Here is a 56337-nt window from a genome sequence, read left to right as displayed (position 1 = left end):
CACCAATTTGTTCCAGGAGCAAAAAGAAGAGGAGCTTTTGATAATCGATGAAGATTTTCATCTAAATCAGTTGCTATTTGATCAAAGCCGTCTGAAATCTGTAATGTATTATAAATGCCTTCACCATGAGGTTCGCAAAAACGATATTTTAGTCCCGCACTATGGGTTAATAAGTGATGCAAAGTAATAACTGGTTGCTGGCCATTTTCTAGTTTTGGAGTGAAATAAGGTAGATAATCAGTAACAGGCGAATCCAATTTTAGTAGTCCTTTTTCTACTAAACATAATGCGGCTGCACTAACTATCGGTTTGGTAACAGATGAAAGCAAAAATTGTGAGTCAACTTGCATGGTTGATTTTTGTTCTTTATCAGCATAGCCGGATGCTTGTTGATAGATTATTTGTCCCTCTTTAGCAACCATAACAACAGATCCAACTATATGTTTTTTATCTATCGCATATTGATTCACTTTATTGATTGCTTGTCCAACATTTGCAGAAAAACGACTAACTTTCATTTTTGTCTTAACTCTTGATTGATTATTATTTCACCTAGTAGTATATGTTTTTTTTGTAAGATAATAAATATGCTAAATGAATTTATTTTGACGATGCTTAGTTGGTTTCCTATTAATAGTTATGCTTATGTAATTTAACATTATTTTTGTATTATCAGTTCCATTTAATTTGTTACTGTAAAGTGTATGCTGTTTAGCCATGAAGAACGATAGCTCTGTTATGTATGAGGTTACTTAATTATATAATCCAATTCAGGTTAGTATGATTGGATTGAATTCGATTTCGTGTCAATTAGACTCAAGCACATTTTATTTTTATGATTTATTTTAGATTAAAACCAACTTGTGATCCTTTACCTTGCTCGGTAACAAATACCCCAACGGCAGTAATCAATTGTTCATTATAGTAAATTAAAGGAATACGAGTGCGCATCCAAGGCGGAATATGGTGTTCTTGCCACAGTTTTTTTATCGATCGTGATCCTTGGCGCTGCACAATTTGAAATTGACCTTGCGCATGAAAACGCACCGAAACCGTTTCATCTTTTTGTGGTAAACGACAGATTAGATCAGTTTGATAATTAGGCTGTAAATGGCCTAAATTATCAGGCAAAGTGAGTGACGTAGCTAAATCCCATGGCAGGATTTGCTGTTCAATATCTTGATATAAAGGTAATAAATAGAGTTGGTTTTGATAGCGGCGAATCTGTCGATTATGCAAAATAAATTGTGGATTGGCATCTTCTTTAGCTTGAATAACGGTTTGCCAAATTAACGACAGTTGCTTTTGACTTGGCATGCCGATATGTTGCTCTCTAAACCACATTCGCAATATTGCATTACGTTTGTATTCAGAATAATCCCGTAAAGGTTGAATATTGAGTTGTTTAGCATTACCAATAATTTGCTCAAATTCAGCCAATAACAGCTCATGAATTAAAGCTTCTTGCTGTTGACATAATTCAGCACTACGAGCCACCATTTGTGAAAAATGTGGCCAACGTTGATTAAGTATTGGCATTACCTTTAAGCGTAAAAAATTACGATCATAATGGTCGTCTTGATTACTTTCATCTTCAATCCAACTTAATAGATGTTGATTGGCATATTGTTCAATTTCTTGGCGAGAGATCGTTAATAATGGTCTAAGATGTTGGCCATTTTCCAGAGGCATAGCGGATAAGCCTGTTGGGCCACTACCACGTTTTAAGGCTAGGAAGAAAGTTTCACATTGGTCGTCAAGATGTTGTGCCGTACATAACAACTCATCACTTTTTAAATGTTGATAAATGGCTTGATAACGGGCTTCTCTGGCCTGTTCTTCAATATTGCCAGCACTACGATTAAGTTTTACTTTTTCAATAATCAATGGCACTTGCCACGTTTGGCATTGTCTCAGGCAATGTTCAGCCCAATTATCGGCATTTTTACTTAAACCGTGGTGAATATAAATTGCTCTTAGTTGTAAATTTTGTAGCCGTTGCTTTAAGGTGACTAATGCTTGCATTAATACGGTTGAATCGACACCACCACTAAAGGCAACCAATAACGATTGCCGACCGTTTAGATGTTGTAAAATAGTTTGCTCAACAATATTGTCTATTTGGGTTTGATTTTGATGGCTCATGTGCTATCCATTTATACTAAGCTTTGTAACGCATTAACCTTATTTTTGTGTAGATTGATTCGATCTAGGCCAGCAGCCAGATCGGCGATTAAATCATCAGGATCTTCAAGGCCAATATGTAATCGAATTAATGTACCTGTGAAATCCACTCCTGATACTGGACGTATTTTCGCAAGATCTTCAGGTTGATTGGCTAAAATCAATGATTCGAATCCACCCCATGAATAAGCCATCGAGAAGTGAGTCATATTATCTAAAAAATCAGATAATTGCACTTCGCTCAAATGATCTTTAAGTACAAACGAAAATAGGCCACTAGCGCCACTAAAATCACGTTTAAAAAATTCATGCCCTTTACAGCTTGCTAATGCAGGATGGTTAACCGTGGCAACTTTGGGGTGATTTGCTAACCAGTTAGCCACTTTTAGTCCACTTTCGTGATGTTGTTTTAACCTGACCGCTAAGGTTCTTAATCCCCGTGCTGCCATATAAGCGGTATCAGCATCACACATTTGTCCCATTAAATAAGAACGTTCACGTAATTGATCCCAACATCGTTGATTAGCAACCGCAGTACCTAACATAGCATCAGAGTGGCCAATTAAATATTTAGTACCGGCTTGAATAGAGATATCAACATCATGCTCTAATGCTTTAAATAAAACACCAGCAGCCCAAGTATTATCCATCATAATGACAATTTCTGGATTAACACTGCGAATAGCTTTAACTATCGCTGGCACATCATGCAGTTCCATAGTGATTGAGCTTGGTGATTCAAGAAATACTACTTTGGTATTGGGTTTAATATGATTAGTAATATAGCGACCAATCAAGGGTGAAAAATAATCGGTTTCTACACCAAAATCTTTTAATATATGTTCGCAAAATTCTTGCGTTGGCTCGTAACTGGCTTCTGAAACCAAAATATGATCACCTGATTTGACAAAAGCTAAGATAGCATTCGCAATTGCCGCGGCACCACAAGGATAAAGATAACAACCTGCGCCACCTTCAATTTCGACCATGGCATCTTGTAAGGCAAAATGAGTCAAGGTACCGCGTCGACCATAAAATAATCCGCCTTTGGCTCGATTTTCCATCGCGTCTTTTTTCGCTTCTAATGAATCAAAAACAAGCGATGATGCTCTCTGAATAACGGAGTTAACAGCACCTTGGGTATAACGTTTTTTTCGACCAGCATGAACTAATTTTGTTTGTAATGACATGATGCATCCTTAGTGAACCGATAAATTTCGATAACAGTTAGCATAGCATGCTGTTAAAATAGTAAAAAATAATTTTTGTTTAAATTGGCTTACATAAAATGTTAATTGCTCAACTTGCTCATTTAGATACGACAGAAGTGAACTATTCATTATTATCACCAAAAATCATTAATGATGCTGAGTCATTAAGTGGTTCACGAAAAAAACAGTTTTTAGTTTGTCGTTCAATTTTAGCTAGTTTACTTAAACAGTATTGTGATATTGATACTTTGCCACCCATCATTATTGGTGATAATAGCCGTCCTTGCTTTTTACAACATAACCTGCCTGATTTTAATATCAGTCATAGTAAAGATTGGGTGGCAGTTGCCATATCCTTAAATGGTAGAGTTGGGATTGATATTGAAGTTGCTAGGCAGCGTAAAAATTATCTGAGTGTCGCCAAAAATTATTTTGCTAATGAAGAATACCAATGGATATTAAAACAATCGGATGCATTAGCGGCATTTTGGCAACTTTGGACATTAAAAGAATCTGCACTTAAATTATATGCGAAAGGTGTTTGGCAAATAAAATCAGTAAAAATAGATGTTGAAAAACAGCTGATTAGTGCGCCATTTGGACAGGATTTTTATTATCAATATCAGCAAGTAGAATCAGTTCATCTTGCGGTGAATCATAATAAACCTATTACAGATTTTATTTTGCAATCTTAACAGGATAATCATCTGCTACACCATGATGGTTGCAGCAGATTAATATTATTAATTTATTCTGCGCTGGAAGCAAGTAAACCAGACTCACTTAATGTTTTATTAAAATCTTTATCCATAAAGAATAAATCTCGTTTGTTTTCACCAACTAATTCCAGTTTATCAACAATGCTTTTAAAAAGTTTTTCTTCTTCATGTTGTTCAGCAACGTACCATTGTAAAAAGTGAAATGTTGAGAAATCTTTTTGGGTTAAAGCATAGTCAACAAGCTCATTTATCTCTTTGGTAATTTTAAGTTCATGTTGATATGCCGCTTTAAACACATCAAGCAGTGATTTATATTCTGATTCTGGTGCTTCAATTTTGCCAATAAGCGCTAATGCACCGCAATCTAACACATAATCAAATAAGCGTTCCATATGTTGTCGTTCTTCGCTAGCATGATCTCTTAAAAATTTTCCAAACGAAGGAAAATTTTGATCATCACACCATGCGCTCATTTGTAGGTAAAGGTTAGAAGAATAGAATTCTAGATTTAATTGGTCATTGAGTTTTTTGACCATTTGGTTGGTTAACATTTCATTTTCCTCACATTGCTTTTTTAGTATTTCACTTTTTATTGAGATAAAGTGATTATTGATAAGTGTATGATAGCTATTCATACACTTATATTAGTTAAATTAGATAAATATCTTGAAGGATCTTTCTATTGTTATTATCTAATTGATATTCTTGGTGTAACCAATTATCTATTGTGTTATAGCGTTTTTTAATCTCATCGATAGCAGCGGTTAAAAACTCTTGCTTAGCTGAAAAAATGATTTTTTGTTTTTCAAACTCTTCAGCTGATAATTTACTTTTATTTTGGCTAAGTATTGTTTGGCGATAATCATTTAAATATTGTTCGGTAAGCAAATAATCTTGCATAATAACGTCTTCGCTGACACCTAATGCAAATAGGGTTAAGGCGACACCGACACCAGTTCTATCTTTACCTACTGCACAGTGCTGTACTAATGGTTTGCCATTCGCATTAAGTAATATTGATATTAATTTTTTATAAGCTGGATTATTAAATGGTAATAGCTGATAGAGTTTAATCATAAAATCCAAAGGCGAATATTTTTTAAGTACGAATATATCATCACTAACTAAGCTTGCCGTAATTTCATCACTTAATGGATTTGCTGGGATATTAAAATATTGGCTATTGTTCCAAAGATTATCGGGATTACGATCGATTTCAAGTTGATCACGATAATCTAATACATAATGTAAATTAAGCTCATCAGATAAGAACTTTTTTTCCTCATCACTAAGGCGAGAGAATTCCCCCGAACGATACAACATTCCTGAACGAATTTGGCGACCATCACTGGTTTTAATACCACCTAAGTCTCGAAAATTAATTCCATTTTGGATTGGTACAACTGATGTCATTATTGGTCCTTATTTCTGCTTAACTTTGCTTGCTATATTAACATGTTTCTGATTAGAATTGATTCATCGTTTTTGCATTATTATTGCTTGAGGAATCTATTATGTCGACTTTATCTATCTTATTATCGGAAAAACCTGCTCCATCTAAATGGGGTAAAGATGCTTTACTTAGTTTTTCTGATGATGCCATTACCATTCATTATCAACCTGACCATCGACATGGAGCTATTCAGCGAGCTGCTCGAAAACTAGATAATCAAGGTATTAAGTCAGTTAAACTTAGTGGTGATAATTGGGATTTAGAATCTTGTTGGCATTTTTGGCTCGGTTATCGTAATGCTAAGAATAATAATAAAGTAAGTTGGGCCAAACTTGATAGTCAAGTTAAGCAAGAACTAAAATATCGTCTCGCAATTATTGATTGGTGTCGAGATATTGTTAATCAACAAGCTGAAACATTAAGCCCGTTAGAACTGGCAACACAAAGTGCAAACTTAATTAGTAATTATTCCTCAGATATTACCTATAACATTACTTCAGGTGAAGCATTAAAAGAACAGGATTATATGGGTATTTACACGGTTGGCAAAGGATCAGAACGACCGGCAGCGTTGCTTGAGCTTGATTATAATCCGACTAAAAATCCTAAAGCGCCAATTGTTGCTTGTTTAGTCGGTAAAGGTATTACTTTTGATTCTGGTGGTTATAGCTTAAAACCAAGCAGTTTTATGGAATCAATGCGATCGGATATGGGGGGCGCAGCATTAGTAACTGGTGCTCTGGCACTTGCTATTGCTCGAGGTGTTAAACATCGTATCAAACTTTATCTGTGTTGTGCTGATAATTTGGTGAGTGGTAAGGCATTTAAACTGGGTGATATTATTCGATATCGTAATGGTAAAACTGTTGAAGTTGATAATACCGATGCGGAAGGACGATTAGTTTTAGCTGATGGATTAATTAGTGCTGACAACGATAATCCTCATTATATTATTGACTGTGCAACCCTTACTGGTGCAGCAAAAATTGCTGTAGGTAACGATTACCAATCATTACTTTCGTTTGATGATCTCTTTGCAAATCAGTTATTAGCTAGTAGCCTCGTGGAACATGAAGCTTTTTGGCGATTACCATTAGCTGATTTTCATCGTAGTCAATTTCCATCATCTTTTGCTGATATGGCCAATTCTGGATTACCAAATACCGCTGGTGCAAGTACTGCCGCGGCATTTTTATCTCATTTTATTAAAAATTATAAACAAAATTGGCTACACATTGACTGTTCAGCGACATTCCGTAAAAGTGCCACCGCTTTATGGGCAACAGGTGCAACAGGTATTGGGGTAAGAACGCTAGCTAATTTGTTAACCGTATTAAAATGATTTGGAATAACTTTATGATTAATTGAATAGAATTTTAAAAATGTTTATCAATATGTAAGGAATACTATGAAGAAGTTATTATTAGTTATGCCTCTCTTGTTTTCTTTTGTTGTTTGTGCGGATGATTGTAAAACAGAATATGAGCAAGAAAATTATGAAAAAGCGTTTAATATATGTACACAAGAAGCGATGAACAGTGTCCCGTACGCACAATTTTATTTAGGTCTTATGTATGATTTTGGTAGAGGTATTGGAGAAGATAAACAAAAAGCTATATTTTGGTATGAAAAAGCAGCTAAACAAAACGACTCTGGCGCCCAATGGAGTTTAGGGTTTATGTATTATCACGGTGAAGGTATAAAGCAAGATAAACAAACTGCGCTATATTGGTATACAAAAGCAGCCGAGCAAGGTGAACCTATGGCACAAATTAATTTAGCGCTTATGTATGATGAAGGAGACGGCATAGAGCAAGATAAATCAAAGGCGGTATATTGGTATACAAAAGCAGCGGAGCAAGGTGATTCTTTCGCTCAATATAATTTAGGGCTGATGTATGATAAAGGTGATGGAGTTGAGCAGAATATATCTTTAGCTTACAATTATTTTAAACAGTCTTGTTATCAAGGTGAAAAACTTGCTTGTGATGAATTAAAAAAATAATCCTAAGATTTAATAAAAAAACACCTTAAATCACTAAGGTGGTTTACTTGAAGTATTTATTAATTTTAAAGACTATTGTTTATCTTCAACCACTGTTGCTTTTTTTATATAGATTGGTTCAACAAGGGCATTTTGACGTGGTCTTATATGTTAAATTCGACAGTCATAATCTTATCAGTAATCTTTCTTCTTTATAGGTTTATTCATTACACAATAACTTTATTATTTGTGAGCGATAATTAAGAAAATTAATGCTAATGATTATTTTGATACATACATTTATATATAATGAATAAAATAAAAAATAGTAGTGTCTATTTTAGCATGTATAGGAAATACAATGAAAAAACTAGTATCTTTTGGGTTATTAATTCTGTGTTCTTTTTCAAGTTATGCAAATGAATGCGAAATATATTGGTTGATGGGGAGTAATGAAGAGGCTTTCACTCCATGTAAAGTAGAAGCGGAGCAAGGTAATGCCGAAGCCCAATATATTTTAGGACTTATGTATGATGAAGGTGATGGTATAGAGCAAGATGTACAAAAGGCCGCATATTGGTACAAAAAAGCGGCAGCAAAAGGTAAATCTGATGCACAATTTAATTTAGCGGTTATGTATGATGAAGGTGATGGCATAGAACAAGATAAACAAAAGGCGTTATATTGGTATACAAAAGCAGCAGAACAAGGTAATTCTAATTCACAAAATAATTTAGGGCTTATGTATGATAAAGGAGACGGCATAGAGCAAGATAAACAAATGGCGTTATATTGGTATACAAAGGCAGCTGAAAAAGGTGAATCTAACGCACAATATAATTTAGCGATTATGTATGAGAAAGGTGATGGTGTAGAACAAGATAAACAAAAAGCTGCATATTGGTATACAAAAGCAGCAGAGCACGGTAATGCTAATTCACAAAACAATTTAGCGGTTATGTATGAGAAAGGTGATGGTGTAGAACAAGATAAACAGAAGGCAGCATATTGGTATACAAAGGCAGCTGAAAAAGGTGAATCTAATGCTCAATTCAATTTAGCGCTTATGTATGATGAAGGTGATGGCATAGAACAAGATAAACAAAAAGTGATATATTGGTATACAAAAGCTGCTGAGAAAGGACATCCCTTCGCACAAAACAATTTAGCGTTTATGTATGATAAAGGTGATGGTGTAGAACAAGATAAAGTAAAAGCTGTATATTGGTTTACAAAATCGGCACAACAAGGCGTGCCTGATGCTCAATACAATTTAGCGCTGATGTATGATAAGGGCGATGGCATTAAGCAAAACAAATCATTAGCTAATGAGTATTTTAAACAGTCTTGTGATCAGGGATTTGTAGAAGCTTGTAATAAATTAAAAAAATAATCCTATTATTTAATAAAAAAACCACCTTAAATCATTAAGGTGGTTTACTTGAAGTGTTGATTAATTTTAGAACAACCTATTGTTTATCTTCAATCACAGTTGCTTTTTTAATATAGATTGGTTCAACAGGGACATTTTGATGTGGTCCCATGCGTTTTGTAGCGACATTAACAATTTTATCAACGACATCCATTCCTTTAATGACTTTACCAAAAACAGCATAACCATATTGGTCTGGTGATTGGTAATTTAGAAAATCATTATTGACAACATTAATAAAGAATTGGCTAGTTGCGCTATCTACAGCATTGGTTCTTGCCATTGCGATAGTTCCACGATCGTTTTTTAAACCATTATTGGCTTCGTTTTTAATTGGTTGTTGAGTTTCTTTGAATTTTAATTGATCATCCGCTCCACCACCTTGAATCATAAATTCAGGAATGACTCGATGGAAGGTTAAATTTTCATAATAACCGCTATTGACATAATCAAGAAAATTTTTCGTGGTAATTGGGGCATGTTCGCTATCTAATTCAATTTCAATATCGCCCATACTGGTTTGTAATAATACTTTGCTATCAGCCAAAGCAACAGTTGAAAAAAGGCTTAATAGTAATGATATAAGTAATAGTTTGATTTTTTTCATTTAACAAATCCTTACTCCAAAATAGTGGGCAAATTATACCGAATATTAGATGAATTGAAATGATTAATATAAATAATTAACTAAAATTCTGCGTGATAGATTCCAATGTTGCGATTAATAGATAAAAAATAGTTTTTATTTATTATAATTCATATTATTAGCGAGCTAATTTTCTATTTTCTTTCCATTTTTAAGCTTATTTTGTAGATAAAAAACCTGTTTCTCAAAATTTTTTGCTAAGCGATGAATCATTATGCGATGTATTTTATGTAGTATGCCTTTAGTGTTGTCTCATCATGGGATTTGTAGTCAATGTGTTAAAAACTTACCAAAATTTAATAAGATTTGTTATCAATGTAGCCTTCCTCATTCATTATCAACCAAAATCTGCTATCGATGTCGTGATAGTCGGCCTAATTGGGATGAAATGATTGCTGTAACAGAATATATGGCACCGTTAAAAAGATTAATCCAACATTTAAAATTTTATCGAAAAACTGAGTTAACTAATGCTCTGGCTAGATTAATGTTTTTAGCGTGGTATCAACGACGGTTGAGTAGTGGTTTGGTTAAACCAGATATTGTAACTTGTGTTCCATTGCACCATTTTCGTTATTGGTCTAGAGGATTTAATCAAGCGGCATTATTAGCGAGACCAATAGCCAGATGGCTTAATTGTGATTTTCAACCTTATCTGTTATCACGAAAGTCAGTGGCACACGATCAAAAGTATCTATCGCTTAAGCAACGAATAGCCAATGTTGAAACCTTATTTAGTTGCCGCGATGATTTAACCAATCAATCGATAATGCTTATTGATGATATTGTTACTACCGGCAATACCATAAATGCCATTAGCCAACAGTTAAAACATTGTGGGGCAAACTATATTCAGGTAGTTTGTTTATGTCGCACCATCTTGTAAAATCTAAAACACCCCCTATAATGACCAACAAGGTTAGTCAACTATTATCGATGATGTTAGTGATGATTAATGTCAATCGTGTCAAAGTGAGGGATTATGTGTATTATTACCATTTCTGAATCAGCGCAACAACATTTTAAAAAATTACTTGCTAATCAGCCTGATGGTACACAAATTCGGGTTTTTGTTATTAATCCCGGCACACCATCGGCAGAATGTGGGGTTTCATATTGCCCAGCAGATACTATAGAAGATAGCGATATAGAAGAACAACAACAAGCAGGTTTTGCTATTTATATTGATGAAATTAGCGCTCCTTTTTTAGAAGAAACGGTGATTGATTATGTAACAGATGAATTAGGTTCACAATTAACTTTAAAAGCGCCGAATTCAAAAATGAAAAAGGTTGCCGATGATGCGCCGTTAATTGAACGCGTCAATTATGTTATTCAAGCACAGGTTAATCCGCAATTAGCTAGTCATGGAGGTCATGTGAGTTTGGTTGAATTAACCGATGATAATTATGCAATATTACAATTTGGCGGTGGTTGTAATGGTTGTTCGATGGTCGATTACACTTTAAAAGAGGGGATTGAAAAACAGCTACTTGCTGAATTCCCTGAACTGGCTGGCGTAAAAGATATTACCGAACATCAAGCTGGAAGCCATTCATATTGTTAAAAAATTTTCGATTTACATCTTGCTTATTGCTGTGATTAAGTCATAATCGCATAATGTTTGCCAATTCACATCATGATGGGGTTATATGAATCAAATTAGTATTATTTCAGATCTTATCGTTTGGATTGAAAAAAATTTAGAGCAACCCTTATCTATTGATAATGTCGCCCAGAAATCAGGTTATTCGAAGTGGCATTTACAACGGATGTTTAAAGAAGTAACTGGTCAAGTGCTTGGTACTTATATTCGTCACCGCAGATTAACTTATGCGGCATTATCTTTGCGCATGACAAGTAAACCTATTTTAGATATTGCTATGCAATATCGTTTTGATTCGCAGCAAACTTTTACTCGTTCTTTTAAAAAGCAATTTAATGAAACACCAGCAAGTTATCGCCGTGGTGAATTTTGGGATCCTACTGGATTAACTCCTGCTATTGAATTAAATAAAAATCGACTTTCTTTACCTGAACCTAAATTTGTGAATATGCCGAAACAAACTTTTTGGGGGATCTCTTACAAAAATAATTGTAATTTGAGTCAAATTTTAGATGAAGAAAATAAATTAAGATCGCAGTTTTTTCAAAATTATTTATCTCATTATGCTCACAATAGCGACAGTTTACCGGATAAGATTTTTGCTTTTAGCCGTATTTTGAAAAGTAAAGATAATGCTAATGAACAAGAACTTTTATATACAATTGCCTTAGATCATAATAATAATCTTGAGCATATAGAACCAATTGTTAATGAAGGTGGTTTATATCTTTGTTTTAAATATATCGGTTCGCTAGAAAATTTCAGTGATTTTATTTCTCAAGTCCACTTAGCTGCAATGCCTGCATTGAAAGTTCGGTTACGCACCTCAAGCTGTTTAATTGAGATTCATCATAATCATCATGATGATACGATTAAATGTTTTAAAGATATTCATACTATGGAATGCGATTATTGTGTTCCTGTGGTTGCAGATGATGAAGTCAATATCCAGTCAAACTTGTTATAGTCTACTTTAACTAGTTTTTATAAATATTGACTATTATTTTATTTATCTGATTTCAATAGAATGTTTTCCAACCACACTTTAAATTCAGGAGTTGCTTCTTTTAAACTATTCGAGCCTCTGGTCACAGTGGCAATGCCAATTTTCAATTGCTCTTTAAGTTGGCGCTGATTAATTGAGCCATCCAGTAATGAACGGACAATTTTAACTCTTGTGATTAATGCATCCCGCTCATCAGCTGTCATCAGTAATTTCAATATATCTAATGAATAACCGCTATTAAATGCTTGGTGTAATATTTCAACCGTTTGGTTCCATTCTTTAGTTTTCATGTAATGCACCATTAATATTGTCTATTAAATTCGTTTGTTGTCAGTATATGAGGGTGTTGATTTCCTAAAATATATTGGTAAATATAATCATAAACTAATACACTTTTGACATAATTTCGAGTTTCATTAAAGGGAATACTTTCAATAAATGCGATAGCATCAAGTTTTCCATTACTATTATTCAACCATTTTTTTACTCGGCCAGGACCAGCATTATATGCCGCCGAGGATAAAATACGATTGTTATCATTTTGTAAATAAACGCTATTTAAAAAATAAGTGCCTAACTGTATATTTGTTGTCGGTTCAAATAGTTGGCTTGGTGAATAATAGGTAATATTACTGATTTTTTTGGCTGTTTCCTTAGCTGTTGCTGGCATTAATTGCATTAAACCACTGGCTCCAACTGGAGATTGTATCATTGTGTCAAATGCACTTTCTTGCCGAGTTATTGCTAAAGCATAAGATAATGGAATCGCTTTATCTTTCAAGGCATCATTATATAAGTTTTTATACATGATAGGTAGGCGTTCAGTCCAATTATCCCATAATTTACCTGATATTGTTGCTTGTATACTTAGTTCTCCCCAACCTTTCTGATAAGCGTATTTAGCTAAATCTAAATATTCATTTTCTGCTGCTTGGTTTTTAAGTGCATATCGCCATTCTTGTTTTGACTCTGCTAACATACCTAATAATCTTAATTCTTTGATTCTAATCACATATGGTTGCTGGTCATACTTGGTTTTTAGTGTATTGACTTCTGTACTCGGGATCTTTTTCGATAAATTATTGATACTATATGGTTGATTAAGAGTTTGTGCACTTACCATTCCATAAAAACCACGTTTATTAGTTAAACTTTTTAAGATATGTTTTGCTTCATTAGTTTTATTGTTATTGAGTAATACCCGAGCGTGCCAGTATTGCCACTCTTCTTTTGATTGATCTTCTGGGGTTAATTGTTTTAGCCAATGTGCAATATCTTTGTAATTATTAGCATCAATAGCCATGCGAATACGTTTTTCAACTAAAGTTGAATCGTGACTTTTGCTAATATAATTATCCCGCCATTTGATCTGTTCTGCGGTTGCTGAATCACTAAAATAACTATTGGCTAAACTTTGTTGTAATCTAATTTGCTCATCATCAGTGAAATTTTGTTTTTTAATTAGTTGTGGTAATAATGTCGCAGCCGCATTTTTGTCGGCTTTAACTAACCGAGGGTAAGATGCTAAGACAATTTTTTGGGTGAAGGTACTCGTTTTAATATTTCTAGAAAAATCTTCTATTTTTCGCGGGTTATCAAAAATAGCTAATAAATGATTTTTGGTTGTTTGATAGTTATCATCTAGTAAATTAGTTAAATGGCGAGCTAATTTTAAATTGTTGTTTTCCAGAGCTAATTCTATACGTAACAAAATAAGATTTGCTGTGCGTTTACCACTTTTTGACCATTCATCTAATAAAGGATCACAAGCTGAAGGCAATTCTTTACCCGTTAACCATAGAGATTCGACATTATCTAACACAGATTTGTCTTGATGTTGCTGTATTTTTGCATACTGTTGTCGGCAATTAGAGGCAATAGAATTATCTATAGGAAAAGTGATAATAGCATTCCAGTCTTGACGATTAGCCAGCTCAGTTATATAAGCTTGAGTTAATGACGATGTTAATGGGAAATCGTGATATTTTTTTGCAAAATCACTCACTGCTTGTGGTGATACTGTTGTAATATTATTTTGAAAAAATTGCACGGCAGCATAAGGGTATAGTGGATAGTTTTTTAATTGTTTTAGTAATGTTTGTTGTTCATCAAAAGTTAATGATTGATAAGTATTTTGCCACTTTTGATAATTTTGTCGCAAATCATTCAAAGTAGGCTCCGCAAACACACTTCTAGCCCAAAGTATGCTTAATATCAAACACCAACGTATTACTAAATTCATTCTTAAACTCCTGTATCAAATTAGCTTATTAGATTAGCATATTCCCGTATATTTCGTCGATGAAGAACTGATAACTTAATTCCCACTAAAATAGTCAACTAAATACTTGACTAAAAATAAAGGATATATAAAATATTTACTGTTAAATATAGGGGAATGATTAATGAAATTGACATCAAAAGGGCGATATGCAGTGACAGCTATGTTAGATGTAGCACTGCATTCAGAATCAGGCCCTGTTTCACTTGCTGATATTTCAGAACGTCAGGAAATCTCACTATCTTATTTAGAACAACTGTTTTCGCGATTGCGTAAAAATGGTTTAGTTTCAAGTGTTAGAGGTCCTGGTGGTGGTTATGTACTTGGCCGTAGTATGGAGCAAATTGCGATTAGCTCAATTGTAAAAGCTGTTGATGAAACTGTTCATGCGACTAAATGCCACGGTAATACCGGATGTCAAAACGGTGTAAGATGCCTTACCCATAGCTTATGGAATGACTTAAGTGAACGAATCAATGATTTTTTGACCAGCATCACTTTAAGCGAATTGGTTAATAATCAAGAAGTGAAAGCCGTCTCTAATCGACAAAGTCATCTTCATCAAAACAGAATTAATTAAAAATACAGAATTTGTAATTGGGAGTAATTAATGAAATTACCTATTTATATGGATTATGCAGCAACAACGCCTGTAGATCCAAGAGTAGCTGAAAAAATGATGCAGTATTTAACACCCGATGGTGTTTTTGGTAATCCCGCTTCTCGTTCACATAAATTTGGTTGGCAAGCAGAAGAAGCAGTTGATATTGCACGAAATCAAATTGCTGACTTAATTGGTGCCGATTCACGTGAAATTGTTTTTACTTCAGGTGCGACAGAAGCAGATAACTTAGCCATTAAAGGTGCGGCTCATTTTAATCATGCTAAAGGTAAACATATTATTACCTGTAAAACTGAACATAAAGCAGTACTTGATACTTGTCGTCAATTAGAACGAGAAGGTTATGAAGTGACTTATTTAGCACCAGAATCAAATGGTATTCTTGATCTTGATAAACTGGCTGCAGCGATGCGTAATGACACAACTGTTGTATCAATTATGCACGTTAATAATGAAACTGGTGTTATTCAGGATATCGAAAAAATCGGTGAAATGTGTCGTGAAAGAGGTATTGTATTTCATGTTGATGCAACTCAGAGTGTTGGTAAATTACCGATAGACTTAACCAAATTAAAAGTTGATCTTATGTCGTTTTCTGGACATAAGATCTATGGGCCAAAAGGCATTGGTGGACTTTATGTTAGACGTAAACCGCGAGTACGTATTGAAGCCCAAATGCATGGTGGTGGACATGAACGCGGTATGCGTTCTGGTACTTTACCGGTACACCAAATTGTGGGTATGGGTGAAGCATACCGTATAGCAAAAGAAGAGATGGCAACAGAAATGCCACGTCTTTTAGCACTAAAAACTCGTTTATGGAATGGATTAAAAGATATTGAAGAAGTCTATCTTAATGGTTCATTAGAGCATGGTGTGGCTAACATTTTAAATGTAAGTTTTGCTTATATTGAAGGTGAGTCGCTCATGATGGCGCTGAAAGATTTAGCTGTATCATCTGGTTCAGCATGTACTTCTGCAAGTTTAGAACCATCTTATGTATTACGAGCGCTAGGACTTAATGATGAACTGGCCCATAGCTCAATAAGATTTTCATTTGGTCGATTTAGTACAGAAGAAGAAGTAGATTATGTAATCAAATTAATCAAAGATTCTATCGGTAAATTAAGAGATCTTTCTCCGCTTTGGGAAATGTTTAAAGATGGTGTTGATTTAACAAAAATTAAATGGTCAGCCCATTAAAAATTAGGAGTAAATTATGGCATACAGTGAAAAAGTCGTCGATCATTATGAAAATCCTCGCAATGTAGGTTCTTTCGATCAAAATGATCCAAATGTTGGTAGTGGTATGGTTGGTGCACCAGCATGTGGCGATGTAATGCGATTACAAATTAAAGTTAATGATGATGGCATTATTGAAGATGCCAAATTTAAAACTTATGGCTGCGGTAGTGCAATTGCCTCAAGTTCATTAGTGACTGAGTGGATTAAAGGTAAATCATTAGATGAAGCTGAAGCAATCAAAAATACTGATATAGCAAAAGAATTAGCTTTACCTCCGGTTAAAATTCATTGTTCAATTTTAGCTGAAGACGCCATCAAAGCAGCAATTGATGACTATAAAACTAAAAAAGGACAACGTTAATGGCAATTACATTAACTGATAGCGCAGCAAATCGAGTTCAGGCCTTTTTAGCTAACAGAGGTAAAGGTGTTGGGCTTCGGTTAGGTGTTAAAACTTCTGGCTGTTCCGGAATGGCTTATGTATTAGAATTTGCTGATATTATTAATGATGATGATAGTGTTTTTGAAGATAAGGATGTCAAAGTTATCGTTGACAAAAAGAGCTTAGTTTATATTGATGGAACAGAGCTTGATTTTGTCAAAGAAGGTCTAAATGAAGGCTTTAAATTCAATAACCCTAACGCTAGCAATGAATGTGGTTGTGGCGAAAGCTTCAATGTTTAATGGGACATGAATTGTGATTAATTACTTTGAATTATTTCAATTACCAATCCAATTACCTATTGATAGTGGTCAGTTAACGGCCAATTATCAACAATTGCAACGTCAATATCATCCCGATAACTTTGCCAATGCAAATGATAATGAAAAAGTGGCCATTATTCAGAAATCAGCGATGATCAATGATGGTTATCAGACCCTGAAAAATCCGATAAAAGCGGCTGAATATTTTTTATCTTTGCAAGGTTTTGATGTGGCAACAGAGCAAAATATTATTCATGATGCCGATTTCTTAATGGAACAATTTAGTTTACGTGAAAAATTGGACGATATTGAAAATCAGAATAATATTGATCTGTTAGATGATTTTCATTCGGAAATTTCGCATCGAAAAAAACAAGTCTATCATCAGCTATTGCAACATATGTCCCAACAAGATTGGCAAAGTGCAGTTAATCAAATCTATAAAATCCGTTATCTGGCTAGATTGATTGAACAGATCGAAAAGTTACAAGATAAGCAATTTGCTTTATAATTTAAGATTAAGTAACACATCAACTAGAGATAGATCAAATGGTATTATTACAGATTAGTGAACCGGGACAAACACCAGAACCTCATCAACGTCGATTAGCTATTGGCATAGATCTAGGTACAACTAATTCTTTAGTGGCAACAGTTCGTAGCGGGCAAGCAGAAGTTTTGCCTGATTTAGACGGTAATGCATTATTACCATCTGTTGTGCATTATGGCCTAGACCATGATGATAATACTATTATTACGATCGGTAAAAATGCTAAAACTAATGCAGCCAATGATCCATTTAATACGGTTAGTTCTGTAAAACGCTTAATGGGAAGGAGCTTAACTGATATTGATAGTTCGCGCTTTCCTTATACTTTTTCACAAACTGATAATGGTGTTCCTTTATTAAATTTACCTAATCAACAAGTTAATCCAGTACAAGTTTCAGCTGAGATTTTGATTGCTTTGGTTGATCGAGCTAAACAAAGCTTAGGTGGTGAGATTGATGGTGCAGTAATAACAGTTCCAGCTTATTTTGATGATGCGCAAAGACAAGCAACTAAGGATGCAGCTAAATTAGCCGGATTACATGTTTTAAGATTACTGAATGAACCAACAGCTGCTGCTATCGCTTATGGCTTAGATTCAGGTAAAGAAGGTGTTATTGCTGTTTATGATTTAGGTGGTGGTACATTTGATATCTCTATTTTACGCCTACATAAAGGTGTATTTGAAGTTTTAGCAACTGGAGGCGATTCAGCACTTGGTGGTGATGATTTTGACCGATTACTTGCTGATTTTTTAAAAACACAGTTAGGTTTAAATAACAATTCTGACCCATATATAAACCAGAAAATTATTGATGAAGCTGTTAAAATTAAAATTGCACTAAGTCAGCAAGATTCTGCTTTAGTCAATATAGAAGGGCAGTCTTTCACAATAACTCGTAAACAATTTGAAGACTTAATTGAGCCTCTAGTTAAACGAACATTGGCTGTTTGTCGCCGAGCGTTGAAAGATGCGCAAATTGATTTTGATCAAGTTAGTGAAGTGGTGATGGTCGGTGGTTCAACTCGAGTGCCATTAGTAAGACAATTAGTTGGTCACTATTTCAAAACAGAACCATTAACGTCGATTGATCCTGATAAAGTTGTTGCTATTGGCGCAGCAATTCAAGCTGATATATTGGTTGGCAATAAACCTGATTCAGACATGTTATTGCTGGATGTTATTCCTTTATCATTAGGGATTGAAACTATGGGGGAATTAGTTGAAAAAATTATACCTCGTAATAGTACAATTCCATGCGCTCGTGCACAAGAGTTTACCACATTTAAAGATGGTCAAACGGCGATGATGATTCATGTTTTGCAAGGTGAACGAGAAAGTGTTGCCGATTGCAGGTCGTTAGCAAAATTTACTTTGCGAGGGATCCCTCCTATGCCTGCAGGTGGTGCGCATATTCGAGTTACCTTTCAAGTCGATGCTGATGGTTTATTGAGTGTCACTGCAATGGAAAAATCGACAGGGATTGAGGCGGCGATTCAAGTTAAGCCTTCTTATGGACTGTCTGAACATGAAATTGCTAGCATGATTCAAGATTCAATCAATTATGCAAATCAAGATAAACAACTAAGAAAGCTCGCCGAACAGAAAGTAGAGGCAGCCAGAGTACTTGAAACATTACAATCCGCTCTAGATAAAGATGCCGATTTATTAAATGAAGAAGAACTTAATCTTATCTTGAATGCTAAACAACAATTACAACAAGCAACGGAATCTGATGATTGTTCTTTGATTGAGCAGCAAATAAAGATTGTTGATAACGCAACACAAACCTTTGCTGCTAAACGTATGAATAGATCAATACGAGATGCCTTAACAGGGCATAGCGTTGATGATATTTAACCAATGAGATTATTATGCCAAAAATTACCTTTTTACCAAATGCTGAGCTTTGTCCTGAAGGAAAAACTGTTGAGGCCGAAGAAGGCGAATCAATATTAGATGTCGCTTTGCGCAATGACATCGAAATAGAGCATGCTTGTGAAATGTCTTGTGCATGTTCAACTTGTCATTGTATTGTTCGAAAAGGATTTGACTCACTTGAAGAAAGTGATGAACAAGAAGATGATATGCTAGATAAAGCTTGGGGTGTCGAGCCTCATAGTCGTTTAAGTTGTCAAGCTAGGGTGACCAATGAAGATCTTGAAGTGGAAATCCCAAGATATAGCCTAAATCATGCTAAAGAAGATCATTAATTAGTCGCCTTCATGGCGACATCATTCTGTAAAAACGCCTTTCCTCAAATTTTTTGCTTGTGATAATTATCACATTTTCTTTACCTAATTTACTTAACTGCTTTTAACTTAATAACGATTCTGATATAGTCGTAGTCTAAACATATGCTTAAAAATAAACAGGTGTTTATGAATAAAAGAGAAAAGCAGATCCTCACGATTATTCGCAAAGATCCCTTCATCCAACAACAAGCGATTGCTGAAATGTTAGGCATTACCCGTTCTAGTGTCGCTGGTTACATTATGACTTTGACTCAAAAAGGTTATATAAAAGGAAAAGGTTATCTTTTGTCTGAACATAATCATGTAGTTGTTGTTGGTTCTTGTAACATGGATGTGACTGGATATTCAGATGAAAAATTAGTTTATCAAGATTCTAATCCAGGTAAGATTCGTTGTACTCCTGGTGGTGTGGGGCGAAATATTGCTGAAAATTTGGCGCTTTTAGGACTTGATACCCATCTTATCTCAATGATTGGTGATGATTTTTATGGTGCCCAGCTTATTGAACATACCCGAAAAGCAGGAGTTAATATGGAGCATTGCCATGTAATAAAAGGCGATAGTACTTCAACTTACCTCTCTCTGCTTGATGAATCAGGAGAAATGGTGATAGCTATTAATGATATGGATATTATTAACAAGCTAACACCAAGTTTATTAAATGAATCTAAGCAATTAATTCAGCATGCTAAATTACTGGTTATCGACTGTAATTTGCAACAAGAAGCATTAACATGGCTGTTTAATAATGCTGGAGAAGTGCCTATTTTTGTTGATACTGTATCTGCATTTAAATCTCATAAGATTAAAGATTGGTTGTCATATATTCATACTTTAAAACCTAACCGATTAGAAGCTGAAATTTTAAGTGGAATAAAAATCGAAACCAATGACGATATTCCTAAAGTGGTTGACTGGTTCCATCAGCAAGGTGTGCAACGAATTGCAATTAGTGCTGGTGCTGATGGTGTTTATTATAGCGAAATCAATGGTGATCGTGGTTGGTCTGCATCCATTCCAACTGATATTGTCAGCGTTACTGGTGCTGGTGATGCCATGCTTGCAGGGCTTGTTCAAGGTTACTTGAATGAACTGAGTTTTTATCAAAGTGTGCGATTTGGTCAAGCTTGTTCGGCATTAACATTATCATCTGAATTTACTAATAATCCTAATTTATCAATTAATTGTGTTCAAAATATTTTGGAGTCCCTTTCATGAACAATGTGTCTAAATATAATCAATATCTTGATATTTCGCCCGAAGTTAAACAAGCTCTTGAAAATAATCAACCGGTTGTGGCATTAGAATCTACCATTATTTCACATGGTATGCCATATCCACAAAATGTTGAAACGGCATTAAAAGTAGAAGAAATTGTCAGAAAAAATGGTGCGATACCCGCCACTATTGCTGTCATTAATGGTCGTTTAAAAGCTGGTTTGTCAAAAGAAGAGATAACAATTCTTGGTAAAGAAGGATTAAACGTAACTAAAGTGAGTCGTCGAGATTTACCAGTAGTTGTAGCTAATAAACAAAATGGTGCAACTACCGTTGCAGCAACTATGATTATCGCTGAATTAGCCGGTATTCGTGTGTTTGCAACCGGTGGTTTAGGTGGTGTTCATCGTGGGGCAGAACATACATTTGATATTTCAGCCGATCTCCAAGAACTTGCGAATACTAGTGTTGCAGTTGTTTGTGCTGGTGCTAAATCAATTTTAGATTTAGGTTTAACTATGGAATATCTAGAAACATTTGGTGTTCCTGTGGTTGGCTATCAAACTGATAAACTACCATCATTCTTTAGTCGAACCAGCCCATTTGATGTTAGTGTCAAACTAGATAGTGCAAAACAAATAGCTGAAATGATTAAGGTAAAATGGGATTTAGGCTTAAATGGTGGCGTTGTAGTTGCTAATCCTATTCCATCAGAATATGCAATGGATGAAGAGTTAATTTCAACAGCAATTGAAAAAGCATTAAAAGAATCAGTTGAACAAGGCATTAAAGGTAAAGAAACTACCCCATTTTTATTGGCAAAAGTGGTGGAATTAACTGGTGGTGATAGTTTAGAAGCAAATATCAACCTAGTCTTTAATAATGCAAAATTAGCTTCTGAAATTGCGATGAATTATTGCAATAGTAAATAAATTTAATGCAAATAAAGATTGTATTTTGTAATCTAAACTGCTTTTAAATAATGAAACAGCATCACTATGATTACTGTTTCATTATTAGCTAATCAATTAGATAATTATACACAAGTTTTTATAATTACTCCTTGCATTAGCAAATAAATCCCGTATAATTGTCGCACTTTGTTTGCTGATTTTTCAATAAACAAATGCGTAAAAAGATATAGTCTTTATGTCAAAATATTGAATTATATCAACAATATCCCCGATTTGGGGGTTACGAAAAGAACGGATTACACTCTCCTGTCAATCGAAACAGGGCAAGAGGAGTAATCTTTTGTTATAACTTTTAAATAGTGGAGCTCTGGTCTCATGTCGAACCAAAGAATCCGTATCCGGTTAAAAGCGTTTGATCATCGTTTGATTGATCAATCAACTGCTGAAATTGTAGAAACTGCGAAGCGCACTGGCGCACAAGTTCGTGGTCCTATTCCATTACCGACACGCAAAGAGCGTTTCACAGTATTGATTTCTCCGCACGTTAATAAAGATGCGCGTGATCAATATGAGATTCGCACTCATAAACGTCTAGTTGATATTGTAGAGCCAACTGAAAAAACAGTTGATGCTTTAATGCGTCTAGATCTTGCTGCCGGTGTTGATGTGCAGATCAGTTTAGGTTAATCCTAAGCTGAATGATTGAGAGGTCGAAACAATGATTGGTTTAATCGGTCGTAAAGTAGGAATGACACGAATCTTCACCGAAGAGGGTGTTTCTATTCCTGTCACCGTAGTTGAAGTTCAAAGCAACCGCGTTACTCAAGTTAAAACACTTGAAAATGACGGTTATCAAGCTATTCAGGTTACTACCGGCAGCAAAAAAGCAAGCCGCGTAAACAAACCTGAAGCAGGTCATTTCGCTAAGGCTGGCGTTGAAGCTGGTCGTGGTCTATGGGAATTCCGTTTTGAAGAAGGCGAATATACTGTAGGTCAAAGCATTAACGTTGATATTTTCACAGACGTTAAAAAAGTTGATGTTACTGGTACATCTAAAGGTAAAGGTTTCGCTGGCGTAACTAAACGTTGGAATTTCCGCACTCAAGATGCTACTCATGGTAACTCTTTGGCACACCGTGGTCATGGCTCTATTGGTCAAAACCAAACTCCAGGTAAAGTGTTCAAAGGTCGTAAAATGGCAGGTCACTTAGGTAATGAACGTGTAACTGTTCAAAACTTAGATATTGTACGTGTTGATGCTGAACGTAACCTTTTATTAATTAAAGGTGCAGTACCAGGCGCGATCAATAGTGACGTAATTGTTAAACCGGCAATCAAGGCTTAACGTCGAGGAGATAGAGATGGAATTAGTAGTAAAAGACGCGCAAGCGCTTTCTGTTTCCGAAACTACCTTCGGACGTGAGTTTAATGAAGCGTTAGTTCACCAAGTAGTTGTTGCTTATGCATCTGCTGCTCGTCAAGGCTCTCGCGCACAAAAAACTCGTGCAGAAATCGCTGGTTCAGGCAAAAAACCATGGCGTCAAAAAGGCACAGGTCGTGCTCGTTCAGGTTCTATTAAGAGCCCAATTTGGCGTAGTGGTGGTGTAACATTTGCAGCAAAACCACAAGATCATAGCCAAAAAGTTAACCGTAAAATGTATCGTGGTGCATTAAAGAGTATTTTCTCTGAATTAGTGCGTCAAGAACGTTTAATCGTGGTTGAAACATTTACTGTTGAAGCACCTAAGACTAAATTATTAACTCAGAAATTAAATGATATGAACCTAAAAGATGTTCTAATCATTACCTCTGAAGTTGATGAAAATCTTTTCTTAGCAGCACGTAACTTATATAAAGTTGATGTGCGTGATGTGGCAGGTATTGATCCAGTTAGTTTGATTGCATTTGACAAAGTGGTTATCACTGTTGATGCCGTTAAACAAGTAGAGGAGATGTTAGCATGATTCGTGAAGAGCGTCTGCTTAAAGTCCTGCGAGCACCACATGTTTCTGAAAAAGCATCTATTTCAATGGAAAAAACAAATACATTAGTATTGAAAGTTGCTAAAGATGCTACTAAGAGAGAGATTAAAGCCGCAGTTGAACAACTATTTGAAGTCAAAGTAGATGACGTTAATACTCTTGTTGTTAAAGGCAAAGTAAAACGTCGTGGTCAACAAATCGGTCGCCGTAGCGACTGGAAAAAAGCTTACGTTACTTTAGCAGAAGGTCAAAATTTAGACCTTGCTGGCGTCGCTGAGTAATTCGGAGGAGTAAGAACAATGGCAGTTGTTAAGTGTAAACCTACATCTCCGGGTCGTCGCCACGTTGTTAAAGTGGTTAACCCAGAGTTGCATAAAGGTAAGCCTTATGCACCGTTGCTTGATACAAAAAGCAAAACTGGTGGTCGCAATAATAATGGTCGTATCACTACCCGTCATATCGGTGGTGGTCATAAACAACATTATCGTATTGTCGACTTTAAGCGTAATAAAGATGGTATTCCAGCAGTTGTTGAACGTTTGGAATATGATCCGAACCGTAGTGCAAATATTGCATTGGTTCTATATAAAGACGGTGAACGTCGTTATATTTTAGCGCCTAAAGGCTTAAAAGCAGGTGATCAGATCCAATCTGGAGTTGATGCAGCGATTAAAACAGGTAACTGTTTACCAATGCGCAATATTCCAGTAGGTTCTACCGTGCATAATATTGAAATGAAACCAGGTAAAGGCGGACAACTTGCTCGCTCAGCTGGTAGCTATGTTCAAATCGTTGCTCGTGATGGTGCTTATGTAACATTACGTCTACGTTCAGGTGAAATGCGTAAAGTATTATCTGATTGCCGTGCCACTATTGGTGAAGTGGGTAACTCAGAACATATGCTTCGCGTACTAGGTAAAGCGGGTGCAACGCGTTGGCGTGGTGTTCGTCCTACTGTTCGTGGTACAGCAATGAACCCGGTAGACCATCCACATGGTGGTGGTGAAGGTCGTAACTTTGGTAAACATCCTGTGTCTCCATGGGGTCAAAAAGCCAAAGGATTGAAAACGCGCAGCAACAAACGTACTGATAAGTATATTGTTCGCCGTCGCAATAAGAAATAATTAATATAGAGGATTAGCTATGCCACGTTCTCTCAAGAAGGGTCCTTTTATTGACCTACACTTGCTGAAGAAGGTAGAGAAAGCGGTGGAAAGCGGGGACAAGAAACCAATTCGTACTTGGTCCCGTCGTTCAACGATCTTTCCTAACATGATCGGATTGACCATCGCTGTCCATAATGGTCGTCAGCACGTTCCAGTTTATGTTTCCGACGAAATGGTTGGTCATAAATTGGGTGAATTCGCGCCGACTCGTACTTATCGCGGCCACGCTGCGGATAAGAAAGCTAAGAAGAAATAAGTAGGAGAAAGAGATGGAAACAATTGCAAAGTACCGCCACGCTCGTTCTTCTGCACAAAAAGTTCGCTTAGTTGCAGATCTTGTTCGCGGTAAAAAAGTGTCTCAGGCACTTGATATTTTAACGTACACCAATAAAAAAGCGGCTGTACTTGTTAAAAAAGTATTAGAGTCTGCTATTGCTAATGCAGAGCATAACGATGGTGCTGATATTGATGATCTGAAAGTTGCGAAAATTTTCGTAGACGAAGGCCCAACCATGAAGCGTATTATGCCTCGTGCGAAAGGTCGTGCAGATCGAATTTTGAAGCGTACGAGTCACATCACCGTGATCGTCTCAGATCGCTAGGCTGGAGAATAGCAATGGGTCAAAAAGTAAATCCAAATGGTATCCGACTAGGCATTGTCAAGCCTTGGACATCTACATGGTATTCGGGTACAAAGACATTCGCTGATAATTTAGAAAGTGATTTTAGAGTGCGTGAATTCTTAAATAAAGAATTAGCACAAGCATCAATCTCTAAAATTGTTATCGATCGTTCAGCAGAAACTAACGTTCGCATTACTATTCACACTGCTCGTCCAGGTATTGTGATTGGTAAAAAAGGTGAGGACGTTGAAAAATTACGTAATGCCGTAGCTTCTATTGTCAATAAATACAAAGACAAAAAAGAGAAACGTGATGTTGCAGTACAAATTAATATTGCTGAAGTTCGTAAACCAGAACTAGATGCTAAATTAGTTGCTGACAGTATTACCTCTCAGTTAGAACGCCGTGTTATGTTCCGTCGTGCAATGAAACGTGCGGTACAAAATGCAATGAAGGCGGGTGCTAAAGGTATCAAAGTTGAAGTAAGTGGTCGTTTAGGCGGCGCTGAAATTGCTCGTAGTGAGTGGTATCGTGAAGGTCGCGTACCATTACATACATTAAGAGCGGACATCGACTATGGTTTATCAGAAGCATTGACAACCTATGGTATTATTGGTGTTAAAGTGTGGATCTTCAAAGGTGAGATCCTTGGTGGTATGGCTGCCGTTGAACAAGCAGAAAAACAACCTGCTGCTCAACCGAAAAAGCAGCGCAAAGGCCGAAAACAATAAGGAGCGTCGCTGATGTTACAACCAAAGCGTACAAAATTCCGTAAAGTGCACAAGGGCCGCAATCGTGGTCTTGCTGTGAGTACTGATGTAAGTTTCGGTACATTCGGTCTTAAGGCTGTGGGTCGTGGTCGTTTGACTGCGCGCCAGATCGAAGCAGCACGTCGTGCAATGACTCGTGCAGTTAAGCGTCAAGGTAAAATCTGGATTCGAGTTTTCCCTGATAAACCAATTACTGAAAAACCACTTGAAGTGCGTATGGGTAAAGGTAAGGGTAACGTTGAATACTGGGTTGCTCAGATTCAACCAGGTAAAGTCCTTTATGAAATGGACGGTGTACCGGAAGAAGTTGCTCGTGAAGCATTTGCGTTGGCAGCTGCAAAACTGCCAATTAAAACCACCTTTGTGATTAAGACGGTGATGTAAATGAAAGCAAAAGAGCTACGCGAAAAAAGCGTTGAAGAGTTAAATACTGAACTTCTTAATTTATTACGTGAGCAATTTAACTTACGTATGCAATTAGCTGGAGGTCAGTTAACACAAACTCATATGTTAAAACAAGTGCGTCGTAATATTGCACGAGTTAAAACGTTATTAACTGAGAAGGCGGGTGCGTAATATGACTACTGAAGTAAAAATTCGTACTCAGCAAGGTCGTGTTATTAGCGACAAAATGGATAAATCTATTACTGTAGCTATTGAACGTAAAGTGAAGCATCCGTTATATGGTAAGTTCATTAAACGTACGACTAAATTGCATGTACATGATGAAAACAACGAGTGTGGTATTGGTGATACTGTAGAAATTAAAGAGTGTCGTCCATTATCAAAAACCAAATCTTGGACTCTTGTTCGAATCGTTGAAAAAGCAGTTAGCTAATCTTTTTGATTAAAAACTGTACATAATATAATAAACGGCTCACCAGCCGTTTATTTTATGCTATCCATTTCATTTGAGTGGTGTTATACTATGCGCCCTCACGTAAGTGGGTTTTTGGTTGTCTATTCTTATCCATGGTAGTTGAGGTGGATGAAGGTAGATTAGACAATAATTAATTTATACGGAGCATTAAAATGATCCAAGAACAGACTAGGCTCGATGTTGCTGATAACTCTGGCGCACGTAGCGTAATGTGTATCAAGGTTCTCGGTGGATCGCATCGTCGTTATGCAGCGGTAGGTGATATCATCAAAGTTACCATTAAAGAAGCTATTCCTCGTGGTAAAGTTAAAAAAGGTGATGTACTTAAAGCTGTGGTGGTGCGCACTCGAAAAGGTGTTCGTCGTCCTGATGGATCTGTCATTCGTTTCGATCGCAATGCTTGTGTTATTTTAAATAATAACAGTGAGCAACCGATTGGTACGCGTATTTTTGGACCGGTCACTCGTGAACTTCGTTCTGAGAAGTTTATGAAGATCATTTCATTAGCACCAGAAGTACTGTAAGGAGCGGGTAATGGCAGCTAAAATCCGTCGAGAAGATGAAGTTATCGTGTTAGCCGGTAAAGATAAAGGTAAACGCGGTAAAGTAAAAAGTGTTTTGTCTACTGGTAAAGTGATTGTTGAAGGTATCAATTTGGTGAAAAAACACCAAAAACCAGTACCTGCATTAAATCAAGAAGGTGGAATTGTTGAGAAGGAAGCGCCAATTAACGTTTCTAACGTAGCAATTTTTAACCTTGATACAGGCAAAGCAGATCGCGTAGGCTTTCGTTTTGAAGACGGTAAAAAAGTCCGTTTTTATAAGTCTACTAATAAATTAATCAATTAAGTAATTTGGAGTGTACGATGGCGAAACTGCATGATTACTACAAAGCACAGGTAGTAAATAAACTGCAAGAACAGTTTGGCTACAAATCTGTCATGCAAGTCCCTCGGATCGAAAAGATCACCTTGAATATGGGTGTGGGTGAAGCAATTACTGATAAGAAATTATTAGATAATGCTGTTGCAGATTTAGCAGCAATCAGTGGTCAAAAACCACTAGTCACTAAAGCACGCAAATCAGTTGCTGGTTTTAAAATCCGTCAAGGGTATCCTATTGGTTGTAAAGTCACTTTACGTGGCGAACGTATGTGGGAATTTTTTGAACGTCTAGTTTATATTGCTCTTCCTCGTACTCGAGATTTTCGTGGTTTAAGCGCAAAATCTTTCGATGGTCGTGGTAACTATAGCATGGGTGTTCGTGAACAAATCGTTTTCCCTGAAATCGATTATGATAAAGTTGATCGTGTTCGTGGTTTAGATATCACTATCACAACAACTGCACAATCTGATGAAGAAGGCCGAGCTTTATTATCTGCCTTTAACTTCCCATTTCGTAAGTAAGGTAGGGCATAATGGCTAAACAATCAATGATTGAACGCGATAAGAAACGCGTAAAGCTAGCAGAAAAATATTTTGCAAAGCGTCAAGAATTAAAAGCGATTATCTCTGATCTTAATGCATCAGATGAAGATCGTTGGAATGCAGTGCTTAAATTGCAAACGCTTCCTCGTGATTCTAGTCCATCACGTCAACGTCGTCGTTGTCGTCAAACCGGTCGTCCTCATGGCGTCCTTCGTAAGTTTGGTTTAAGCCGTATTAAGGTTCGTGAATCAGCCATGCGTGGTGAGATTCCTGGTCTTAAAAAGGCAAGTTGGTAATCAGGGGAGTGTTATAGATGAGCATGCAAGATCCTATAGCAGATATGTTGACCCGCATTCGTAACGGTCAAGCTGCGAATAAAGTTGCAGTCACCATGCCTTCCTCTAAGCTAAAAGTGGCAATTGCCAATGTGCTAAAAGAAGAAGGTTATATCGGGGACTATAAAGTAGTTGGTGACACTAAACCAGAATTGGAAATCACTTTAAAATATTTCCAAGGTAAGGCTGTAGTAGAAAGTATTAAACGTGTTAGCCGTCCAGGTTTACGTATTTATAAACGTAAAGATGAATTACCAAAAGTAATGGCTGGATTAGGTATTGCAGTTGTTTCTACTTCTAAAGGTGTTATGACTGATCGTGCAGCACGCCAAGCAGGTCTTGGTGGTGAAATTATCTGCTACGTAGCGTAAGGGAGAAAAAAATGTCTCGTGTTGCAAAAGCACCTGTCGTTGTTCCTGCGGGCGTAGAGGTAAAACTCAATGGTCAGGTAATTACGATTAAAGGTAAAAATGGCGAGTTATCTCGTGAAATAAATAAAGCTGTTGTTATTAATCAAGAAGAAGGCCAAATTACATTTGCGCCTCGTGACGGTTTTGCTGACGCTTGGGCTCAAGCAGGTACTGCTCGCGCATTGATTAATGCAATGGTTATTGGTGTTACTGAAGGTTTTACTAAAAAACTTCAGCTAGTTGGTGTCGGTTATCGTGCACAAGTTAAAGGTAATACAATTGGTTTATCTCTTGGTTATTCACATCCAATTGATCATGAATTACCTGCAGGTGTAACAGCTGAATGTCCTTCTCAAACTGAAATCGTTCTGAAAAGTGCTGATAAACAGTTAATTGGACAAGTAGCTGCTGATATCCGTGCTTATCGTCGTCCTGAACCTTATAAAGGTAAAGGTGTTCGTTACGCAGATGAAGTTGTGCGTACTAAAGAAGCTAAGAAAAAGTAAGGTAACACTATGGATAAGAAATCAGCTCGTATCCGTCGTGCAACTAAAGCGCGTCGTAAGATGCAAGAACTACTTGCTACTCGCTTGGTAGTTCACCGTACTCCGCGTCATATTTATGCGCAGATTATCGCACCAAACGGATCAGAAGTACTGGCAGCGGCTTCAACATTAGAAAAAGCTATCAGTGAAAGTTTAAAATACACTGGAAACAAAGATGCAGCAGCAGCAGTTGGTAAAGCAATTGCAGAACGCGCATTAGCGAAAGATATCAAAGAAGTTTCTTTTGATCGTTCAGGTTTCCAATATCATGGTCGAGTTCAGGCGCTAGCAGATGCTGCTCGCGAAGCTGGCCTACAGTTCTAAGGTAGGAGTTAAAGATGTCAAACATCGAAAAACAAGCTGGTGAACTGCAGGAAAAACTAATCGCAGTTAACCGAGTTTCTAAAACCGTAAAAGGTGGTCGTATTTTTAGTTTTTCTGCACTAACAGTGGTTGGTGACGGTAATGGCCGCGTTGGTTTTGGATATGGTAAAGCACGTGAAGTGCCAGCAGCAATCCAAAAAGCAATGGAAAAAGCACGTCGTAATATGATTAACGTTGCGTTAAATAACGATACTTTACAGCATCCAGTTAAAGGTGCTCACACAGGTTCTCGTGTTTACATGCAACCAGCATCAGAAGGTACTGGTATCATCGCCGGTGGTGCAATGCGTGCTGTATTAGAAGTTGCTGGTGTTCGTAACGTTCTAGCTAAAGCATATGGTTCTACTAACCCAATTAACGTGGTTCGTGCGACTATTGATGGCTTAGAAAATATGAAATCTCCAGAAATGGTTGCTGCTAAGCGTGGTAAAACCGTCGAAGAAATTTTGGGGTAATTAGCCATGGCAAAGACAATTAAAATTACACAAACTCGTAGTTCTATTGGCCGTCTACCGAAGCATAAAGCAACGTTAGTTGGTTTAGGATTACGTCGTATTGGTCATACTGTTGAACGTGAAGATACACCTGCAATCCGCGGTATGGTAAACCAAGTTTATTACATGGTTAAAGTTGAGGAGTAATAGTAATGCGTTTAAATACTTTATCTCCTGCTGAAGGTTCAAAGCATGCATCTAAGCGCGTGGGCCGAGGAATCGGTTCAGGACTAGGTAAAACAGGTACTCGTGGTGTTAAAGGTCAAAAATCACGTTCAGGTGGCGGCGTTCGTCGTGGCTTCGAAGGCGGTCAAATGCCTTTATATCGTCGTTTACCAAAATTTGGTTTTACCTCACGTAAAGCTATGGTAACAGCACAAGTTCGTCTTTCTGATTTAATGAAAGTTGAAGGTGATATTGTTGACCTAAATAGCTTGAAAGTTGCTAATGTGATTAATTCACAAATCGAATATGCAAAAATTATGTTATCTGGAGAAGTGACTAAACCAGTAACAGTTCGTGGTATTCGAGTAACTAAAGGTGCTAAAGCTGCAATTGAAGCTGCTGGCGGAAAAATTGAGGAATAATTAGAAAGATGGCAAAGCAACCAGGATTAGATTTTCAAAGCACACGAGGCGGTAGTGGTGAGCTTAAAAGACGTTTATTATTTGTGCTTTTAGCGCTTATTGTTTTCCGTCTTGGTTCTTACGTTCCGGTTCCTGGTATTGATACTAAAGCGTTATCGGACTTACTACAATCATCATCTAATGGTATTGTTGGTATGTTCAATATGTTCTCTGGTGGTGCTTTAAGCCGTGCTTCAATTTTTGCTTTAGGGATAATGCCTTATATTTCTTCATCTATTATTGTGCAGTTATTAACGGCAATTAACCCTAAACTAGCAGAATTGAAGAAAGAAGGTGAATCAGGTCGTAAAAAAATCAGTCAGTACACCCGTTATGGCACATTAGCTTTAGCGATTGTACAAGCGGTTGGTATTGCGACTGGTTTACCGAATATTCCTGGTTACAGTCATGTTGTGATTAACCCAGGATTTTCTTTCTATTTTATTGCATCGATTAGCTTAGTTACTGGCACTATGTTTCTTATGTGGTTGGGTGAGCAAATCACGGAACGCGGTGTAGGTAATGGTATTTCTATCATTATCTTTGCTGGTATTGTGGCAAGTCTTCCTCATGCAATATATGAAACAATTGAACAAGCTCGTTCTGGTTCATTGCATCCGATTTTATTATTAGTCGTTGCAGCATTAGTGGTTGGTGTGACTTACTTTGTTGTTTTTGTTGAACGTGGTCAACGACGTATCGTTGTTAATTATGCACAAAGACAGCAAGGCCGTCGTGTGTATGCCGCACAAAGTACACATTTACCATTGAAGATTAATATGGCAGGTGTTATTCCTGCAATATTTGCTTCAACAATTATTATGTTACCATCAATGATGGCTTCTTGGTTCCAAGGAAATGGTGAAGGATGGAGATATATCTTTGTTCTTATTGGACAATATTTTTCTCATGATCAACCGTTATACATAATCTTTTTTGCAGCAGCGATTATTTTCTTCTGTTTCTTCTACACAGCATTGGTTTTCAATCCTAGAGAAACAGCAGATCAGTTAAAGAAATCTGGTGCATTTATTCCAGGTATCCGTCCAGGTGAACAAACATCGAAGTATATTGACAAAGTAATGACTCGTTTAACGCTAATTGGCGCTATTTACATTACTCTTGTATGTTTGGTACCAATGTTTATGACAAGTGCAATGAAAGTTCCAGTTCAATTTGGTGGAACATCATTATTAATTGTAGTTGTTGTAATCATGGATTTTATGGCACAAGTACAGACTTTAATGATGCCAAATCGTTATGAGTCAGTGTTAAAGAAAGCGAATCTTAAAGGCTACGGCCGATAAGTTAGCCAGAAGTTACGGAGAAAAAAATGAAAGTTCGTGCTTCAGTCAAGAAATTATGCAGAAATTGTAAAATCATCAAACGCAATGGCATCGTTCGTGTTATTTGCATTGAAGGTAAACATAAACAACGTCAAGGTTAATATTATTTAACTGTAAAGTTGAACTTTTGCATATTTTACTTGCCAAAGTATAGTAAAGCTGGCTAGAATAGCCAGCCTAAAAAATTTTTTTGTAGATCCATCGTTTGAGTATCCTGAAAACGGGCTTTTCAGTATGGTGGATCTGCTGAACATTAACAATAAAGGAGTGCATAGTGGCCCGTATAGCAGGCATTAACATTCCTGATCAACAACATACTGTGATTGCGTTACAAGCAATTTATGGTATCGGTAGTACTCGTGCAAAGACAATTTGTGCTGAAGCGGGTATTCCTGAAAATGTTAAGATCAGAGAACTATCTGAAGATCAGATTGAACAGTTACGCGAACAAGTCGCTAAATTCACTGTTGAAGGTGATTTACGTCGTGAAGTAACTATGAGTATCAAGCGTTTATTAGACCTTGGTTGTTATCGTGGTGTGCGTCATCGTCGTGGACTTCCTGTCCGTGGTCAACGCACTAAGACTAACGCTCGTACCCGTAAGGGACCGCGTAAGCCAATCAAGAAATAATTGAGGTGATAATAAATGGCAAAGACACCTGTTCGTACACGTAAACGTGTTAAAAAGCAAGTTTCTGATGGTATAGCTCATATTCATGCATCATTTAACAATACAATCGTAACAATTACCGATCGTCAAGGTAATGCGTTGGGTTGGGCAACCGCTGGTGGTTCTGGTTTCCGCGGCTCTCGTAAGTCAACACCTTTTGCCGCTCAAGTAGCAGCAGAACGTTGTGCCGAAGCTGTAAAAGACTACGGAATTAAGAATCTGGAAGTTATGGTTAAAGGACCTGGTCCTGGTCGTGAGTCAACAATTCGTGCATTAAATGCAGCGGGTTATCGCATCACTAATATTACTGATGTTACTCCGATTCCTCATAACGGTTGTCGTCCACCAAAGAAACGTCGTGTTTAATTTTTTATTAAACATTGAATGTTTATAGGATTATTGGAGAAAAAAAATGGCAAGATATTTGGGACCAAAGCTCAAATTAAGTCGTCGTGAAGGTACCGATTTATTTCTTAAGTCTGGCGTCCGAGCGGTTGACAGTAAATGTAAGTTAGAACAAGCTCCTGGACAACATGGTGCGCGTAAACCGCGTTTATCAGATTATGGTGTTCAGTTACGCGAAAAACAAAAAGTTAGACGTATTTATGGAATTCTAGAGCGTCAATTCCGTAATTACTACAAAAATGCAGCACGTATTAAAGGTAATACAGGTGAAAACCTACTTGCTCTTTTAGAACGTCGCTTAGATAACGTTGTTTATCGTATGGGATTTGGTGCAACTCGCGCTGAAGCTCGTCAATTAGTTAGTCATAAAGCTGTTCTTGTTAATGGTCACGTTGTGAACATCGCATCTTATCAAGTTTCACCTGAAGATGTTATCAGTGTTCGCGAAAAATCAAAAAAACAAGCACGTATTAAAGCCGCTTTAGAGTTAGCTGAACAACGTGAAAAACCAACATGGTTAGAAGTTGATGCTAGCAAAATGGAAGGTGTGTTCAAACGCTTACCAGAACGTTCAGATTTATCTGCTGACATCAACGAACATTTGATCGTCGAACTTTACTCTAAGTAAAGTTTAGCACTTAAGAGAGGACATAATGCAGGGTTCTGTAACAGAGTTTTTAAAACCTCACCTAGTTGACGTTGTTCAATACAGCCCAACTCATGCGAAAGTGACTTTAGAGCCACTTGAGCGTGGTTTTGGACATACTTTAGGTAATGCACTACGCCGCATTTTATTATCATCTATGCCGGGATATGCAGTGACCGAAGTTGAAATTGACGGTGTTCTGCATGAGTATAGTACTAAAGAAGGCGTTCAAGAAGATGTGCTTGATATTCTGCTTAATTTGAAAAAATTAGCGGTTCGTGTGCATACCAAAGATGATGTTATGCTGACTTTAAATAAATCAGGCGTTGGTGCTGTGACTGCATCAGATATCACTCATGATGGTGATGTTGAAATTGTTAATCCTGATTTAGTAATTTGTCATCTTACTGATGCCAATGCTTCAATTAGTATGCGTATTCGTGTACAACGAGGACGTGGTTATGTCCCTGCTTCTGCTCGAGTTAAGTCAGAAGATGAAGAGCGACCTATCGGTCGTCTATTAGTTGATGCATGTTATAGTCCAGTTGAGCGTATCGCCTATTCTGTCGATGCCGCTCGTGTGGAACAACGTACCGACTTAGATAAACTTGTTATCGATATGGAAACTAATGGTACTATCGATCCAGAAGAATCTATTCGTCGTGCATCTACTATTTTGGCTGAACAACTTGAAGCTTTTGTTGATTTACGTGATGTACGTCAACCAGAAGTCAAAGAAGATAAACCGGAATTTGATCCAATTCTTTTACGTCCAGTAGATGACTTGGAATTAACTGTTCGGTCTGCTAATTGCTTAAAAGCAGAAGCAGTTCATTATATTGGTGATTTAGTGCAACGTACCGAAGTTGAGTTACTTAAAACCCCTAATCTTGGTAAAAAATCTCTTACCGAAATTAAGGATGTGCTCGCATCTCGTGGTTTATCTTTAGGCATGCGTCTTGAGAATTGGCCACCAGCAAGTATTGTTGAAGACTAAGATAAAATTTATATAAGAAGGATAAAGTTATGCGCCATCGTAAAAGTGGTCGTCAACTGAACCGAAATAGCAGCCATCGTCAAGCGATGTTTCGTAATATGACAAGTTCATTAGTTGAACATGAAATTATCAAAACAACATTGCCTAAAGCAAAAGAGTTGCGTCGTGTCGTTGAGCCGTTAATTACGTTAGCTAAAAGCGATAGCGTAGCTAATCGCCGTCTGGCTTTCGCTCGTATCCGTGATAAAGATACAGTAAAAAAATTATTTTCAGATTTAGGTCCACGTTTTGCTACCCGTCCAGGTGGTTATGTTCGCATTTTAAAATGTGGTTTCCGTGATGGAGATAATGCTCCAATGGCTTATATTGAATTAGTTGATCGCCCTGCAGTAGAAGCAGAAGCAGCAGCTGAATAAATAATTAAAGCTTAAACTAAAACCGGCTAAATGGCCGGTTTTTTATTATCTAGATATTACCAATTTGAGTATTTTTATTTAATTATCACATATAAGTCTTTTTTTATATCATTTTTAAAACTTAATATAAGTTATTATTGATATTTACCCAGTTAAATTATAGTTTTAATATTAACAAACTAGTTTTAAGTAAAGTAATAGTAAGATCATTGATGTTAAACAAAAGGTGAATGGATTTTAGTACTAGTTACTATTTTAGCCACAGTTGGTTGGGTTTCTTCAAAAGAAGCAATTTTAGAAATGCCTCTTTTAGCTTTTATGGGATTGAGATTTCTCTCTTCCTTTATTATTTTATTTGTAGTCTGTTTAAGTATTAAACAAAGAATCAATCTTACACATTTACCTAAAGCAATAATAACAGGCTGTTTGCAATCAACTAATGTTATTTTATGGATATTAGCAGTATTGGTGGACAATTAGGTGAAGGCTCTTTTATTATGAGTTTATCGGTATTAATGGCACTAATTGTTAGTTGGTTATTTTTAGAGAAAGGCTATTAGCTATATTTTGGCTCTCATTATCGATTGCTATTGTAGGTCTTGCCTTTTTGTCTTTAATAGTCAATTAGTCCATAAAATAGCAATTTTGCCATTAATTTGTTTACAAATGCTTTGTACTGGCACGACAAGCCTAATTATATCTCTATTTACTGAAAGTTGGCCATCAAGCATCAGTTTAATCACTTTAATTTGGCTTATCGTTAGTATTGTTATTGCTACAATTTTACGATTTGCTTTGCAATTTGTTGGACAGAAATACGTCCCTGTATGCAATGCAGCAATAATCATGATTTTAGAGCTTGTATTTACAACTTTGGTTATGCCATGGACAAAATGGGTTGGTTGCTTCTTGATTTTAATTTCTCTGCTTTCTTATCGAGGGTATAATTTTATTGGTAAAAAGTAGATTTTAGAGTCCCTCGAATTATTAAACTCGTAGTTAATAGTGAGGAGGCGGAGTTTCTTCTGATAAATTAGCAATATTTGAGGTTTGTGTAGCTTGTAACTTTTGTGACAATAACATTAATTGTTCTTTAAGTTTGCTGATATCTGCTTGAAGATTAATAACCATTTGATTGAGTTCCTCAATGGTCATTTCTTGGAATGCGACTTTAGTTTCTAATAATTCCAGTTGTTGGTTCATAGTTTATTCATTAATTGGTTTAGTAATTTTATATTGTAAGTAAAAGTAATTATAAAATCCATCCTCGTTCTGCAAAAGAAACGTACTCTCCCTTACCAATCACAAGGTGATCAACAATGCGAACATCTATTAATTCACAAACTTGTTCAATTTTCTTTGTTAATATCCGGTCAGCTTGACTTGGTTCAGCCAATCCTGATGGATGATTATGAGCTAAAATTAATGCTGCTGCATTATGTTGTAATGCCCGTCTAGCTACTTCTCTCGGATGAACCTCTACACAATTATAGGTTCCAACAAACATCTCTTCAGAAGTAATGACATGATGCTGATTGTCTAAAAATATCACCATAAAAATTTCACGATCTTTATCCATTAAGCGACTAGCTAGGTAATGATGGGTCAAGCTTGGCGATGTTAAGTAATTTTCATGGCTTATTTTAACTTTCAAATAACGATTAGAAAGTTCAACAACCGCTTTTAACTGAGTATATTTTGCAGTTCCAAGACCTTGCTTTTTACAAAATTCGTCGTGGCTAGCATTTATTAAATGATAAAATGAGCCAAATTCATTTAATAACTTTTGCGATAAATCTAGAACAGGTAAATTACGTATACCTGTGCGTAAGAAAAGAGCGAGTAATTCCGCATCAGATAGTGTTTCGACACCAAATAGTAATAATTTTTCTCGAGGCATTAAGGTGGTTTTTTTTTCTGACATAATTGGATTCTTGTTATTTACACAAAATGTGATTATTAGCTATCTTGTGAAAAATAATAAGTAGATATATATAACGTTGTGAACTAGCTCGCAGTAATGAAATTATTTTTACAGCAAATAAAAAAAGCGCTTGTTAGCGCTTTTTAACTGGTTATTTATTCGACAATTAATGACAGCCACATCCGCCGTGACCACCGCCACAACAACCGCTTTCTTCTTCATCTTCATCATGATCATGTCCGCCACAACCGCAGCCACCATGCCCGTGATCGTGACCGTGTGCACCATGAATATGTCCATGCGATATTTCATCTGGTGTTGCTTCACGAATTGCCAATACTTCGACATTGAAATTTAGATCTTGACCTGCCAGCATATGATTTCCATCGATAGTTACACTATCGCCATCAATTGCAGTAATTTCAACAGGTAAAGAGCCTTGATCAGTGTCAGCAAAAAAACGCATACCGACTTCAAGTTCGTCAACACCAACAAAAACGTCTCGTGGCACATTTTGTACTAGTGCATCATTGAAATCACCATAAGGATTAACTAGTTCAACGTCAAATTTATCACCAACTTGATGGCCTTCTAAGGAATTTTCAAGATCTTGTAATAAGTTTCCTGCACCATGTAGATATTCGAGCGGTGCAACTGTTGTTGCTTCATCAACTAAAACACCATCTTTAGTACGAACTTGATATGCTAAACTTACCACTGTGTTTTTTGCTATTTTCATGTTTTCTCCAACAAACTGTTACTGAGCAAATAGTGTTAGATTTTAACGGAAAAAAATCCATCTGTATGCTATTTTTTCGTATTTTAACAAGTTTTGCTAATGTTTTATTTTGTGAAGTACTTTTGTTTCAAGAGACCGATTTTAATTGGTAAATAATAGTTGGATAGCTAGTTGAAATCAATTAAGCTGATAGCGTGAATTTTACACAGTATTTTATTGTAGCTAATATTAAATTATTGCTAATGACTAAAAATAGTGAGAAAAGGGGGATTTTATGTTGAAAGTTAATGATTATTTTGAAGGGAAAGTGAAATCTATCGGCTTTGAAAATGGTTCTACCGGTAAAGTCTCTGTTGGTGTGATGTTACCAGGTGAATATATTTTTAATACTGATAATCCAGAGGAAATGACCGTCATAACCGGTTCACTTAAAGTGTTATTGCCTACAGCAAATGATTGGCAAATATTTGAAGCTGGCCAAGTTTTTCATATTGCTAAAGAAAGCAAATTCGATGTTCAGGTATCAGAACCAACAGCTTATTTGTGTCGTTACCTCGCAAAATAAAGATACATCAATGTGTTAAAAATAATATTATTAAATTAACCATTGGATTCTACATTACGATTTATATTTTATTGTAAAATTTGATCATATGTTATTTGGGTAATGATAATTTATTAGATTTTTAAGGTTCTATAAAATAGACTTAATGATTATTAAATCATCATTATTATTGTATTTTAATTGTTAAAAAGTGATAGATAATTTTTAGAATTAAGATACTGAGCTTTTAATTTAGATTAGCTGATATAGCAAGAATTTACAAATAAAATGGATTAGTAACAATTTTATGTTTTGAATTAGACAGCAATATCAATTTACTCTATACAAAAGCTTGATTATCTAGAGGTTAAGATAAAAAATATCACGGTGATAAATTAAAAAAATAAGGTGTCAGTTATTCATTCTGGCACCTTATTTACATTTAAGGGTATATTATTTAAGTTCTAATTCATTCATAGCAGCGATGCTAAACCCACCATCTACATGAATAACTTCACCGGTAATACCTGAAGATAGGTTTGAACATAAGAATGCTGCTGAATTACCCACATCTTCGATGGTTACTGTACGACGAATAGGGGTAACTGATTCACAATGTGATAACATCTTTTTAAAATCTTTAATACCTGATGCTGCTAAAGTACGAATAGGACCAGCTGAAATCGCATTTACACGTATACCTTCAGGTCCCATTGCATTTGCCATATAACGCACATTTGCTTCTAAAGATGCTTTGGCAAGACCCATAACATTATAATTAGGAATTGCACGTTCAGCACCTAGGTAAGAAAGAGTAACTAATGCTGAATCAGGATTAAGCATTGCACGACAAGCTTTAGCCATAGCTACAAAGCTATAAGAGCTGATATCGTGGGCAATAGCAAAACCTTCTCGAGTTACCGCATTAACATAATCACCATCTAATTGATCTCCTGGCGCAAACGCAATAGCATGTACAAAACCATCAAATTTGTCCCATGTTTTTGCTAGCTCAGTAAATAATGATGTGATGCTGTCATCATGTGCAACATCACAAGGTAAAACGATATTAGAATTAAAATCAGCAGCAAACTCTTCAACACGGCTTTTTAATTTCTCGCTTTGATAAGTAAAGGCTAATTCTGCGCCTTCTCGATGCATTGCTTTTGCAATACCATAAGCGATAGAACGGTTGCTTGCAACGCCGGTAACCAGAATGCGTTTACCTGTTAAAAATCCCATAAATTATTCCTCTAATATTTTTACTATATAGTCTAGAATGCTGATGATTATATGTTGATATAGTTAACTTCGCTACTATAAATTTATTTTTCCTGAATCCTTGTTAAGTTTATTGCTAAAAAAGTTGTTGTTTTGGTTAATAGTTGACTATAATAGTCAACTATTAGGTGATTTTATTAATGGTATTGAGATGAAAAATTTAGTTTGTTATAAAACGTTGCCTATTTGGGATGTTAATACTTTACCAACTTTGTTTCGCGAAAAGCATAATACACAAATAGGTACATGGGCAAAATTAAACATTATTAAAGGTTATGTGAATTTTGATATGTTAACTGAACAGGGAGATATTATCTCTCAACATATTTTCGATATTGATCATCAACCTCCATTTATTTTGCCTCAACAATGGCATCGAATTGCGCAAGTATCTGATGATCTAAAGTGTCAACTGGCTTTTTATTGTCAACCTGAAGATTATACCCATAAAAAATATCAAATGACGAAAACGCATTCTGATGTGTTAGATGTTTGTCAAATTATTCAAGCAGGAAAAGCTTTAGATTTAGGGTGTGGTTCTGGTCGTAATTCACTTTTTTTGCAGCTACTTGGCTTTGATGTTGATGCTGTTGACAAATCGGAGATGACTATCAGTAATTTACAACAAATTATTGCCAATGATGATCTCTCTCATATCAAGGCATCTATTTATGATATAAACCAAGCTAATCTTAAAGGTAATTACGATTTAATTATTTCAACAGTTGTAATGATGTTCCTACAACCAGATCGAATTCCTGATATTATTGATAATATGCAAACTATAACCAAAACGGGCGGTTATAATTTAATTGTATGTGCCATGTCAACAGACGATTTTCCTTGTTCTGTCGGGTTTTCATTTACGTTTAAAGAGAATGAATTACGTAATTATTATCAAGATTGGGATATTCTAAAATATAATGAAGATGTTGGCGAATTGCACAAGACGGATATTAATGGTAACCGGATAAAACTTCGTTTTGTGACTTTACTAGCAAAAAAACGATAATATTACAGGATATCATCCTGTAATATTTTGTTTTTGACTATTGATTACTACCTAGTATTTTACCCACTTCAAACCAAGATTTACGAGAGTTTAGTAGGTCTTGGGCGGACATTGGTTTTTTACCTGCTGGTTGTAATATTGTCATGTTTAATGATCCATCACTTGTGGCAATACAAATTCCTTTCTTATCCGCCTGTAAAATGGTGCCAACGGGTTGATTATGTTGAGTTGCCATAACTTGAGCTTGCCAAACTTTTATAGGTTCACCATTTACTTCAAAGTAACTAACTGGCCAAGGGTTAAATGCTCGCACACATCGTTCCAGTTGTATTGCTGATAAATTCCAATCTAATTTAGCCTCTTGTTTAGATAATTTTTCTGCATAAGTGGCTTGTGATTGTTGTTGCTTTTCTGGTTTAATTTTTCCTTGATTAATCAGTGTTAGTGTCTCAAGTAATGCTTGTGGCCCTAATTTAGCTAACTTTTCATATAGTGTTGCACTGGTGTCAGACGGTTCAATTGGGCATGCTAACTTATAAAGCATATCACCAGTATCAAGTCCGGCATCCATTTGCATAATGGTGATACCTGTTTCACTATCTCCAGCCCAACACGCACGCTGAATTGGTGCTGCACCTCGCCATTTAGGCAATAAAGAACCATGGACATTTAAACATCCAAGTTTTGGCATATCAAGTACTGCTTGAGGTAAAATTAATCCATAAGCAACCACAATCATAATATCGGCATTAAGATTGGCAATGATGTGCTGATTTTCTTCGGTTTTGAGTGTGGCTGGTTGATAAACGGGAAGATTGTTTTCGATTGCTAATTGTTTTACAGGGCTTGCCGTTAACTTATTTCCTCGACCTGCGGGTCTATCTGGTTGACTGAAGACGGCGATGACATTATGGTTTGAGTCAATTAGGGCTTTTAAATGTGTGGCAGCAAAATCAGGTGTACCTGCAAAAATAATATTTAAGGGTTTAGTGGCTTGTAACATGTGCAATATATCCATAATCAAAATATTATGGATATTATACTTTAAATTAAATTAAGAATCTGCAACCACAAAAATGAGTTTTTAATATCTATCACTTTTGGATTGTATAAAAGTATTGACTGAGTTATAGCGGTAAGTTACGTTCAATCATGCCTTGTTTGTAAAGTTCGTAGGTGTTGGAGAAGATTTTTTTGTATAAAAAATAATAAAAAATTCCACCAAAAACGCCACCACAAAATATGCCGGTGACAATTGCAAGGATAATAAGTTTTGATTTATTATCCTTGCTAACCTTCATATTATTGTACATTTTGGTTAATCTTTCATCTGTCAGCTTACTATTCTTTATTGTTGATTTTACTACGAACATGTATAATTTCATTAATAGATAAATAAATGTGCAAAAAATTAAAATAATACATGACATTATACCTATAAACATTAAAAATTGTTGAGCATTACTCATTTTCTAAAACCTTATTCCTTAAATTAGCTGGTCATCCAGACACTTTATAGTAACCATAAAATATAGTTTAATAAATATTTTTTTACTTAGAATGGGAAGAAAATTGGCACTAATGCTATATCAACGGCCATCACTAGAAAAGTTAATGGTAGGCCAATTTTAACAAAATCACTAAAGCTATATCCTCCTGGAGCCACTACCATTGTTTTAACTGGTGATGAAACAGGTGTAATAAATGAAGCTGATGTTGCAATCGCCACTGTCATAGCAAATGGATAAGGCGAATAGCCAAATTTTATGGCTAAATCAATCGCAATTGGCGCAATCAAAATTGCTGTTGCGGTATTCGAAATAAATAATCCTACCGTTGAGCACAATAAAAAGATAAAGGTTAACACCATATAAGGACCAAACGATCGTAAATGAATTTCAAGCCATTCCGAGATTAATGAAATTCCTCCCGTTTTATTTAAAGCTACTGCGAAAGGCATCATACCAATAATAAGAATTAATGTTGGCCAATGAATTGACTTATAGGCATTAGCCATATCGATACAACGAGTTGCTCCCATTAATAGGCAGGCAATAAGTACTGCAACCACATTTGGAACAATTCCTGTAACCATTAAAATTATCATCAAGGCTAGATTAAATAGTGCTACATAAGCTTGCGAGCTAGCGGGGGCAACATCATCAATATCTGAAGGATAATCTAACACTACAAAATCACTAGTACGAGTTTGAAGTTTTTGGATTGAACCCCAATCACCGCAAACTAATAACGTATCACTCATTTCTAAGCGTTCTTGGAATAAGTTATTTGTCTCAACAGGAGCATGATTTCGCCAAATACCAATCACGGTTAAAAAATATTTACTTCTAAAATCTATCTCATTAAGCGTTTTACCACATAATGATGATTCTGGTAGTAATGCTACCTCGGCCATACCAACTTCTTTTACTTGTTCAGAAAAATATTCACCACGTAGAATTTTGGGTTCAAGATTATTGGTCGTTAAAAATGTACGATAATCAGCTTCGGAATGGGACATATCCAACAAAAGAATATCGTTTTCTCTAAATTCGGTAGATCCGTTAACCGGAATGAGGACTTTTTGAAACTTTCGCCAACGCTCGATACCAATAACATTTACCCCATGCTCACTACGTAAGTGTAAACCGTCAATAGTTCGACCAACAAAAGGAGAGCCAGCAAGAATTTGCGCTCGATGCGCTCGACCAATTAATTTATAATCTCTAATCAGGTCGGTAATTTTACGTCTTTGTGGTTGACTATTGGTTGGTGTAATTTGGTCGGCTGTCAGTAACCAATTGCGAGTTAGTACACAATAAATAACACCGACAATTAATACCCCTATACCTATTGGCGTAATAGAAAAGAAACCAAATTCAGTTAAAGTTGCTCGACTCAGTTCACTATTCACTACTAGGTTTGGTGCGGTAGCAACAAGGGTCATCATGCCACTAATTAGCGCAGCAATACATAGCGGCATCATTAATTTTTTAACATGTATACCGGTATGATTGGCAATGCTAATCGCTACAGGAATAAATATCGCCACCACGCCTGTTGAGCTCATCACCGATCCTAATAATGCTACACCTAACATAATAAATGTTATAATACGTATATCATTTTGACCGGCGGCTTTTAATATGTATTCACTCATTTTGTAAGAGATACCGGTTCTTACTAAGCTTTCTCCAATAACAAATAGTAATGCGATTAAAATAATGTTTGGATCGCTAAATCCTGAAAGTGCTTCAGCTGGTGTTAAGACACCGGTAACGGTGATCGCGGTTATAATGAGAAGTGCAATAATATCCATTCTTAATTTACTGAATGAAAACAGCAAAATAGCAATAAAAAGTAATAAACAAACAGTAATAAGAGGATAATATTCGATTATATAATTAGGCAAAAAAGCCGACATTGATGATACAAAACTATGTCCAGATGACAACTGTTCCACAAAAAGTAGCTCTATAGTGTTGAGTAGATTTTCGACATAATACCTTGATTCATTGTAATAGGGAATATCTTCAAATAAAGTTTATTGCGGCAAACCTTTGCCATTATGACATTTTTAACATTTTCTGCTGTTTTATTTTTCGACTATTCGTATTCATAAAACTAGGTGTAAGTTAGTCAATTTGAATTGTTTAAATCTAAACCATGTTGAGGAGACCATATGTCATCAAAAAAATCAGTTGCACAGATTATTGTTGATGTTTTAGCTCAAGCCGGTGTGAAACATTGTTATGGTATTGTTGGCGATACGTTAAATCAGATTACTTCTGCTATTAAAAAAAGTGATGATATTGAGTGGGTACATGTTCGTCATGAAGAAGTTGGTGCTTTTGCTGCTGGCGCTGAAGCCTATTTGACCGATCAAATAACTGCATGTGCAGGATCTTGTGGACCGGGAAGTTTACATTTTATTAATGGTATTTATGAAGCACAACGAAATAAAGTACCGCTTATTTTATTGGCTAGTCAGTTGGTTACTTCTCAACAGGGAACGGACTTTCCGCAAGAAGTTGACTTTGAGGCAGTTTATAAAAACTGTGCTGTTTTTTGTCAGCAAATTACTGACCCAACACAAGCAAGACGAATTACAACTGCTGCGGTTCAAGCTGCGATTAATCAGCGTGGGGTTGCTGTTTTAGTTATTCCTTACAATATTAGTTTAACCAAAGTTGAGGATAACAGTGGACACAAAATCTATCATCCCAAACCAATAATTCGTCCATCTGATGATGAATTGGCTAAAATTTCTGAAATTTTAAATAAAAATAGTAGAGTGACAATTTTTGCTGGGTATGGAGTGTCAGATGCTCATGATGAGTTAGTTGCTCTAGCCAATAAATTAAAATCACCGATAGTCCATACATCAAGAGCTAAAGATTTTGTTGAATATGATAATCCTTATAATGTTGGTATGACGGGGATGTTTGGTATGGAATCAGGTACCACGGCTATTAAAGAGTGTGATGTGCTTTTAATGTTGGGTGTTGATTTTGCATGGTCTCAGTTTTATCCAGATAATGCAATAATTATTCAGGTCGATATTGATGCTACTCATCTTGGTCACCGTCATAGTGTTGAGGTTGGTGTAGTCGGGGCTAGCAAACCAACCTTAGCAGACTTATTACCTCTAATTGATGAAAAAACAGATACGACATTTTTAGATAAATGCCGTGAGTTACACACTAAAGCAATCGATAAATTAAATAAAAAAGCGATACCATCAAAAACCGTCATTCATCCACAATATTTAACCGAATTGATTGATAAGTATGCTAATGATGATGCAGTACTGTGTGCTGATGTTGGTTCGGCGATGGTTTGGGCATGCCGCCATTTTTCAACCAATGGTAAAAGACGAACTGTTATTAGTCTAAAACACGGCACTATGGCCAATGCGATGCCACAAGCATTGGGTGTGCAAAAGGCCTTTCCTAATCGTCAAGTTATTACCTTATCAGGGGATGGTGGTATTAGTATGCTTTTGGGAGATTTATTGACCACAATTCAGGAGAATCTACCCATCAAAGTTATCGTGCTAAATAATAGTTCACTTAATTTTGTTGAATTAGAGCAAAAATCGGAAGGGCTTGTCGATCACTATACTGATTTAAAAAATCCTGACTTTGCAAAAGTTGCCAATGCAATGGGTCTGTATTCAATTAGAGTTGATAATTCCGATTTGCTTGAAGTGGCTGTGCAATCATTCTTAGCTCATCCAGGTCCAGCTTTATTAGATGTAAAAACAAGTGAGTATGAACTAGTTATGCCGCCAGAAATACATAGTTCACAAGTGATGGGAATGGCGCTTTATAGTGTAAAAGCATCATTGCATGGCAAAATGAAAGATGTGGTTAATTTGTTAATTGATAATTTTGTTAAAAAATAAATCATTAAGTTAACAGTTAAGTATTATCTTAAAAAATTTTGAGGAAAGGGGTTTTTTAGCCTAACTTTAACGATATCTGCCGCATATGGCGGCAGATAAGTTGAATTAAAAGCTAACGGCCCCTTCTTCCGCTGAAGTAAGATTCTCTCGAATAACCGAATAAAGTTCTCGACCAAAGCCTTGATGTGAATCAGTTAGATCGATTGGTTCTGCTTGTCGCATTGCTAGTTCAGCTTCGTCGACCAATAATGTGATTTCGCCAGTTTGACCGTTGACTCGAATCATGTCACCTTGTTGTACTTTGCTCAATAATCCTCCAGCATAAGCTTCAGGGGTGACATGAATTGCAGCTGGTACTTTACCTGAGGCGCCAGATAAGCGACCATCAGTTAATAAGGCAACTTTATAACCGCGATCTTGTAACACACCCAATGGTGTTATTAATTTATGCAGTTCCGGCATACCGATTGCTTTTGGACCTTGATAACGTACAACTACAACACAATCTTTATTGAGATTGCCAGCTTTATACTCTGCATCTAAATCATATTGACTGTTAAAAACTACTGCAGGTGCTTCAATAATTTGATGCTCAGCAGTAACAGCAGACGTTTTCATTATGGCTCGACCTAAATTGCCCGACATGACCTTTAGTCCACCATGGGAATTGAAAGGTTTTTTAATTGAAGCAATCACATTTTCATCTAAAGATTTGGTTGGGCCTTCACGGAAGATGAGTTTGCCATTTTCTAAAATTGGTTCTTTGGTATAACGGCTTAATCCACGCCCCACAACTGTTTCAACATCTTCATGTAATAAGCCTCCAGCTAATAATTCTCTTACTAGTAATGACGTTCCACCAGCCGCTTGGAAATAATTGATATCAGCTGGCCCATTTGGGTATATTCGACTAAGTAACGGTACAACAGTTGATAAATCAGAAATATCATCCCAATTAATAATAATACCAGCAGCTTTAGCCATAGCAACAATATGCATTGTTAGGTTGGTTGACCCACCTGTTGCTAATAGAGCAACTAAGCCATTAACAATGACTTTTTCATCAACCATTTTACCGACAGGCATATAATTACCTGATTGGTTCGTTAAGCGTGTAATCTGTTTTGCTGCTGCATTTGTTAATTCGTAACGTAATGCTGTTTCTGGATGTACAAAGGCTGCGCCAGGTAAATGTAAACCCATTAATTCGATGACCATTTGGTTACTATTCGCGGTACCATAGAAAGTACAGGTTCCGCTAGAATGGTATGATGCAGACTCAGATTCTAATAGATCTTCACGTGATGCTTTTCCTTCTGAATAAAGTTGGCGAATACGGACTTTTTCTTTATTCGATAGGCCTGAAGGCATTGGTCCTGAAGGGACAAAAATAGCCGGTAAATGCCCAAAAGATAGAGCGCCAATAAATAACCCTGGTAAAATTTTATCGCAAACGCCAAGATAAAGAGCACCATCAAACATATTATGCGACAAGCCAACAGCAACTGACATTGCAATGACATCTCGGCTCATGAGGGAAATTTCCATCCCTGGTTCACCTTGTGTTACTCCATCACACATGGCGGGTACGCCACCTGCCATTTGACCAACAGCACCTATTTCATGTAATACTTTGCGAATTTGTTCGGGGTAAGATTCATAAGGTTTATGTGCAGATAACATGTCATTATAAGAACTGATAATGCCGATATTACTTTTTAGTATATTTTTAAGATCATTTTTATCATCTAAGCAACAAGCAGCAAAGCCATGTGCTAAGTTGCTACAAGGTAAACTTGCACGAGTGACTTTTTTTAACATAGCGTGTTCTATTTTTTGTAAATAAGCCTCACGTGATGCTTTAGAACGATTAATAATACGCTGCGTTACAGCTAAAATAGTGGAATTCACATTAACCTCTCCGATCTTTTTATTTTTTATTGTTATAAATTTATTCACAACTACATATTGAATTGATAACCTGCGTAGTTTCATTAATAACATCAATTAGCGATTGTTCAATATTGATGGCATAGACATCTTTTTCATCGGCAGTCGGTTCTTCTAAGGTGTCAAATTGTGACTGTAACATGCCAGATTTTTGGTAATGTCCTTTACGTTCAGCTAGACGTTGTTCAATAACCGCAAAACTTCCTTTTAGGTAAATAAAGTGAATATTTTCATTTTCGCCACGAATAATATCTCGATATTGTTGTTTTAATGCGGAACAAATTATGATCGAAACATCATTGACATTACTCATCGCAAATGCGGCGTTACTAATTAGATTTAGCCACGGCAGTCTATCTTCATTATTTAGCGGAATACCACTACGCATTTTTAATATATTGGCTTTGGGATGTAGAAAGTCGCCATCTAAAAAAGCCGCATTTAGGTTATCGGCAATTTGTTTAGCAACAACTGATTTACCACTCCCAGATACTCCCATGAAAATGAAAATATTTTTCTTTTTTTCGGTCATTAGCTGATTCTCTAAACCATTCTGTTACGGGTAACATTTTGTCACTATAATCTTTTATTGCAATATAAAAAAGTTTCTTTTGTGACCTAGATCATATTTTTATTTGCGGTCAAAAAATATTCATGTGGCTATTTTTCTTTGTTTTGTTGTTTTCACTATTATTTATAGCCATTTTCGGAAACCAAGTAAAAGTGAATGTACAGGGGCTTGTAGATATGAAACTAGTTGCTAGTTAACGATTTGAAAATAATTTTTATAATCAAAATGTTACATCCATGTTGATTAAATTAGTTATTAATGTTGTGGTAAACTTTTTCTTTAGATAGTGTGTAGACTTAGATAAGTCATGATTTAAATATAAATTACTAATGTAACGATTAATTAATAACTTTTTGATTGTATGCCTAAAAACCTAAGCATACAATCAATATATCAAGCATTATTTAGTAACATCATTCATGATTTGTTTAAATGCAGAAAATGAACAAAAACCATCTTTATTAATTGGACAATTTTCCATTTCTAATACAATTTTTTGCGGAGGAGTTTTCCTATTTAATTGGGTCAAATTACGAATTTGATCGGTTGACTGATAAAAATATTCAATTTTCATTAATGCTTCACCAGTCTTGTTATCGCGCCATTTTTGAAATACAACTTTTCCACCAATTGGCGTAGTTTCAAATTGATTTGCCAGTGTATACGACTTAATTTTTATGGCGGAAAATAGTGATGCAACATTTGAGTCATGGCCGACTAAAAACGTAAATTTGCTTTTGTTGTTTTTTTCTGAAAATGTTTGATTGATATAATTAACTAAATTGGCTGCGATTTGTTTGGCTACAACAGGCGAACCAAATAATACGGTATTATAATTTTCTTTGATAGCGACTAATTTCTCAAACTGCTCGTTATTCTTTATTTTACCCCAGGCTATATCTGTTAATGGTGCCCCTTCGTAATATTGTAATATAAAGGCATCCGCAATTGATGTTCCAGTACGAAGAGGACCTGTTATACCGGGTTCTTTGCCTTTTTCAATAATAAGTTTAGTTGGTAACGCAGTGAAATCACATTGTTTATCATTTAGACAATTTGCCGAATTTGCGTAATTGATTATTTTGGACATGTCATTATAGGCGTTATCCAATTTTTTATTTAATCCTTCAATACCATTTGCATCAGCAATTTGATTGATTGATGCAATGGCAGACTCTTTAAATGATGGGCTACCATCTTTAATTACAGGAAAGAATGTAGGATCCATAGTGCCTAATTTTTCTTTATGAATAATTGGGACAATGCAACCAGGAAAAGCGCCAACCGCAAAGTACTGACCAGTTGCAATAGTTCGTTGTAAGCTATTAGTATAAATATATACTTCTTTTTCTGTTGGACATGTATTTTCGCTTAATAATTTATTATCAACTAACCATTCACTAAAATAATGTCCAAAATAACTTTCTAATACTCCACCTCGGGTAGTTAAATAACTAGCAGGTGTATCCCATTGTGGCCATTGATTAGGGGTTACTTTACCTAAAGTACTATTTGGACTAGCTAATGGAGCTCGCAATCCATGACGGCTGAACACCACCACTTGTTCTAATGTATAATTATTTATTGTTTCTAATGCTTGTGTTGAGAAAGATAAAGCAAAAGAAAGGCCTAATATTAATTTTAATTTTCGCATAAATAACCTCTTAAGTAACGTTCGAGGAGATGAGATCACCATGATAATGTTTGTGATAAGTGGTAGGTAAACACTAATAATTACTTCAATTAAATAGTATATTTTTACTCTATATTACTTATCAATCCTAATATAATAAGAGGAAAGAAGATAGATTTAATAGACATATAAACGCCTACACGATTAACCCTTATGCCTCTTATTTTGTTAAAAAAGTGTATAGATTTTTAAATCAAAATATTGCTAAGATCAGCTGATGTTTGATAAACAACATTACCATTTATAATGGTTGCAACAATCTGATTATCATCATTTAATAATACCAAATTGGCTAATTTGTTCGGCGCAATACTACCTAAAGTATCATCAATCCCTAATGCTTTAGCTGGATAATAACTACCATGTAACCAAGCTTGTTCGAAAGGTATATTGGTATAATCAGCAAAATTAGTTACCGCACGTTCAAGGGTCAGCGTGCTACCAGCTAAACCACCATTGTTAGTCCGAACAACATCATCTTGCATATGTACTTGTAATTTACCTAGATAATAATCGCCACTTGGCATTCCTGTTGCTTGCATCGCATCAGTAATTAGTAACAGATTTTTTCCACAACATTTATGGGCGATGTTAATCGCAGCTGGATGAACATGGTGGCCATCTGCGATAATTTCAGTTTGACAGTTATCGATACTTAATGCTGCACCAACAACGCCTGGTTGTCTATGATGTAATCCAGACATGCCGTTATAGCAATGTACTACGCCGCTGGCACCAGCTAATATTGCATCTTTAATTGTTTGATAGTCGGCATTAGTATGACCCAACATAACACGAATATTTTGTTCATTTAGCCACTTGATAATAGAGAGAGCATTTGGGTATTCAGGTGCTAAAGCAATGCATTTTAATGTCCCTTCAGCTAGTGATAACCATTTTTCAATTATTGCACGATCCGGTGCACATAGAAACTCTTCAGGATGTGCGCCCTTATGTATATCACTAAAAAAAGGCCCTTCTAAATACGAACCTAATATTGTGGCGCCTGAAACGCCTTTCTTTATACTGTTTTTAACTTGTATTAATGCTGCTTCAATCTTTTCATAACTTTCAGTTACTGTTGTCGCTAAAAAAGCACCAACGCCATGTTTTGCCAAAAAACAGCTTATGGTATTTAATGATTCATGAGTGGCATCCATAGTGTCAGCGCCCATGACACCATGAATATGGGTATCTATGAGCGCTGGTAAGAGTTTTATTTGGTTCGTACAAGGCTTATCATTAGGCTGAATATCAATAATTTTTCCATTATTAATAGTGATAATTGCATTATCAATCCAACCAACAGGTGTTAAAACCTTTTGAGCGCAAATTTGTTTAAATTCCATCAGAACATTCCTTATCAATAGTTGACTGTTTTTGATGTTCATGCCATAAGCTAGTTATTGTTTGCTTACCATTTTCAATAGTTTCTTGACGAATGGTTGTGATATCTAAATTTTCACGTAGTAACAAAATTTCAAGTAACAGCGGCATATTAACACCGCTAATTACTTCAATATTTTGGTGTTGATAACTTAAAACTGCCGCTAATCGAAATGGTGAACCACCGACAATATCAGTTAAAAATAAAACACCGTCACCACAATTAGTTTCCTGAAATGCTTGGTGCAATTGTTCCTCTAATTGTTCACTACTCATACCATCAGGAAAATTTATAGCCGTAAATTGTGGTTGTTTACCAATAATTTGTGTGGCGGCTTCGTAAAGCCCGGTAGCAAAGCTACCGTGGCCGGTTAATATTATCCCTAACATAATTCCCTCTATAAAAATCCGACTAATTTACCTACAACACCAATAATAACCGTTAAACCAATTAGTTTTACTGGTGAGAAATTACGTTTCATCAAACTATAAACAATTAAGGTAAAGCCAAGTGGTAATATATTTGGCATCAATTTATCTAATACATCAGCTTGAAGCGCAACATGAGCCTGTCCTGCATTTATTTCTAATGGTGTAGATAAATGTACATATGAGGCAACTAATGCTCCTATTACTGTCATACCGATTATAGATGCAGCATGTGAGATACGTTTAGTATGCGTTTTTAATAAAGGTAAAGCACTGGTACCAGCATGATAGCCATAATGAGCTAAACCAAAACGTAAGCCAAAATGTACAATATTAAACATTAGTAGGAAAATTATTGGCCCAAAAAAACTACCTTCTAAGGCTAATGATGCACCAATTCCAGCGCATATTGGCAGTAAAGTTAACCAAAATAATGCGTCTCCTATTCCACCTAAAGGTCCCATTAAAGCGACTTTCACCGCGCGTATAGTTGAAATATTTTCTTTGCCTTTTTCCATGGCAAGAACTAATCCTGAGAGGAACGTGGCGTCAAAAGGATGGACATTAATAAATTCCATATGCATATGCATCGAATTTTTAAGATCATCTTGGTTTTTATGTATTTTACGTAATGCTGGTAAGATAGTATAAAGCCAACCTCCTGCTTGCATACGTTCATAGTTGAATGACGCTTGTAAAGCAAGGGAACGAAACGCCATTCGGTTAATATCACCTTTGGTTAGTGTTACATCTTGGCTTTGATCATAAAAAGTATCGGCTGTGGCTTTGCTTGTCGCTAATGCTTGTTCCATACGTTTTGCTTCTTTCTCGGCCATTTTTTTATCGTGATCGTTATTAAATTCCATCTTCCACCTCCATTGAATCTGAGCTTACTGGCTTGTTACTATCGTTGTTTTCACGGCCATAATTAAAGAAATCAATCATTGCTATAGCTAGAGCGCCTAATGCAATCGCTAAAATTGGTAAATTAAGGAACGTCACACCAAGAAAACCTAAAATGAAATAAGCAATATAGGTTTTCTTCATCATAATTTTCATTAACATTGCAAAACCGATGGCCGGCATCATACCACCAGCAACACTAAGTCCATCAAGCAACCATTGCGGTGATTTTTTAACTAGTGCTGTTGCTGCGTCAGCACCAAAGTAGATAGGTAAGAAAGCAACAATAAAATAGAAACAAAAAAGAATAATCATGCCAAGATAGTTAACCCATTCAATTCCTTTAAAATTGAGTTGATCAACGAAGCGATCACATTTATGCATCATTGGTGAGTATATGGTGAATAAAATAGTGATACATCCTTGTACTGCAATAGCAAATGGTACGGCAATACCTATTGCAACTTTAGGATCTGCATGAGTTAAGATTGCAAAACTGGTACCAATTACACCACCGATAACCACATTAGGTGGTTGTGCTCCTGCTAGCGGTACCATTCCCATCCATACCAGTTCTAATGATCCTCCAACATATAAACCGGTTGTAACATCGCCTAAAATTAATCCAACTAACGGCCCTATTACGATAGGTCTGTGTAAATGAGTCAGGCCATCAAATAAATCTACGCCAGCTATACCAGCTAGAAGTCCAATTAATAATGCATCCATTAACATAGTATGCTCCCTCAAGTTAAGATAGATTGATTAAATCCGCTATTTTTTCGCCAGCTTCATCAGGCACTCGGCGGATTTCGCAAGTTACACCTAATTGTTCAAGTTCTTTAAATGCTGCGATATCTGATTCATCGACAGAAACGGTTTTATGAATTTGTTTTTTACCTTCGGAAAAATGCATATTACCAACATTGACAAATTTGATTGGTACGCCACCTTTAACGAGGGTTAATACATCTTGTGGTGTTTTACAGACAATAAAAATCTTTTGTCTTTCAGCGGCTTTGCCAATAATGTCGATAGTTTTTTGTAAGGTAAAATAACGAGTTTGAATGCCTTCAGCAATAACCATGTCCATTAGATTTTGTTGGACTGGATCTTGCGAAGCACTGTCATTGGCGACTAATAATAGATTCGCACCAAGTGCATTAACCCAAGTTACGCCAACTTGACCATGAACTAAACGATTGTCTATACGTGTCATAAGAATATTAGGTGTGCTCATTGCTATTAAGTCCTTTTGTTTATTTGTTTAACAGATTCAGGTAATTAGTTTTTATTAAATGGATAAATATTAACGCCTTTTACTACTCGATTAACTTCTCCGGTTGGACAAGGGTTATCTGGAGTCAGTCCAAGATGAAGTGATTTTTCAAACGCTAACATTTGTGCGAAAACTAGATAAGGAAAAATCAACCAACAATCAGGGAGTTTACAATCTACCGATAATATTTGTTGATCTATACTCTCTTGACTTGTCAGTGCTATGACGTCGGATGCAATTTTGTCATGAACAAGCTCATTAAATAGGTCAATATCGTATTGGTGAACATATGGCTCGCTTGAGAAAAAACAGACAACTAAACTTTTTGTATCAACCATAAATTTTGGGCCATGACGTAGTCCTAATATTGAATCAAAGCGGGTTGCTACTTTACCGGCGGTTAGTTCTAAAATTTTTAAGGCAGATTCTTGTGCAATACCTGTGAAGCAGCTACTACCAACATAGATAACGCGATCATGTTCTTTACTAGCTAATTGTTTAGTTATTGATTGCCAGCTTGATAGTTTGTCTTCACAAATACTAGCAATTTCCATTACAGCATTGTGTGCTTTTTCAAGATCAAGCTTGTCTAGAAGTAGAAGTGTGGCAAGCATCATACTACTTATACTTGACGTCATTGCAAAACTTAAGTCATGTGTTCCTTCAGGCATGACTAGATGAAAAATACGCTTAGGATTGTTTTCTTTTGCCGTATATTCTGTTAATGCACAGGTTGGGTTACAGGTTAAAAACAGATGGTAGCAGTCAGAAACTATTTGATCTGCTAATTTGACTGCAGCAACACTTTCTGGACTATTTCCTGATCGCGCAAATGAGACAATTAACGTTTTTTTATTTGGTGATAAATATTGCTGAGGATTAGTGACAATCTCTGTTGTCGCATAAGCGTGAACGTTACGATGAGTCTGTTCTCTTAGCCATGGTGCCAGAGCTACACCGCCAAAAGCGGACGAGCCAGCACCTGTCAATATTATTTCTAAGTTTGGATCGGAAAGTAAAGGCTGTAAAAATGATTGTAATTGACTTTGCTGTTGTGAAATGATTTG

Annotated in this window: 72 protein-coding genes (2 of these 72 running past the window's edge); 48 read left to right on the top strand and 24 right to left on the bottom strand. The window is 36.1% G+C overall.

The window, feature by feature from the left end:
- From AC5LWZ_RS00595 to metC, 3 genes are all read right to left on the bottom strand, one after another.
- Window positions 1–518 carry the 5' end (the start) of a serine hydrolase domain-containing protein gene (locus tag AC5LWZ_RS00595; RefSeq protein WP_198221257.1) on the bottom strand. It extends 652 nt beyond the left edge of the window, so 518 of the gene's 1170 nt are visible here — the first part of the coding sequence; its start codon is at window positions 516–518; its stop codon lies off the left edge, out of view.
- 322 nt (window positions 519–840) lie between these two features.
- The gene (gene tilS, locus AC5LWZ_RS00590; protein ID WP_493463809.1) at window positions 841–2145 is read right to left on the bottom strand and encodes a tRNA lysidine(34) synthetase TilS; all 1305 of its coding nucleotides are present in this window, start codon (window positions 2143–2145) and stop codon (window positions 841–843) included.
- 11 nt (window positions 2146–2156) lie between these two features.
- Window positions 2157–3374, bottom strand: a complete 1218-nt coding sequence (metC, locus tag AC5LWZ_RS00585) for a cystathionine beta-lyase (RefSeq protein ID WP_110446954.1) — start codon at window positions 3372–3374, stop codon at window positions 2157–2159.
- A gap of 98 nt (window positions 3375–3472) precedes the next feature.
- On the opposite strand from metC, the gene AC5LWZ_RS00580 reads away from it, so the two are divergent.
- On the top strand, window positions 3473–4090 hold the full coding sequence (locus AC5LWZ_RS00580) for a 4'-phosphopantetheinyl transferase family protein (protein ID WP_306244047.1): 618 nt from the start codon (window positions 3473–3475) through the stop codon (window positions 4088–4090).
- Window positions 4091–4143: 53 nt separating this feature from the next.
- Here AC5LWZ_RS00580 and ftnA read toward each other — a convergent pair whose 3' ends face one another.
- Window positions 4144–4665 (bottom strand): non-heme ferritin, encoded by a 522-nt coding sequence (gene ftnA / locus AC5LWZ_RS00575; protein ID WP_086362683.1) that lies wholly within the window; start codon window positions 4663–4665, stop codon window positions 4144–4146.
- A gap of 97 nt (window positions 4666–4762) precedes the next feature.
- On the bottom strand, window positions 4763–5527 hold the full coding sequence (locus tag AC5LWZ_RS00570) for a tyrosine-protein phosphatase (RefSeq protein WP_306244046.1): 765 nt from the start codon (window positions 5525–5527) through the stop codon (window positions 4763–4765).
- Window positions 5528–5628: 101 nt separating this feature from the next.
- On the opposite strand from AC5LWZ_RS00570, the gene pepB reads away from it, so the two are divergent.
- The 3 genes from pepB to AC5LWZ_RS00555 all read left to right on the top strand — a co-directional run bounded on the left by pepB (window position 5629) and on the right by AC5LWZ_RS00555 (window position 8944).
- The gene (gene pepB / locus AC5LWZ_RS00565; protein WP_493463808.1) at window positions 5629–6909 is read left to right on the top strand and encodes an aminopeptidase PepB; all 1281 of its coding nucleotides are present in this window, start codon (window positions 5629–5631) and stop codon (window positions 6907–6909) included.
- Between the two features lie 66 nt (window positions 6910–6975).
- Window positions 6976–7572, top strand: coding sequence for a tetratricopeptide repeat protein (locus tag AC5LWZ_RS00560; protein WP_493463807.1), 597 nt, complete (start codon window positions 6976–6978; stop codon window positions 7570–7572).
- A gap of 340 nt (window positions 7573–7912) precedes the next feature.
- Complete coding sequence (locus AC5LWZ_RS00555) at window positions 7913–8944, top strand: SEL1-like repeat protein (RefSeq protein ID WP_493463806.1); 1032 nt, start codon at window positions 7913–7915, stop codon at window positions 8942–8944.
- Window positions 8945–9020: 76 nt separating this feature from the next.
- Here AC5LWZ_RS00555 and AC5LWZ_RS00550 read toward each other — a convergent pair whose 3' ends face one another.
- Window positions 9021–9590, bottom strand: a complete 570-nt coding sequence (locus AC5LWZ_RS00550) for a peptidylprolyl isomerase (RefSeq protein WP_110446960.1) — start codon at window positions 9588–9590, stop codon at window positions 9021–9023.
- A gap of 253 nt (window positions 9591–9843) precedes the next feature.
- Here AC5LWZ_RS00550 and AC5LWZ_RS00545 point away from each other — a divergent pair, with 253 nt between their 5' ends.
- From AC5LWZ_RS00545 to robA, 3 genes are all read left to right on the top strand, one after another.
- Window positions 9844–10515, top strand: coding sequence for a phosphoribosyltransferase family protein (locus AC5LWZ_RS00545; RefSeq protein WP_493463805.1), 672 nt, complete (start codon window positions 9844–9846; stop codon window positions 10513–10515).
- 102 nt (window positions 10516–10617) lie between these two features.
- Entirely contained in the window at window positions 10618–11196 is a 579-nt protein-coding gene (gene nfuA, locus AC5LWZ_RS00540; protein ID WP_065577966.1) for a Fe-S biogenesis protein NfuA, read from the top strand.
- 85 nt (window positions 11197–11281) lie between these two features.
- Entirely contained in the window at window positions 11282–12202 is a 921-nt protein-coding gene (robA, locus tag AC5LWZ_RS00535; protein ID WP_493463804.1) for an MDR efflux pump AcrAB transcriptional activator RobA, read from the top strand.
- Between the two features lie 38 nt (window positions 12203–12240).
- On the opposite strand, the gene trpR is transcribed toward robA, so the two are convergent.
- Entirely contained in the window at window positions 12241–12531 is a 291-nt protein-coding gene (trpR, locus tag AC5LWZ_RS00530) for a trp operon repressor (RefSeq protein WP_207463508.1), read from the bottom strand.
- Between the two features lie 11 nt (window positions 12532–12542).
- Window positions 12543–14483, bottom strand: a complete 1941-nt coding sequence (gene sltY, locus AC5LWZ_RS00525) for a murein transglycosylase (RefSeq protein WP_493463803.1) — start codon at window positions 14481–14483, stop codon at window positions 12543–12545.
- A 163-nt stretch (window positions 14484–14646) separates the two neighbouring features.
- On the opposite strand from sltY, the gene iscR reads away from it, so the two are divergent.
- The 38 genes from iscR (at window position 14647) to AC5LWZ_RS00335 (ending at window position 37118) form a co-directional block, all read left to right on the top strand.
- The gene (gene iscR / locus AC5LWZ_RS00520; RefSeq protein ID WP_065577890.1) at window positions 14647–15102 is read left to right on the top strand and encodes a Fe-S cluster assembly transcriptional regulator IscR; all 456 of its coding nucleotides are present in this window, start codon (window positions 14647–14649) and stop codon (window positions 15100–15102) included.
- 30 nt (window positions 15103–15132) lie between these two features.
- The gene (locus tag AC5LWZ_RS00515; RefSeq protein ID WP_065577889.1) at window positions 15133–16347 is read left to right on the top strand and encodes an IscS subfamily cysteine desulfurase; all 1215 of its coding nucleotides are present in this window, start codon (window positions 15133–15135) and stop codon (window positions 16345–16347) included.
- A gap of 16 nt (window positions 16348–16363) precedes the next feature.
- Window positions 16364–16750 carry a Fe-S cluster assembly scaffold IscU gene (gene iscU / locus AC5LWZ_RS00510; protein ID WP_034884104.1) on the top strand — a complete coding sequence of 129 codons (387 nt, stop codon included), beginning with the start codon at window positions 16364–16366 and terminating at the stop codon, window positions 16748–16750.
- Window positions 16750–17073 carry an iron-sulfur cluster assembly protein IscA gene (gene iscA / locus AC5LWZ_RS00505; protein WP_065577888.1) on the top strand — a complete coding sequence of 108 codons (324 nt, stop codon included), beginning with the start codon at window positions 16750–16752 and terminating at the stop codon, window positions 17071–17073. Before iscU ends, iscA begins: the two co-directional genes overlap by 1 nt.
- A 13-nt stretch (window positions 17074–17086) precedes the next feature.
- Window positions 17087–17605 carry a co-chaperone HscB gene (hscB, locus tag AC5LWZ_RS00500; protein ID WP_158092460.1) on the top strand — a complete coding sequence of 173 codons (519 nt, stop codon included), beginning with the start codon at window positions 17087–17089 and terminating at the stop codon, window positions 17603–17605.
- Between the two features lie 38 nt (window positions 17606–17643).
- Entirely contained in the window at window positions 17644–19503 is a 1860-nt protein-coding gene (hscA, locus tag AC5LWZ_RS00495; RefSeq protein WP_493463802.1) for a Fe-S protein assembly chaperone HscA, read from the top strand.
- Between the two features lie 14 nt (window positions 19504–19517).
- Complete coding sequence (gene fdx / locus AC5LWZ_RS00490) at window positions 19518–19856, top strand: ISC system 2Fe-2S type ferredoxin (protein WP_065577886.1); 339 nt, start codon at window positions 19518–19520, stop codon at window positions 19854–19856.
- Between the two features lie 168 nt (window positions 19857–20024).
- Complete coding sequence (locus tag AC5LWZ_RS00485) at window positions 20025–21116, top strand: PfkB family carbohydrate kinase (RefSeq protein ID WP_493463801.1); 1092 nt, start codon at window positions 20025–20027, stop codon at window positions 21114–21116.
- Window positions 21113–22048, top strand: a complete 936-nt coding sequence (locus tag AC5LWZ_RS00480; protein ID WP_086359420.1) for a pseudouridine-5'-phosphate glycosidase — start codon at window positions 21113–21115, stop codon at window positions 22046–22048. Before AC5LWZ_RS00485 ends, AC5LWZ_RS00480 begins: the two co-directional genes overlap by 4 nt.
- Before the next feature lie 357 nt (window positions 22049–22405).
- Window positions 22406–22717 carry a 30S ribosomal protein S10 gene (gene rpsJ / locus AC5LWZ_RS00475; RefSeq protein ID WP_006120582.1) on the top strand — a complete coding sequence of 104 codons (312 nt, stop codon included), beginning with the start codon at window positions 22406–22408 and terminating at the stop codon, window positions 22715–22717.
- A 31-nt stretch (window positions 22718–22748) separates the two neighbouring features.
- Window positions 22749–23375, top strand: coding sequence for a 50S ribosomal protein L3 (gene rplC, locus AC5LWZ_RS00470; RefSeq protein WP_034902384.1), 627 nt, complete (start codon window positions 22749–22751; stop codon window positions 23373–23375).
- A gap of 16 nt (window positions 23376–23391) precedes the next feature.
- On the top strand, window positions 23392–23994 hold the full coding sequence (gene rplD / locus AC5LWZ_RS00465) for a 50S ribosomal protein L4 (RefSeq protein WP_034902381.1): 603 nt from the start codon (window positions 23392–23394) through the stop codon (window positions 23992–23994).
- Window positions 23991–24293 carry a 50S ribosomal protein L23 gene (gene rplW / locus AC5LWZ_RS00460; protein WP_034885052.1) on the top strand — a complete coding sequence of 101 codons (303 nt, stop codon included), beginning with the start codon at window positions 23991–23993 and terminating at the stop codon, window positions 24291–24293. The genes rplD and rplW overlap by 4 nt, the downstream gene beginning before the upstream one ends.
- Before the next feature lie 18 nt (window positions 24294–24311).
- A complete protein-coding gene (rplB, locus tag AC5LWZ_RS00455) occupies window positions 24312–25136 on the top strand; it encodes a 50S ribosomal protein L2 (protein WP_034902376.1) in 825 nt (274 codons plus the stop codon).
- 19 nt (window positions 25137–25155) lie between these two features.
- Window positions 25156–25434, top strand: a complete 279-nt coding sequence (gene rpsS, locus AC5LWZ_RS00450) for a 30S ribosomal protein S19 (RefSeq protein WP_024496505.1) — start codon at window positions 25156–25158, stop codon at window positions 25432–25434.
- A gap of 13 nt (window positions 25435–25447) precedes the next feature.
- Window positions 25448–25780: a 50S ribosomal protein L22 gene (gene rplV, locus AC5LWZ_RS00445; protein ID WP_034884235.1), complete on the top strand. Its 333-nt coding sequence runs from the start codon at window positions 25448–25450 to the stop codon at window positions 25778–25780.
- A 14-nt stretch (window positions 25781–25794) separates the two neighbouring features.
- Window positions 25795–26532 (top strand): 30S ribosomal protein S3, encoded by a 738-nt coding sequence (rpsC, locus tag AC5LWZ_RS00440; protein WP_034884234.1) that lies wholly within the window; start codon window positions 25795–25797, stop codon window positions 26530–26532.
- 12 nt (window positions 26533–26544) lie between these two features.
- Window positions 26545–26955, top strand: a complete 411-nt coding sequence (rplP, locus tag AC5LWZ_RS00435) for a 50S ribosomal protein L16 (RefSeq protein WP_025314389.1) — start codon at window positions 26545–26547, stop codon at window positions 26953–26955.
- Complete coding sequence (rpmC, locus tag AC5LWZ_RS00430; RefSeq protein ID WP_034902373.1) at window positions 26956–27147, top strand: 50S ribosomal protein L29; 192 nt, start codon at window positions 26956–26958, stop codon at window positions 27145–27147.
- 1 nt (window position 27148) lies between these two features.
- A complete protein-coding gene (gene rpsQ / locus AC5LWZ_RS00425) occupies window positions 27149–27409 on the top strand; it encodes a 30S ribosomal protein S17 (protein WP_025314391.1) in 261 nt (86 codons plus the stop codon).
- A gap of 194 nt (window positions 27410–27603) precedes the next feature.
- Complete coding sequence (gene rplN / locus AC5LWZ_RS00420; RefSeq protein WP_025314392.1) at window positions 27604–27975, top strand: 50S ribosomal protein L14; 372 nt, start codon at window positions 27604–27606, stop codon at window positions 27973–27975.
- A gap of 10 nt (window positions 27976–27985) precedes the next feature.
- Complete coding sequence (gene rplX, locus AC5LWZ_RS00415; RefSeq protein ID WP_065651344.1) at window positions 27986–28300, top strand: 50S ribosomal protein L24; 315 nt, start codon at window positions 27986–27988, stop codon at window positions 28298–28300.
- Window positions 28301–28317: 17 nt separating this feature from the next.
- Window positions 28318–28857, top strand: coding sequence for a 50S ribosomal protein L5 (rplE, locus tag AC5LWZ_RS00410; protein ID WP_025314394.1), 540 nt, complete (start codon window positions 28318–28320; stop codon window positions 28855–28857).
- Window positions 28858–28868: 11 nt separating this feature from the next.
- Window positions 28869–29174: a 30S ribosomal protein S14 gene (gene rpsN, locus AC5LWZ_RS00405; RefSeq protein ID WP_025314395.1), complete on the top strand. Its 306-nt coding sequence runs from the start codon at window positions 28869–28871 to the stop codon at window positions 29172–29174.
- A 17-nt stretch (window positions 29175–29191) separates the two neighbouring features.
- Window positions 29192–29584: a 30S ribosomal protein S8 gene (gene rpsH / locus AC5LWZ_RS00400; protein WP_034902370.1), complete on the top strand. Its 393-nt coding sequence runs from the start codon at window positions 29192–29194 to the stop codon at window positions 29582–29584.
- 11 nt (window positions 29585–29595) lie between these two features.
- On the top strand, window positions 29596–30129 hold the full coding sequence (gene rplF / locus AC5LWZ_RS00395; protein WP_110446965.1) for a 50S ribosomal protein L6: 534 nt from the start codon (window positions 29596–29598) through the stop codon (window positions 30127–30129).
- 9 nt (window positions 30130–30138) lie between these two features.
- Window positions 30139–30492, top strand: coding sequence for a 50S ribosomal protein L18 (rplR, locus tag AC5LWZ_RS00390; RefSeq protein WP_034902364.1), 354 nt, complete (start codon window positions 30139–30141; stop codon window positions 30490–30492).
- A 14-nt stretch (window positions 30493–30506) separates the two neighbouring features.
- Window positions 30507–31007: a 30S ribosomal protein S5 gene (rpsE, locus tag AC5LWZ_RS00385; RefSeq protein ID WP_025314399.1), complete on the top strand. Its 501-nt coding sequence runs from the start codon at window positions 30507–30509 to the stop codon at window positions 31005–31007.
- Between the two features lie 6 nt (window positions 31008–31013).
- A complete protein-coding gene (rpmD, locus tag AC5LWZ_RS00380) occupies window positions 31014–31193 on the top strand; it encodes a 50S ribosomal protein L30 (RefSeq protein ID WP_025314400.1) in 180 nt (59 codons plus the stop codon).
- A gap of 5 nt (window positions 31194–31198) precedes the next feature.
- Window positions 31199–31633, top strand: a complete 435-nt coding sequence (gene rplO, locus AC5LWZ_RS00375; protein ID WP_110446966.1) for a 50S ribosomal protein L15 — start codon at window positions 31199–31201, stop codon at window positions 31631–31633.
- Between the two features lie 8 nt (window positions 31634–31641).
- A complete protein-coding gene (secY, locus tag AC5LWZ_RS00370; RefSeq protein ID WP_198201678.1) occupies window positions 31642–32979 on the top strand; it encodes a preprotein translocase subunit SecY in 1338 nt (445 codons plus the stop codon).
- Between the two features lie 26 nt (window positions 32980–33005).
- Window positions 33006–33119, top strand: a complete 114-nt coding sequence (gene rpmJ / locus AC5LWZ_RS00365; RefSeq protein ID WP_034884218.1) for a 50S ribosomal protein L36 — start codon at window positions 33006–33008, stop codon at window positions 33117–33119.
- A gap of 173 nt (window positions 33120–33292) precedes the next feature.
- Entirely contained in the window at window positions 33293–33649 is a 357-nt protein-coding gene (gene rpsM / locus AC5LWZ_RS00360; protein ID WP_110446968.1) for a 30S ribosomal protein S13, read from the top strand.
- 15 nt (window positions 33650–33664) lie between these two features.
- Window positions 33665–34054, top strand: a complete 390-nt coding sequence (gene rpsK, locus AC5LWZ_RS00355) for a 30S ribosomal protein S11 (RefSeq protein ID WP_025314405.1) — start codon at window positions 33665–33667, stop codon at window positions 34052–34054.
- A gap of 46 nt (window positions 34055–34100) precedes the next feature.
- On the top strand, window positions 34101–34721 hold the full coding sequence (rpsD, locus tag AC5LWZ_RS00350) for a 30S ribosomal protein S4 (RefSeq protein WP_065577881.1): 621 nt from the start codon (window positions 34101–34103) through the stop codon (window positions 34719–34721).
- Window positions 34722–34746: 25 nt separating this feature from the next.
- Entirely contained in the window at window positions 34747–35736 is a 990-nt protein-coding gene (locus tag AC5LWZ_RS00345; protein ID WP_034902352.1) for a DNA-directed RNA polymerase subunit alpha, read from the top strand.
- A gap of 29 nt (window positions 35737–35765) precedes the next feature.
- The gene (rplQ, locus tag AC5LWZ_RS00340; protein WP_034884211.1) at window positions 35766–36152 is read left to right on the top strand and encodes a 50S ribosomal protein L17; all 387 of its coding nucleotides are present in this window, start codon (window positions 35766–35768) and stop codon (window positions 36150–36152) included.
- A 567-nt stretch (window positions 36153–36719) separates the two neighbouring features.
- Window positions 36720–37118 (top strand): EamA family transporter, encoded by a 399-nt coding sequence (locus AC5LWZ_RS00335; RefSeq protein WP_493463800.1) that lies wholly within the window; start codon window positions 36720–36722, stop codon window positions 37116–37118.
- A gap of 33 nt (window positions 37119–37151) precedes the next feature.
- On the opposite strand, the gene AC5LWZ_RS00330 is transcribed toward AC5LWZ_RS00335, so the two are convergent.
- From AC5LWZ_RS00330 to slyD, 3 genes are all read right to left on the bottom strand, one after another.
- Complete coding sequence (locus tag AC5LWZ_RS00330) at window positions 37152–37355, bottom strand: SlyX family protein (RefSeq protein ID WP_110446971.1); 204 nt, start codon at window positions 37353–37355, stop codon at window positions 37152–37154.
- Window positions 37356–37404: 49 nt separating this feature from the next.
- Window positions 37405–38076, bottom strand: coding sequence for a RadC family protein (gene radC / locus AC5LWZ_RS00325; protein ID WP_034902346.1), 672 nt, complete (start codon window positions 38074–38076; stop codon window positions 37405–37407).
- Between the two features lie 166 nt (window positions 38077–38242).
- Entirely contained in the window at window positions 38243–38815 is a 573-nt protein-coding gene (slyD, locus tag AC5LWZ_RS00320) for a peptidylprolyl isomerase (RefSeq protein ID WP_034902343.1), read from the bottom strand.
- A 274-nt stretch (window positions 38816–39089) separates the two neighbouring features.
- On the opposite strand from slyD, the gene ppnP reads away from it, so the two are divergent.
- Entirely contained in the window at window positions 39090–39380 is a 291-nt protein-coding gene (gene ppnP, locus AC5LWZ_RS00315) for a pyrimidine/purine nucleoside phosphorylase (RefSeq protein WP_034902339.1), read from the top strand.
- A 432-nt stretch (window positions 39381–39812) separates the two neighbouring features.
- On the opposite strand, the gene fabI is transcribed toward ppnP, so the two are convergent.
- Window positions 39813–40601 (bottom strand): enoyl-ACP reductase FabI, encoded by a 789-nt coding sequence (gene fabI, locus AC5LWZ_RS00310; RefSeq protein ID WP_493463799.1) that lies wholly within the window; start codon window positions 40599–40601, stop codon window positions 39813–39815.
- Window positions 40602–40791: 190 nt separating this feature from the next.
- Here fabI and tehB point away from each other — a divergent pair, with 190 nt between their 5' ends.
- A complete protein-coding gene (gene tehB / locus AC5LWZ_RS00305; RefSeq protein WP_493463798.1) occupies window positions 40792–41652 on the top strand; it encodes an SAM-dependent methyltransferase TehB in 861 nt (286 codons plus the stop codon).
- 37 nt (window positions 41653–41689) lie between these two features.
- Here tehB and fmt read toward each other — a convergent pair whose 3' ends face one another.
- From fmt to AC5LWZ_RS00290, 3 genes are all read right to left on the bottom strand, one after another.
- Window positions 41690–42655 carry a methionyl-tRNA formyltransferase gene (gene fmt, locus AC5LWZ_RS00300; RefSeq protein WP_294910216.1) on the bottom strand — a complete coding sequence of 322 codons (966 nt, stop codon included), beginning with the start codon at window positions 42653–42655 and terminating at the stop codon, window positions 41690–41692.
- Between the two features lie 124 nt (window positions 42656–42779).
- Window positions 42780–43121 carry a hypothetical protein gene (locus tag AC5LWZ_RS00295; RefSeq protein WP_110446977.1) on the bottom strand — a complete coding sequence of 114 codons (342 nt, stop codon included), beginning with the start codon at window positions 43119–43121 and terminating at the stop codon, window positions 42780–42782.
- An 86-nt stretch (window positions 43122–43207) separates the two neighbouring features.
- Entirely contained in the window at window positions 43208–45076 is a 1869-nt protein-coding gene (locus AC5LWZ_RS00290) for an SLC13 family permease (RefSeq protein ID WP_493464213.1), read from the bottom strand.
- A 258-nt stretch (window positions 45077–45334) separates the two neighbouring features.
- On the opposite strand from AC5LWZ_RS00290, the gene AC5LWZ_RS00285 reads away from it, so the two are divergent.
- Window positions 45335–47059, top strand: a complete 1725-nt coding sequence (locus AC5LWZ_RS00285) for a thiamine pyrophosphate-dependent enzyme (protein ID WP_493463797.1) — start codon at window positions 45335–45337, stop codon at window positions 47057–47059.
- 105 nt (window positions 47060–47164) lie between these two features.
- Here the strand turns inward: AC5LWZ_RS00285 and edd are convergent, their stop codons facing one another.
- The 9 genes from edd to AC5LWZ_RS00240 all read right to left on the bottom strand — a co-directional run.
- Window positions 47165–48970, bottom strand: a complete 1806-nt coding sequence (edd, locus tag AC5LWZ_RS00280) for a phosphogluconate dehydratase (RefSeq protein ID WP_065614709.1) — start codon at window positions 48968–48970, stop codon at window positions 47165–47167.
- 40 nt (window positions 48971–49010) lie between these two features.
- Complete coding sequence (locus tag AC5LWZ_RS00275; RefSeq protein ID WP_493463796.1) at window positions 49011–49541, bottom strand: gluconokinase, GntK/IdnK-type; 531 nt, start codon at window positions 49539–49541, stop codon at window positions 49011–49013.
- Between the two features lie 439 nt (window positions 49542–49980).
- The gene (gene agp / locus AC5LWZ_RS00270) at window positions 49981–51234 is read right to left on the bottom strand and encodes a bifunctional glucose-1-phosphatase/inositol phosphatase (protein WP_493463795.1); all 1254 of its coding nucleotides are present in this window, start codon (window positions 51232–51234) and stop codon (window positions 49981–49983) included.
- Window positions 51235–51461: 227 nt separating this feature from the next.
- The gene (gene nagA / locus AC5LWZ_RS00265) at window positions 51462–52622 is read right to left on the bottom strand and encodes an N-acetylglucosamine-6-phosphate deacetylase (RefSeq protein ID WP_086362650.1); all 1161 of its coding nucleotides are present in this window, start codon (window positions 52620–52622) and stop codon (window positions 51462–51464) included.
- Window positions 52612–53049, bottom strand: coding sequence for a PTS galactosamine/N-acetylgalactosamine transporter subunit IIA (agaF, locus tag AC5LWZ_RS00260; protein WP_086362649.1), 438 nt, complete (start codon window positions 53047–53049; stop codon window positions 52612–52614). Before agaF ends, nagA begins: the two co-directional genes overlap by 11 nt.
- Before the next feature lie 8 nt (window positions 53050–53057).
- A complete protein-coding gene (locus AC5LWZ_RS00255) occupies window positions 53058–53954 on the bottom strand; it encodes a PTS system mannose/fructose/sorbose family transporter subunit IID (protein ID WP_110446982.1) in 897 nt (298 codons plus the stop codon).
- Window positions 53944–54726 (bottom strand): PTS N-acetylgalactosamine transporter subunit IIC, encoded by a 783-nt coding sequence (gene agaW / locus AC5LWZ_RS00250; RefSeq protein ID WP_086362647.1) that lies wholly within the window; start codon window positions 54724–54726, stop codon window positions 53944–53946. The genes AC5LWZ_RS00255 and agaW overlap by 11 nt, the downstream gene beginning before the upstream one ends.
- 16 nt (window positions 54727–54742) lie before the next feature.
- Entirely contained in the window at window positions 54743–55231 is a 489-nt protein-coding gene (gene agaV / locus AC5LWZ_RS00245; RefSeq protein WP_086362646.1) for a PTS N-acetylgalactosamine transporter subunit IIB, read from the bottom strand.
- Window positions 55232–55275: 44 nt separating this feature from the next.
- Window positions 55276–56337, bottom strand: partial view of an SIS domain-containing protein gene (locus tag AC5LWZ_RS00240; RefSeq protein ID WP_086362645.1) — the 3' portion only. 105 nt of this gene lie beyond the right edge of the window; 1062 of the gene's 1167 nt are visible here — the last part of the coding sequence; the start codon falls outside the window, past its right edge; it ends in the stop codon at window positions 55276–55278.

Source organism: Gilliamella sp. LMG 34362 (assembly GCF_984569125.1).
The sequence above is the reverse complement of the archived record's forward strand: the minus strand, read 5'-3'. Positions and strand labels throughout refer to the sequence as shown.

Bases quoted from the DNA above. Each gene is read 5' to 3' on its own strand.
- tilS (WP_493463809.1), bottom strand. From the start codon at position 2,145: ATGAGCCATCAAAATCAAACCCAAATAGACAATATTGTTGAGCAAACT.
- metC (WP_110446954.1), bottom strand. From the start codon at position 3,374: ATGTCATTACAAACAAAATTAGTTCATGCTGGTCGAAAAAAACGTTAT.
- AC5LWZ_RS00580 (WP_306244047.1), top strand. From the start codon at position 3,473: ATGTTAATTGCTCAACTTGCTCATTTAGATACGACAGAAGTGAACTAT.
- ftnA (WP_086362683.1), bottom strand. From the start codon at position 4,665: ATGTTAACCAACCAAATGGTCAAAAAACTCAATGACCAATTAAATCTA.
- AC5LWZ_RS00570 (WP_306244046.1), bottom strand. From the start codon at position 5,527: ATGACATCAGTTGTACCAATCCAAAATGGAATTAATTTTCGAGACTTA.
- pepB (WP_493463808.1), top strand. From the start codon at position 5,629: ATGTCGACTTTATCTATCTTATTATCGGAAAAACCTGCTCCATCTAAA.
- AC5LWZ_RS00560 (WP_493463807.1), top strand. From the start codon at position 6,976: ATGAAGAAGTTATTATTAGTTATGCCTCTCTTGTTTTCTTTTGTTGTT.
- AC5LWZ_RS00555 (WP_493463806.1), top strand. From the start codon at position 7,913: ATGAAAAAACTAGTATCTTTTGGGTTATTAATTCTGTGTTCTTTTTCA.
- AC5LWZ_RS00550 (WP_110446960.1), bottom strand. From the start codon at position 9,590: ATGAAAAAAATCAAACTATTACTTATATCATTACTATTAAGCCTTTTT.
- AC5LWZ_RS00545 (WP_493463805.1), top strand. From the start codon at position 9,844: ATGCGATGTATTTTATGTAGTATGCCTTTAGTGTTGTCTCATCATGGG.
- robA (WP_493463804.1), top strand. From the start codon at position 11,282: ATGAATCAAATTAGTATTATTTCAGATCTTATCGTTTGGATTGAAAAA.
- trpR (WP_207463508.1), bottom strand. From the start codon at position 12,531: ATGAAAACTAAAGAATGGAACCAAACGGTTGAAATATTACACCAAGCA.
- sltY (WP_493463803.1), bottom strand. From the start codon at position 14,483: ATGAATTTAGTAATACGTTGGTGTTTGATATTAAGCATACTTTGGGCT.
- iscR (WP_065577890.1), top strand. From the start codon at position 14,647: ATGAAATTGACATCAAAAGGGCGATATGCAGTGACAGCTATGTTAGAT.
- AC5LWZ_RS00515 (WP_065577889.1), top strand. From the start codon at position 15,133: ATGAAATTACCTATTTATATGGATTATGCAGCAACAACGCCTGTAGAT.
- iscU (WP_034884104.1), top strand. From the start codon at position 16,364: ATGGCATACAGTGAAAAAGTCGTCGATCATTATGAAAATCCTCGCAAT.
- iscA (WP_065577888.1), top strand. From the start codon at position 16,750: ATGGCAATTACATTAACTGATAGCGCAGCAAATCGAGTTCAGGCCTTT.
- hscA (WP_493463802.1), top strand. From the start codon at position 17,644: ATGGTATTATTACAGATTAGTGAACCGGGACAAACACCAGAACCTCAT.
- fdx (WP_065577886.1), top strand. From the start codon at position 19,518: ATGCCAAAAATTACCTTTTTACCAAATGCTGAGCTTTGTCCTGAAGGA.
- AC5LWZ_RS00485 (WP_493463801.1), top strand. From the start codon at position 20,025: ATGAATAAAAGAGAAAAGCAGATCCTCACGATTATTCGCAAAGATCCC.
- AC5LWZ_RS00480 (WP_086359420.1), top strand. From the start codon at position 21,113: ATGAACAATGTGTCTAAATATAATCAATATCTTGATATTTCGCCCGAA.
- rpsJ (WP_006120582.1), top strand. From the start codon at position 22,406: ATGTCGAACCAAAGAATCCGTATCCGGTTAAAAGCGTTTGATCATCGT.
- rplC (WP_034902384.1), top strand. From the start codon at position 22,749: ATGATTGGTTTAATCGGTCGTAAAGTAGGAATGACACGAATCTTCACC.
- rplD (WP_034902381.1), top strand. From the start codon at position 23,392: ATGGAATTAGTAGTAAAAGACGCGCAAGCGCTTTCTGTTTCCGAAACT.
- rplW (WP_034885052.1), top strand. From the start codon at position 23,991: ATGATTCGTGAAGAGCGTCTGCTTAAAGTCCTGCGAGCACCACATGTT.
- rplB (WP_034902376.1), top strand. From the start codon at position 24,312: ATGGCAGTTGTTAAGTGTAAACCTACATCTCCGGGTCGTCGCCACGTT.
- rpsS (WP_024496505.1), top strand. From the start codon at position 25,156: ATGCCACGTTCTCTCAAGAAGGGTCCTTTTATTGACCTACACTTGCTG.
- rplV (WP_034884235.1), top strand. From the start codon at position 25,448: ATGGAAACAATTGCAAAGTACCGCCACGCTCGTTCTTCTGCACAAAAA.
- rpsC (WP_034884234.1), top strand. From the start codon at position 25,795: ATGGGTCAAAAAGTAAATCCAAATGGTATCCGACTAGGCATTGTCAAG.
- rplP (WP_025314389.1), top strand. From the start codon at position 26,545: ATGTTACAACCAAAGCGTACAAAATTCCGTAAAGTGCACAAGGGCCGC.
- rpmC (WP_034902373.1), top strand. From the start codon at position 26,956: ATGAAAGCAAAAGAGCTACGCGAAAAAAGCGTTGAAGAGTTAAATACT.
- rpsQ (WP_025314391.1), top strand. From the start codon at position 27,149: ATGACTACTGAAGTAAAAATTCGTACTCAGCAAGGTCGTGTTATTAGC.
- rplN (WP_025314392.1), top strand. From the start codon at position 27,604: ATGATCCAAGAACAGACTAGGCTCGATGTTGCTGATAACTCTGGCGCA.
- rplX (WP_065651344.1), top strand. From the start codon at position 27,986: ATGGCAGCTAAAATCCGTCGAGAAGATGAAGTTATCGTGTTAGCCGGT.
- rplE (WP_025314394.1), top strand. From the start codon at position 28,318: ATGGCGAAACTGCATGATTACTACAAAGCACAGGTAGTAAATAAACTG.
- rpsN (WP_025314395.1), top strand. From the start codon at position 28,869: ATGGCTAAACAATCAATGATTGAACGCGATAAGAAACGCGTAAAGCTA.
- rpsH (WP_034902370.1), top strand. From the start codon at position 29,192: ATGAGCATGCAAGATCCTATAGCAGATATGTTGACCCGCATTCGTAAC.
- rplF (WP_110446965.1), top strand. From the start codon at position 29,596: ATGTCTCGTGTTGCAAAAGCACCTGTCGTTGTTCCTGCGGGCGTAGAG.
- rplR (WP_034902364.1), top strand. From the start codon at position 30,139: ATGGATAAGAAATCAGCTCGTATCCGTCGTGCAACTAAAGCGCGTCGT.
- rpsE (WP_025314399.1), top strand. From the start codon at position 30,507: ATGTCAAACATCGAAAAACAAGCTGGTGAACTGCAGGAAAAACTAATC.
- rpmD (WP_025314400.1), top strand. From the start codon at position 31,014: ATGGCAAAGACAATTAAAATTACACAAACTCGTAGTTCTATTGGCCGT.
- rplO (WP_110446966.1), top strand. From the start codon at position 31,199: ATGCGTTTAAATACTTTATCTCCTGCTGAAGGTTCAAAGCATGCATCT.
- secY (WP_198201678.1), top strand. From the start codon at position 31,642: ATGGCAAAGCAACCAGGATTAGATTTTCAAAGCACACGAGGCGGTAGT.
- rpmJ (WP_034884218.1), top strand. From the start codon at position 33,006: ATGAAAGTTCGTGCTTCAGTCAAGAAATTATGCAGAAATTGTAAAATC.
- rpsK (WP_025314405.1), top strand. From the start codon at position 33,665: ATGGCAAAGACACCTGTTCGTACACGTAAACGTGTTAAAAAGCAAGTT.
- rpsD (WP_065577881.1), top strand. From the start codon at position 34,101: ATGGCAAGATATTTGGGACCAAAGCTCAAATTAAGTCGTCGTGAAGGT.
- AC5LWZ_RS00345 (WP_034902352.1), top strand. From the start codon at position 34,747: ATGCAGGGTTCTGTAACAGAGTTTTTAAAACCTCACCTAGTTGACGTT.
- rplQ (WP_034884211.1), top strand. From the start codon at position 35,766: ATGCGCCATCGTAAAAGTGGTCGTCAACTGAACCGAAATAGCAGCCAT.
- AC5LWZ_RS00330 (WP_110446971.1), bottom strand. From the start codon at position 37,355: ATGAACCAACAACTGGAATTATTAGAAACTAAAGTCGCATTCCAAGAA.
- radC (WP_034902346.1), bottom strand. From the start codon at position 38,076: ATGTCAGAAAAAAAAACCACCTTAATGCCTCGAGAAAAATTATTACTA.
- slyD (WP_034902343.1), bottom strand. From the start codon at position 38,815: ATGAAAATAGCAAAAAACACAGTGGTAAGTTTAGCATATCAAGTTCGT.
- ppnP (WP_034902339.1), top strand. From the start codon at position 39,090: ATGTTGAAAGTTAATGATTATTTTGAAGGGAAAGTGAAATCTATCGGC.
- fabI (WP_493463799.1), bottom strand. From the start codon at position 40,601: ATGGGATTTTTAACAGGTAAACGCATTCTGGTTACCGGCGTTGCAAGC.
- tehB (WP_493463798.1), top strand. From the start codon at position 40,792: ATGAAAAATTTAGTTTGTTATAAAACGTTGCCTATTTGGGATGTTAAT.
- fmt (WP_294910216.1), bottom strand. From the start codon at position 42,655: ATGTTACAAGCCACTAAACCCTTAAATATTATTTTTGCAGGTACACCT.
- AC5LWZ_RS00295 (WP_110446977.1), bottom strand. From the start codon at position 43,121: ATGAGTAATGCTCAACAATTTTTAATGTTTATAGGTATAATGTCATGT.
- AC5LWZ_RS00290 (WP_493464213.1), bottom strand. From the start codon at position 45,076: ATGTCGGCTTTTTTGCCTAATTATATAATCGAATATTATCCTCTTATT.
- AC5LWZ_RS00285 (WP_493463797.1), top strand. From the start codon at position 45,335: ATGTCATCAAAAAAATCAGTTGCACAGATTATTGTTGATGTTTTAGCT.
- AC5LWZ_RS00275 (WP_493463796.1), bottom strand. From the start codon at position 49,541: ATGACCGAAAAAAAGAAAAATATTTTCATTTTCATGGGAGTATCTGGG.
- agp (WP_493463795.1), bottom strand. From the start codon at position 51,234: ATGCGAAAATTAAAATTAATATTAGGCCTTTCTTTTGCTTTATCTTTC.
- nagA (WP_086362650.1), bottom strand. From the start codon at position 52,622: ATGGAATTTAAACAAATTTGCGCTCAAAAGGTTTTAACACCTGTTGGT.
- agaF (WP_086362649.1), bottom strand. From the start codon at position 53,049: ATGTTAGGGATAATATTAACCGGCCACGGTAGCTTTGCTACCGGGCTT.
- AC5LWZ_RS00255 (WP_110446982.1), bottom strand. From the start codon at position 53,954: ATGGAATTTAATAACGATCACGATAAAAAAATGGCCGAGAAAGAAGCA.
- agaW (WP_086362647.1), bottom strand. From the start codon at position 54,726: ATGTTAATGGATGCATTATTAATTGGACTTCTAGCTGGTATAGCTGGC.
- agaV (WP_086362646.1), bottom strand. From the start codon at position 55,231: ATGAGCACACCTAATATTCTTATGACACGTATAGACAATCGTTTAGTT.